The 56,474-nt window shown below is 67.0% G+C and carries 48 protein-coding genes (2 of these 48 running past the window's edge); 22 read left to right on the top strand and 26 right to left on the bottom strand.

All coding sequences use genetic code 11. The features are described from left to right. On the bottom strand, positions 1–393 hold the beginning of the coding sequence (gene chrA / locus ACU5AP_RS01860; RefSeq protein ID WP_076224205.1) for a chromate efflux transporter. 801 nt of this gene lie to the left of the window's left edge; only the first 393 of its 1,194 coding nucleotides appear in the window; the start codon lies at positions 391–393; its stop codon lies beyond the left edge, outside the window. A gap of 142 nt (positions 394–535) precedes the next feature. Further along, positions 536–811, bottom strand: a complete 276-nt coding sequence (locus ACU5AP_RS01855) for a metal-sensing transcriptional repressor (protein WP_076224204.1) — start codon at positions 809–811, stop codon at positions 536–538. 66 nt (positions 812–877) lie between these two features. On the opposite strand from ACU5AP_RS01855, the gene ACU5AP_RS01850 reads away from it, so the two are divergent. Then, a complete protein-coding gene (locus tag ACU5AP_RS01850) occupies positions 878–2,209 on the top strand; it encodes an MFS transporter (protein ID WP_076224202.1) in 1,332 nt (443 codons plus the stop codon). Between the two features lie 65 nt (positions 2,210–2,274). Here ACU5AP_RS01850 and ACU5AP_RS01845 read toward each other — a convergent pair whose 3' ends face one another. From ACU5AP_RS01845 to ACU5AP_RS01815, 7 genes are all read right to left on the bottom strand, one after another. Beyond that, on the bottom strand, positions 2,275–2,916 hold the full coding sequence (locus ACU5AP_RS01845; RefSeq protein WP_076224200.1) for a transmembrane anchor protein: 642 nt from the start codon (positions 2,914–2,916) through the stop codon (positions 2,275–2,277). A 14-nt stretch (positions 2,917–2,930) separates the two neighbouring features. Further along, the gene (locus ACU5AP_RS01840; RefSeq protein WP_076224198.1) at positions 2,931–3,662 is read right to left on the bottom strand and encodes a HupE/UreJ family protein; all 732 of its coding nucleotides are present in this window, start codon (positions 3,660–3,662) and stop codon (positions 2,931–2,933) included. A 111-nt stretch (positions 3,663–3,773) separates the two neighbouring features. Further along, positions 3,774–6,959 carry an efflux RND transporter permease subunit gene (locus ACU5AP_RS01835; protein WP_046653314.1) on the bottom strand — a complete coding sequence of 1,062 codons (3,186 nt, stop codon included), beginning with the start codon at positions 6,957–6,959 and terminating at the stop codon, positions 3,774–3,776. Between the two features lie 14 nt (positions 6,960–6,973). Continuing rightward, positions 6,974–8,233 (bottom strand): efflux RND transporter periplasmic adaptor subunit, encoded by a 1,260-nt coding sequence (locus ACU5AP_RS01830; RefSeq protein WP_076224196.1) that lies wholly within the window; start codon positions 8,231–8,233, stop codon positions 6,974–6,976. Then, positions 8,230–9,549 carry a TolC family protein gene (locus ACU5AP_RS01825; protein ID WP_083673975.1) on the bottom strand — a complete coding sequence of 440 codons (1,320 nt, stop codon included), beginning with the start codon at positions 9,547–9,549 and terminating at the stop codon, positions 8,230–8,232. The genes ACU5AP_RS01830 and ACU5AP_RS01825 overlap by 4 nt, the downstream gene beginning before the upstream one ends. Positions 9,550–9,610: 61 nt before the next feature. Next, the gene (locus ACU5AP_RS01820) at positions 9,611–9,985 is read right to left on the bottom strand and encodes a hypothetical protein (protein WP_232624029.1); all 375 of its coding nucleotides are present in this window, start codon (positions 9,983–9,985) and stop codon (positions 9,611–9,613) included. A gap of 126 nt (positions 9,986–10,111) precedes the next feature. After that, entirely contained in the window at positions 10,112–10,339 is a 228-nt protein-coding gene (locus ACU5AP_RS01815; protein ID WP_232464046.1) for a hypothetical protein, read from the bottom strand. A 236-nt stretch (positions 10,340–10,575) separates the two neighbouring features. Between ACU5AP_RS01815 and ACU5AP_RS01810 the strand changes: the two genes are divergently transcribed. Both ACU5AP_RS01810 and ACU5AP_RS01805 read left to right on the top strand, forming a co-directional pair. Beyond that, complete coding sequence (locus tag ACU5AP_RS01810) at positions 10,576–11,058, top strand: hypothetical protein (RefSeq protein ID WP_076224193.1); 483 nt, start codon at positions 10,576–10,578, stop codon at positions 11,056–11,058. A 165-nt stretch (positions 11,059–11,223) separates the two neighbouring features. Continuing rightward, a complete protein-coding gene (locus tag ACU5AP_RS01805; protein ID WP_052748048.1) occupies positions 11,224–11,553 on the top strand; it encodes a helix-turn-helix domain-containing protein in 330 nt (109 codons plus the stop codon). Between the two features lie 310 nt (positions 11,554–11,863). Here ACU5AP_RS01805 and ACU5AP_RS01800 read toward each other — a convergent pair whose 3' ends face one another. The 3 genes from ACU5AP_RS01800 to ACU5AP_RS01790 form a co-directional block, all read right to left on the bottom strand. After that, entirely contained in the window at positions 11,864–13,192 is a 1,329-nt protein-coding gene (locus ACU5AP_RS01800; RefSeq protein WP_128720229.1) for a tyrosine-type recombinase/integrase, read from the bottom strand. A 397-nt stretch (positions 13,193–13,589) separates the two neighbouring features. Beyond that, positions 13,590–15,287: a DNA repair protein RecN gene (recN, locus tag ACU5AP_RS01795; protein WP_128720327.1), complete on the bottom strand. Its 1,698-nt coding sequence runs from the start codon at positions 15,285–15,287 to the stop codon at positions 13,590–13,592. A gap of 94 nt (positions 15,288–15,381) precedes the next feature. Continuing rightward, entirely contained in the window at positions 15,382–16,245 is an 864-nt protein-coding gene (locus tag ACU5AP_RS01790; protein WP_003165550.1) for an outer membrane protein assembly factor BamD, read from the bottom strand. 211 nt (positions 16,246–16,456) lie between these two features. On the opposite strand from ACU5AP_RS01790, the gene ACU5AP_RS01785 reads away from it, so the two are divergent. The 4 genes from ACU5AP_RS01785 to pth all read left to right on the top strand — a co-directional run bounded on the left by ACU5AP_RS01785 (position 16,457) and on the right by pth (position 20,062). Further along, positions 16,457–17,392, top strand: a complete 936-nt coding sequence (locus tag ACU5AP_RS01785; RefSeq protein ID WP_003165551.1) for a ribose-phosphate pyrophosphokinase — start codon at positions 16,457–16,459, stop codon at positions 17,390–17,392. 111 nt (positions 17,393–17,503) lie between these two features. Beyond that, entirely contained in the window at positions 17,504–18,568 is a 1,065-nt protein-coding gene (locus tag ACU5AP_RS01780; RefSeq protein WP_128720328.1) for a hypothetical protein, read from the top strand. Between the two features lie 150 nt (positions 18,569–18,718). Beyond that, the gene (locus ACU5AP_RS01775; protein ID WP_003165552.1) at positions 18,719–19,336 is read left to right on the top strand and encodes a 50S ribosomal protein L25/general stress protein Ctc; all 618 of its coding nucleotides are present in this window, start codon (positions 18,719–18,721) and stop codon (positions 19,334–19,336) included. 120 nt (positions 19,337–19,456) lie between these two features. Then, positions 19,457–20,062, top strand: coding sequence for an aminoacyl-tRNA hydrolase (gene pth, locus ACU5AP_RS01770; RefSeq protein WP_003165553.1), 606 nt, complete (start codon positions 19,457–19,459; stop codon positions 20,060–20,062). Positions 20,063–20,087: 25 nt separating this feature from the next. On the opposite strand, the gene ACU5AP_RS01765 is transcribed toward pth, so the two are convergent. After that, on the bottom strand, positions 20,088–21,695 hold the full coding sequence (locus ACU5AP_RS01765) for a DUF4139 domain-containing protein (RefSeq protein WP_128720329.1): 1,608 nt from the start codon (positions 21,693–21,695) through the stop codon (positions 20,088–20,090). Positions 21,696–21,699: 4 nt separating this feature from the next. Beyond that, positions 21,700–23,112 (bottom strand): DUF4139 domain-containing protein, encoded by a 1,413-nt coding sequence (locus tag ACU5AP_RS01760; protein ID WP_128720330.1) that lies wholly within the window; start codon positions 23,110–23,112, stop codon positions 21,700–21,702. A gap of 128 nt (positions 23,113–23,240) precedes the next feature. Between ACU5AP_RS01760 and ACU5AP_RS01755 the strand changes: the two genes are divergently transcribed. The 9 genes from ACU5AP_RS01755 to ACU5AP_RS01715 all read left to right on the top strand — a co-directional run bounded on the left by ACU5AP_RS01755 (position 23,241) and on the right by ACU5AP_RS01715 (position 34,225). Then, complete coding sequence (locus ACU5AP_RS01755; RefSeq protein ID WP_088409977.1) at positions 23,241–23,627, top strand: DUF2946 family protein; 387 nt, start codon at positions 23,241–23,243, stop codon at positions 23,625–23,627. 75 nt (positions 23,628–23,702) lie between these two features. Continuing rightward, positions 23,703–25,772, top strand: coding sequence for a TonB-dependent receptor family protein (locus ACU5AP_RS01750; RefSeq protein ID WP_128720331.1), 2,070 nt, complete (start codon positions 23,703–23,705; stop codon positions 25,770–25,772). After that, positions 25,772–27,142 (top strand): PepSY-associated TM helix domain-containing protein, encoded by a 1,371-nt coding sequence (locus tag ACU5AP_RS01745; RefSeq protein ID WP_088409979.1) that lies wholly within the window; start codon positions 25,772–25,774, stop codon positions 27,140–27,142. The genes ACU5AP_RS01750 and ACU5AP_RS01745 overlap by 1 nt, the downstream gene beginning before the upstream one ends. A 14-nt stretch (positions 27,143–27,156) precedes the next feature. Beyond that, positions 27,157–27,651 (top strand): copper chaperone PCu(A)C, encoded by a 495-nt coding sequence (locus ACU5AP_RS01740; protein ID WP_003165558.1) that lies wholly within the window; start codon positions 27,157–27,159, stop codon positions 27,649–27,651. A gap of 73 nt (positions 27,652–27,724) precedes the next feature. Further along, the gene (ychF, locus tag ACU5AP_RS01735; protein ID WP_003165559.1) at positions 27,725–28,822 is read left to right on the top strand and encodes a redox-regulated ATPase YchF; all 1,098 of its coding nucleotides are present in this window, start codon (positions 27,725–27,727) and stop codon (positions 28,820–28,822) included. A gap of 130 nt (positions 28,823–28,952) precedes the next feature. Beyond that, positions 28,953–30,224, top strand: a complete 1,272-nt coding sequence (locus tag ACU5AP_RS01730; RefSeq protein WP_446680719.1) for an O-acetylhomoserine aminocarboxypropyltransferase/cysteine synthase family protein — start codon at positions 28,953–28,955, stop codon at positions 30,222–30,224. A gap of 109 nt (positions 30,225–30,333) precedes the next feature. After that, a complete protein-coding gene (locus ACU5AP_RS01725; protein ID WP_076223927.1) occupies positions 30,334–31,983 on the top strand; it encodes a M28 family metallopeptidase in 1,650 nt (549 codons plus the stop codon). 105 nt (positions 31,984–32,088) lie between these two features. Then, complete coding sequence (locus ACU5AP_RS01720; RefSeq protein WP_223850845.1) at positions 32,089–33,693, top strand: M28 family peptidase; 1,605 nt, start codon at positions 32,089–32,091, stop codon at positions 33,691–33,693. A gap of 55 nt (positions 33,694–33,748) precedes the next feature. Next, complete coding sequence (locus ACU5AP_RS01715) at positions 33,749–34,225, top strand: hypothetical protein (RefSeq protein WP_128720334.1); 477 nt, start codon at positions 33,749–33,751, stop codon at positions 34,223–34,225. A gap of 76 nt (positions 34,226–34,301) precedes the next feature. Here ACU5AP_RS01715 and ACU5AP_RS01710 read toward each other — a convergent pair whose 3' ends face one another. The 3 genes from ACU5AP_RS01710 to petA are packed head-to-tail and all read right to left on the bottom strand — an operon-like array spanning position 34,302 to position 37,053. Beyond that, positions 34,302–35,177 (bottom strand): cytochrome c1, encoded by an 876-nt coding sequence (locus ACU5AP_RS01710; protein ID WP_003165564.1) that lies wholly within the window; start codon positions 35,175–35,177, stop codon positions 34,302–34,304. A gap of 5 nt (positions 35,178–35,182) precedes the next feature. Further along, a complete protein-coding gene (locus ACU5AP_RS01705) occupies positions 35,183–36,481 on the bottom strand; it encodes a cytochrome b (RefSeq protein ID WP_003165565.1) in 1,299 nt (432 codons plus the stop codon). A 17-nt stretch (positions 36,482–36,498) separates the two neighbouring features. Next, positions 36,499–37,053 carry a ubiquinol-cytochrome c reductase iron-sulfur subunit gene (petA, locus tag ACU5AP_RS01700; protein ID WP_446680718.1) on the bottom strand — a complete coding sequence of 185 codons (555 nt, stop codon included), beginning with the start codon at positions 37,051–37,053 and terminating at the stop codon, positions 36,499–36,501. Between the two features lie 196 nt (positions 37,054–37,249). Between petA and ACU5AP_RS01695 the strand changes: the two genes are divergently transcribed. Together ACU5AP_RS01695 and ACU5AP_RS01690 are read left to right on the top strand one after the other, a co-directional pair. Next, a complete protein-coding gene (locus ACU5AP_RS01695; protein WP_128720335.1) occupies positions 37,250–37,705 on the top strand; it encodes a tRNA (cytidine(34)-2'-O)-methyltransferase in 456 nt (151 codons plus the stop codon). Positions 37,706–37,776: 71 nt separating this feature from the next. After that, entirely contained in the window at positions 37,777–38,394 is a 618-nt protein-coding gene (locus ACU5AP_RS01690; protein ID WP_128116500.1) for a DUF2726 domain-containing protein, read from the top strand. Positions 38,395–38,416: 22 nt separating this feature from the next. On the opposite strand, the gene ACU5AP_RS01685 is transcribed toward ACU5AP_RS01690, so the two are convergent. Further along, the gene (locus tag ACU5AP_RS01685) at positions 38,417–39,694 is read right to left on the bottom strand and encodes a dipeptidase (RefSeq protein WP_040345738.1); all 1,278 of its coding nucleotides are present in this window, start codon (positions 39,692–39,694) and stop codon (positions 38,417–38,419) included. A 248-nt stretch (positions 39,695–39,942) separates the two neighbouring features. Between ACU5AP_RS01685 and hemF the strand changes: the two genes are divergently transcribed. Next, positions 39,943–40,797, top strand: a complete 855-nt coding sequence (gene hemF / locus ACU5AP_RS01680) for an oxygen-dependent coproporphyrinogen oxidase (RefSeq protein ID WP_373863228.1) — start codon at positions 39,943–39,945, stop codon at positions 40,795–40,797. 10 nt (positions 40,798–40,807) lie between these two features. Here hemF and ACU5AP_RS01675 read toward each other — a convergent pair whose 3' ends face one another. Beyond that, positions 40,808–43,327, bottom strand: coding sequence for an ATP-binding protein (locus ACU5AP_RS01675; RefSeq protein ID WP_446680717.1), 2,520 nt, complete (start codon positions 43,325–43,327; stop codon positions 40,808–40,810). A gap of 77 nt (positions 43,328–43,404) precedes the next feature. Beyond that, positions 43,405–44,103 carry a glutamine amidotransferase-related protein gene (locus tag ACU5AP_RS01670; RefSeq protein ID WP_164918035.1) on the bottom strand — a complete coding sequence of 233 codons (699 nt, stop codon included), beginning with the start codon at positions 44,101–44,103 and terminating at the stop codon, positions 43,405–43,407. An 87-nt stretch (positions 44,104–44,190) separates the two neighbouring features. Here ACU5AP_RS01670 and ACU5AP_RS01665 point away from each other — a divergent pair, with 87 nt between their 5' ends. Next, positions 44,191–44,526, top strand: a complete 336-nt coding sequence (locus ACU5AP_RS01665; protein WP_128720339.1) for an antibiotic biosynthesis monooxygenase family protein — start codon at positions 44,191–44,193, stop codon at positions 44,524–44,526. Here the strand turns inward: ACU5AP_RS01665 and rlmJ are convergent. The 4 genes from rlmJ to ACU5AP_RS01645 all read right to left on the bottom strand — a co-directional run bounded on the left by rlmJ (position 44,523) and on the right by ACU5AP_RS01645 (position 48,723). Then, positions 44,523–45,356, bottom strand: coding sequence for a 23S rRNA (adenine(2030)-N(6))-methyltransferase RlmJ (gene rlmJ / locus ACU5AP_RS01660; RefSeq protein ID WP_128720340.1), 834 nt, complete (start codon positions 45,354–45,356; stop codon positions 44,523–44,525). The two genes, ACU5AP_RS01665 and rlmJ, sit on opposite strands and share 4 nt — an antisense overlap. A gap of 114 nt (positions 45,357–45,470) precedes the next feature. After that, positions 45,471–46,517, bottom strand: coding sequence for an L-threonine 3-dehydrogenase (gene tdh, locus ACU5AP_RS01655; RefSeq protein ID WP_128116493.1), 1,047 nt, complete (start codon positions 46,515–46,517; stop codon positions 45,471–45,473). Positions 46,518–46,590: 73 nt separating this feature from the next. Next, a complete protein-coding gene (locus ACU5AP_RS01650; RefSeq protein WP_128720341.1) occupies positions 46,591–47,793 on the bottom strand; it encodes a glycine C-acetyltransferase in 1,203 nt (400 codons plus the stop codon). Between the two features lie 39 nt (positions 47,794–47,832). After that, positions 47,833–48,723 (bottom strand): DUF4232 domain-containing protein, encoded by an 891-nt coding sequence (locus ACU5AP_RS01645; protein WP_128720342.1) that lies wholly within the window; start codon positions 48,721–48,723, stop codon positions 47,833–47,835. A gap of 142 nt (positions 48,724–48,865) precedes the next feature. Here ACU5AP_RS01645 and ACU5AP_RS01640 point away from each other — a divergent pair, with 142 nt between their 5' ends. Further along, complete coding sequence (locus ACU5AP_RS01640; RefSeq protein ID WP_223850843.1) at positions 48,866–50,983, top strand: TonB-dependent receptor domain-containing protein; 2,118 nt, start codon at positions 48,866–48,868, stop codon at positions 50,981–50,983. A gap of 346 nt (positions 50,984–51,329) precedes the next feature. Continuing rightward, positions 51,330–54,080 carry a TonB-dependent receptor gene (locus ACU5AP_RS01635; RefSeq protein WP_446680716.1) on the top strand — a complete coding sequence of 917 codons (2,751 nt, stop codon included), beginning with the start codon at positions 51,330–51,332 and terminating at the stop codon, positions 54,078–54,080. A 211-nt stretch (positions 54,081–54,291) separates the two neighbouring features. Here ACU5AP_RS01635 and mce read toward each other — a convergent pair whose 3' ends face one another. Continuing rightward, positions 54,292–54,714: a methylmalonyl-CoA epimerase gene (gene mce, locus ACU5AP_RS01630; RefSeq protein WP_440229653.1), complete on the bottom strand. Its 423-nt coding sequence runs from the start codon at positions 54,712–54,714 to the stop codon at positions 54,292–54,294. Then, positions 54,711–56,474, bottom strand: the 3' portion of a protein-coding gene (scpA, locus tag ACU5AP_RS01625; protein ID WP_446680715.1) for a methylmalonyl-CoA mutase. 396 nt of this gene lie beyond the right edge of the window; only the last 1,764 of its 2,160 coding nucleotides appear in the window; its start codon lies beyond the right edge, outside the window; it ends in the stop codon at positions 54,711–54,713. Before scpA ends, mce begins: the two co-directional genes overlap by 4 nt.

The raw sequence follows: 56,474 nt of genomic DNA, 5'->3' as shown, positions 1-56,474 counted from the left end.
CACGACGATCTGGACGCCCAAAAGCAAGCCGGTCAGGCTCGACTGCCCGGCGATGAAGCGCTCATAGAGCCATGCCGCCGCCAGCATTAGAACGAAGCCGGGCAACATGAAGCCGAGGCCCGCGAGCAGACCGCCGATCCGACCGCGCGCCATCATGCCCATGTGGACGCACAGTTCGTGGGCTTCAGGTCCGGGAAGCACCTGCATCACCGCCAGAAGGCGGTTGAAGCGCGGACTGGAAATCCATCGCTCTTCATCGACGAGGGTGCGGCGGATCATGGCGATCTGGGCGACGGGGCCGCCGAACGCCAGGAAACCGAAACGCAGGAATTTGAGAAACAGCGCCGCCAGCGAAAGGCGGGGCGGACCGAGGGTGTCTGGCGACGTAGTCATGGCCTTGCCTCACGGGTCGCGCGGACGACGACGTGCGTTTGACGCATCGCACCAGCAGGGCAGCCGCGACTGCCTGCCCGCCGATCATAGCGTTACCGGAGGCGGATTGGCAGGGCGACGTCCTGCCGGTTGGAAGCTGACGTCACAGGTACTTGGTGATTTCCCGGAACTCGGCCATCGCCTGCTTCGCCTCGACAGGGTCGCCGTCAGCGGCATGGGCCAAGCAGTGGTCGATGTGGTCGTGGATCAGGGTCTTCTTCGCCGCTGCGACCGCCTTCTCGATGGCGTGAAGCTGTTGGGCGAGATCAACGCAGGCCCTCCTGTCCTCCATCATCTGGATGACGGTCCGCATATGCCCCTCGGCGCGCTTCAGGCGTTTGATGACTTCGGGATGAGACGCGTGAGAGATGTGTGCCATGCAATTTGACCTATCCCCCTGGTGGGGATAGGTCAAACGCGAAAACGCCGCATCGAAAGGCCCGTGATGTTCTCTCCCCTCAGGAACGCCGCCTATCGTCACCTGTTCATCGCCCAGGTGGCGGCCCTGCTCGGAACCGGCATGGCGACCGTGGCCCTGGGCCTGCTGGCGCATGACCTGGCGGGCGCCAGCGCGGGTGAAATCCTCGGCGTGGCCCTGGCGATCAAGATGATCGCCTATGTCGGGGTGGCGCCTTTCGCCAGCGCCCTGGCGTCTCGCCTGCCGCGCAAGACCCTGCTGGTCTCGCTGGATGTGGTGCGCGCTGGCGTTGCGGCTTCGCTGCCCTTCGTCAACGAGGCCTGGCAGGTCTACGGACTTATGACGGTGCTCTACGTCGCCTCAGCCGCCTTCACCCCGGCTTTCCAGGCCATGATCCCCGACCTGCTGGAGGACGAGGGCGAGTACACTAAGGCCCTGTCCTTGTCCCGACTGGCGGCCGATCTGGAAAGCGTCGCCAGCCCCGTGCTGGCGGCGGTGCTATTGGCCTTCATCAGCTATCACAACCTCTTCGTCGGGACCGCGCTGGGCTTCATCCTGTCAGCGGGCTTCGTCGTGACGGCGGTCCTGCCCAAGCTGTCGGCGTCGCAGAGCCTGCCGTTCCTGCGTCGTCTGACCGGAGGCGTGAAGCTGTTCGCCCTGACGCCACGCCTGCGCGGCCTGCTGGCGGTTAGCCTGGCGACGGCGGCGGGCGGCGCCATGGTCTTCGTCAACACTGTCGTCCTGGTGCAGTCGAACTTCGGCCTGTCGCAGCAGGCGACCGCCTGGGCCTTGGCGGCATTCGGAGGCGGGTCGATGACGGCCGCCTTCCTGCTTCCCAAGACGCTGGAGCGGGTGACGGATCGCAGCGCCATGGTGTCGGGCGCCGTCCTGATGACCGCCGTGCTCATCGCCGGTGCGCTGTTCGCCCGCAGCTATCCGGTGCTGATCGGTCTGTGGATCGTCATGGGCTTTGGCTACTCGCTGACCATCACGCCTGCGGGCCGCGCCCTGCGGCGGTCCTCGTCGGCGGCGGAACGGCCGGCCCTGTTTGCGGCCCAGTTCGCCCTGTCGCACGCCTGTTGGTTGATCGCCTATCCGGTCGCGGGGATGGTGTCGGCCGAAGCTGATCCTCAGATGGCCTTCGTCGTTCTGGCGGGACTGTGCGGCCTCGGCGCCCTTCTGGCGCTCTTCGTCTGGCCTGCGCACGATCCGCTGAACCTGCTGCACGACCACCACGACATGGAGCCGGATCACGCGCACCTGAGCGAGGGAATGCGCCCCGATGCGGAAGGCGTAGCACACGCCCACCCTGTTGTGATTGATGACAATCACCGCCGGTGGCCCAAGAATCGCGTGTGACGCCGTAAAGAAATCAGGGCGCGCCGTGCAACGGCGCGCCCTGTCTATAGGTGTCGGGATTTACGTCAGACGACGCGCTTGATCTCGGTATAGGCGCCAATGGTTTTAAGGGTGATGGTTACGGGCTGACCGGTGCGGTTGCGCCAGAACCAGCCATGGCTACCGGTAAAGGCCGCCGTCAGAACGCCTTCCTCCCTTTGGGAGGAGCCCTTGCCGTAGCCGTGGTAGGAGACGCCTGGTCGGTCTGCGTGGGTGTCGAAGTTGATCTTGCCGCCGCTGCTGGTCCAAGTGAAGCGCGCTGTCGCGCCTTCTTCCATGACCAGCTTGATCTCGGCACCTTGATCAGGCTGCAGCGTCAGGACGGTTTCGTCCGTGCGGCCGACGCTGGGCGTGGCCGTCGGGGCGGCGGCTGGAACGGTGGCGGCTGGCGCAACGGGGCTCGGCGACGCCGCCACAGGGACAGCATCTACAGCGGCCGCGTCAGCTGCGGCGTCGGCTTCGGCCTCCTTGGCGAGTTGCTGCTTGATGCGGCCCATTTCGGTGAGACCGAAGACCGAACCGATGCGGGTCGGATCGACGCCGTATTCGGCGGGCAGGACGACGGTGACCAGGAGCACGGAGGCCACAGCGGCGGCGATGCCGGTCGACTTCAACAGTTGGCCCGTGGTCGGCAGGTCGGCTTTGGAGGGGCGGTTTGCATTGTACATGAGGGTGTCTCCGATCACATGACGAAGAAGCCGACGAGCTGATAGCCCGTCAGAATGAAGCCGAGCGTCATCAGCACGACGTTGGTGAGGTAGGCGTGTTTCCAGAAGCCGTTCGTGCGGCGCCAGAAGCCCATCAGGATGAGGATGCCGCCCAGGGCGAGCAGTTGTCCGATTTCGACGCCGATGTTGAAGGCCACGAGGTTCCACAGCAGGCCGTCGGGCGAGAGTTGGAAGTCCTGCAGCTTGGTGGCGAGACCGAAGCCGTGGAAGAGGCCGAAGATCATCGTGGCCGCCTTGGTGGAGGGCTGGAAGCCGAACCACCTTTGATAGGCGCCCATGTTGTCCAGGGCCTTGTAGACGACGGACAGGCCGATGATGGCGTCGACCAGATAGCTGGAGACGCTGATGTTCATCAGCACCCCGAGCAGGAGGGTCGACGAGTGGCCGATGGCGAACAGAGTCACATAGATGCCGATGTCCTTCATCCGGTAGAGGAAGAAGATCACGCCAAACAGGAACAGCAGGTGGTCGTAGCCGGTGACCATGTGCTTGGCCCCCAGATAGACGAAGGGCCAGAACAGGAAGCCTGAAGTCTCCTGGATGTAGCCCTTGTCGCCTGCGGCGACGCCGTGGGCGAGGACCTGGCTGAGCAGGCCTTCAAGGAAGAGGAAGCCGACCGCCAGGACCGCCAGGGTCCAGGGTGATCGAAGCCACGACAGTCGGTCGCGGCAGGGTGCGGAAGTCATGTGCATCCTTGCGATTGGAGGGAAAGCGCGACGTCCGCCGTCATCGGCGGGCATCGGTGATGGGTTGAGGCGCTGACGAGCGGCCGCCCCGAAACAGGGCGGCCGACCGCTTCAGAGCGCCCGACGGCGGCGGAAGGGGAGGTGGTCCAGCCAGGCGGGCCTGGGCCGATCCGTCGGGGCGTCCCGGCCGTGCACCAGGCTGTAGAGCGCCGGGAGCACGAGCAGGGTCAGGATCGTCGAGGAGACGATGCCGCCGATGACGACGGTGGCCAGCGGACGCTGGACCTCCGCGCCGGCGCCGACGTTCACCGCCATGGGGACGAAGCCGAGGCTGGCGACCAGGGCGGTCATCAGCACCGGGCGCAGGCGCGTCAGCGCCCCCTCCCGAATGGCCTGGCCCACGGGCTTGCCCTCTTCGATCAGGCCCCGGATGAAGCTGACCATGACGACGCCGTTCAGCACGGCCACGCCCGACAGGGCGATGAAGCCGACGCCGGCCGAGATCGACAAAGGCAGGCCCCGCAGCGCCAGCGCCGCCACCCCGCCGGTCAGCGCCAGGGGCACGCCGGAAAAGACGATGGCGCTGTCCCGCCAGGAGCGGAACAGCGCGAACAGCAGGCCGAAGATCAGCAGCAGGACCGCCGGAACGACCAGTTGCAACCGCTTGGCCGCCGAGATCAGCTGCTCGAAGGTGCCGCCATAGGAAATCCAGTAGCCGGCGGGCAGATCGACTTCCTGTTCGACGCGCTCGCGCACCTCGCCGATGAAGGAGCCGAGGTCGCGGTTCCGAACATTGGCGGTCACGACGATGCGGCGCTTGCCGTCTTCGCGACTGATCTGGTTCGGGCCGGTCTCCAGCGCGATCGTCGCGATCTCGCTGAGCGGCACGAAGCCGCGCGGCTGACCGTTTGCACCCGGAAGCGGCACCTGAATGCGGCCGATGGCGTCAGTGTTGCGCCGCAGGTCTTCCGGCAGGCGCACGACGATGTCGAAGCGTCGGTCGCCCTCGAAGATTTGCCCCGCCGTGGCCCCGCCCATGGAGGTCGAGATCACCGACTGAACGTCGTCGATGCTCAGGCCCAGGCGCGCAATGGCGTCCCGGTTCGGCGTGATCTGCAGCATGGGCAGGCCGGTGACCTGCTCTGACTGCGGATCGGCGGCGCCGGGCACGGAGCCGACGATCTCCTCGATCTGGGAGCCGAGCGCCACGAGTTGATCCAGGTCGTCGCCGTGGACCTTGATGGCGACGTCGGCCCGGACGCCGGACAGCAGTTCGTTGAACCGCATCTGGATGGGCTGGGTGAACTCGTACTTGCTGCCCGGCACCGCGTTCACCGCCTCTTCCATCTCGCGAACGAGCTGGAGTTTCGGCTTGCGGGGATCAGGCCAGTCCTTGCGGTCCTTCAGCAGGATGAAGGTGTCCGCGACCGAGGGCGGCACAGGGTCGGTGGCGACCGCCGCCGTGCCGATCTTGGCGACGACGCGTTCGACCTCCGGGAACTTCGCCAGACGGGCTTCGAGAGCGGTCTGCATCTCGACGGCCTGGGTCAGGCTAGTGCCGGGGATGCGCAGGGCGTGCATGGCGATGTCGCCTTCGTCCAGGTTCGGCACGAACTCCGAACCCATGCGTGAGGCGATCAGGGCCGCGCCCACGACGAGGGCCACGGCTACGGCGACCATGGCCACGCGCGTCCTCAGGGCGAAGTCGAGCGCCGGCTGATAGCCGGTGCGCGCCCAGCGCATCAGGAAGCTGTCCTTCTCCTGCACCTTGCCGGTGACGAACATCGCCACCGCCGCCGGCACGAAGGTCAGGGACAGGACCAGGGCGGCGGTCAGGGCGATGACCACGGTGATGGCCATGGGGTGGAAGGTTTTGCCCTCGACCCCGTCCAGGGCGAAAATCGGCACATAGACCAGGGTGATGATCAGGACGCCGAACAGGGACGGCCGGATCACTTCGCTGGACGCGCGCGCCGCCAGGGAGAAGCGTTCGTCACGGGTCAGCAGGCGGCCCTGCTGATGCTGGGCTTCGGCGAAGCGCCGCAGGCAGTTCTCGACGATGATGACGGCGCCGTCGACGATCAGGCCGAAGTCCAGCGCGCCCAGGCTCATCAGATTGCCCGACACGCCGGTGCGCACCATGCCGGTGATGGTCATCATCATGGTGATCGGGATGACCGCCGCCGTGATCAGGGCGGCGCGGAAGTTCCCCAGAAGCAGGAACAGCACCACGATCACGAGCAGGGCGCCCTCAAGCAGGTTCTTCTCGACCGTCTTGATGGCCCGCTCGACCAGGTCGGTGCGGTCATAGACGGGCGAGGCGACCACGCCGTCCGGCAGGGCCTTGGCCGCTTCCTCCAGCCGGGCCGCCGCCGCCTGGGCGACGACGCGGCTGTTTTCACCGGCCAGCATCAGGACGGTCGCCAGGACCGTCTCCTTGCCGTTCTCCGTCGCCGCGCCGGTGCGAAGCTGTTCGCCCAGGCCGACTTCGGCGACCTCGGCGATCCGAATGGGCACGCCGCCGCGCGTGGTGATGACGATGTTGGACAGGTCCTGCGTCGTCGAGGCCTGACCCGGCACGCGGATCAGCCACTGCTCGCCGTAGCGTTCGACATAGCCGGCGCCGACGTTGGCGTTGTTGCGCTCCAGCGCCGAAACGACCTCGTCCATGGTGACGCCGAAGGCGGCCAGCCGTTCGGGACGGGGCGTGACGTGGTACTGGCGCTCGAAGCCGCCGATGGTGTTGACCTCGGTGACGCCGGGCGTGTTGCGCATCTGCGGACGGATGACCCAGTCCTGCAGGGTGCGAAGGTCCTCAGGCGAGTAGGGCGTGCCGTCGGCCTTGCGGGCGCCGGGCTTGGCCTCGATCGTGTACATGAAGATTTCGCCCAGGCCGGTGGCGATCGGCCCCAGTTCGGGCGACAGGCCGGACGGAAGCTGGCCGCGCGCGGTCTGAAGCCGCTCGTTGACCAGTTGCCGCGCCCGGTAGATGTCGGTCCCGTCCTCGAAAACGACCGTCACCTGGCTCAGGCCGTAGCGCGAGACGGATCGGGTGTAGGACAGGCCCGGCACGCCGGCGACCGCGGTCTCGACCGGGAAGGTGATGCGTTGTTCGGCTTCAAGCGGCGAATAGCCGGGCGCCTCCGTATTGATCTGAATCTGGACGTTGGTGATGTCGGGCGTGGCGTCGATCGGCAGCTTCTGGAAACTCCAGACGCCGATGACGACCGCCACGAGGACGAGCGCCAGCACGACCCAGCGATGCCGGATCGACAGGCTGATGATGCGTTCAAGCATGGTGACGCATCCCCCTAGTGGTCGTGGCTCGCGCCGGACTTGTCGATGTCCGCGCGAATGAGGAAGGCGCCGTCGACGACATAGGTCGTGCCCGGCTCGATGCCGCCCAGGACCTCGGTCCACTCTTCGGTGCGACGGCCCAGGTCGAGCATGCGCACCTCATAGGTGTCGCCGACCTTGGCGTAGACCACGGTGAAGTCGCGGAACGGCTGCAGCGCCTTGGTGCGCACCGCCAGCGGCACCTCGCCCTGGCCGACCTGCACCAGTCCCGAAACCCCGAGGCCCGGCCGCCAGACGCCGCCCTGGTAGGGCAGTTCGACATGGGCCACGAGGGTCTGGCTGAGCACGTCGTCGGCCGGCAGGATCGCCTCGATGACGCCGCTGGCCGTGTGCTCGCCCGCCTGGCTCTTGATCTCGATCCTTTGACCGACGCGAACGCGTTCGGCGTCGCGCGGATAGAGGAAGAACTCGGCGTGAAGCCGGGTCGGGTCGCCGATCGTCAGCATGGGGGCGCCGCCGCCGGTGATGGAGCCGGGATTGACGTTCTTGGCGGTGATCACGCCCGAGATGGGCGCGGTGACCGAATAGGTCTGGAGGCTTTCGCTCGACTCCACGCGGGCGACGACCTGCCCGCGCGAGACGCGCTGGCCCAGTTCCACGGTCATGGACATCACCCTACCCGGATAGCGGGCGTGAACCTCGGCCTGGCCCTCCGGCGTGATCTCGACCCGGCCGCTGAGCGGCAGGCTCTCGCCGAGAACGGCGGGGCCGGCCTGCTGGGTGGTGACGCCGCCGGCTTGGGCGGCGTCGGCGCTGATGACCGTCCGGCCCTCATAGGACTGATAGGACCAGGCCGAGCGCTTGCCCGCGCGAACGGCGCTGACCGCGACGTCGAACGAGTGGGGCTCGGACACGACGCCCGGACTGGCCAGGTAGTCGTTCTCGGGGGTGAAGACGAAGCGATCCACCTTCGGCCCCAGGCGGCTCAGGGCGATGTTCGCCTGCACCTGCTTGGGATCGAGCGGCTTGTCGTTCAGGTAGGGATAGAGGCGGAAGAGCGGTTCCGGCCCTTCCTCGTAGATGGTCACCTCGATGGCGAAGTCGCCGTCGCGAAGCAGGCGGCCGTTGTGCGGTCCGCGTTCGTAGTCGGCGGCGGCGGCCGCCTCGCCTTCGGGCTTGGCGGCCTTGTCGCCGCCGCCGCAGGCGGCCAGCGTCAGGGCGACGGCGGCCAGGACGCAGCCGAGTGCGGTTGCGGAAGTGCGGGACGTCTTCATGGTTGGGTCTCCAGGCCGAGCAGGTCGGCGTGCGCGCCGGTCAGGCGGTCGAGCCGCGCGCGGTCGTTGTGGAAGGTCTGCAGCACCGCGACGCGACGGGCCTTGGTCTGCAGCAAGGCCGCATGGGCGCTCATCACGTCGTTGTAGGTGAAGCCGCCGCGCGCAAAGCCCTCGCGGACCAGGACGACGGCCCGTTCAGCCTGGGGCTGGGTTTCCTCAGCGATGCGCCGGGCTTCATTGGCGCGGGCCAGAAGCTGCACCTGGAGGCGGGCGATTTCCCGCTCGCGCTCAAGGCGCAGGGCGTTTTGATCGGCCTGGGCCGCCAGACCGTCAGCGCGGGCGCGGTCGATGGCGCCCTGGTTCCGGTCGTAGCGCTGCAGCGGCACGGACCCGCCGAAGACCAGAGCCACCTCATTGTCCCAGATGTGCCGGACGCCGACGCTGACCGTGGGATCGGGCACGGCGCGCGCCTGCTCCAGGCGAACCTGGGCGTCGGAGATAGCCTGGCGGGCGCGGAAGGCTTCGAGGTCCGCTTGGGCCACAGCGCCGGCGGCGACGCGAGCGGCGCTGGTGTCCTCGAAGTCGGAGGCTCCCATTCGGAAGTCGGCGGCGCCGTCCCAGAACTTGGCCAGGACGATGCGCGCGACGCGAACGGCGATCTCGGCCTGATCGAAATCGATCTGGGCCTGAGCTAGTTCGGCCTCGGCGCGCGCCCCCGCGAACAGGGGATCGCGGGCCGCGTTCACGCGACGCTGAACTTCCGTCTGGAAGCGTTCCGCGAGCGAAAGCCGCTCCCGCGCGATCTCCAGCTGGGCTTCTGCCGCCATGGCGTCGACCCAGGCGCGCTGCACCAGTTCGAGGCGATCCAGTTGCGCGATCTGGGCCTGGGCCGTGATCAGCAGGCCTTCGCTTTGCGCCAGGCCGGTGCGGGCGGATCGATCGCCGCCCCGTTCCAGCTTCTGCTCATAGGTCAGGGTGGTTTCGGTTCGCCCCAGAATGTCGCCTCCGCCCAGGGTGGGCAGGTTTTCGACCATCAGACCCAGGGTCGGATTGGGACGAAGGCCGGCCTGGCGGACGCCGGCCTCGACGCCGCGCAGGCGCGCGTCGAGACCCGGTCGCGCCGGATCGGCGGCGGCGGCGCGCCGCAGCGCGCCTTCAAGGGTGAGGGCCGGACCAGAGGCGGCTTCAGCAGAAGCCGGCGACTGGGCAAGCGCGATGGCGGGCGGCGACCATGCCGCCGCCAGGGCGAGCGCGAGGGCGGATACGGCCGCGCCTCGCCCTCGCCATCCGGCAACGCCGGATTGGGAAGGTTTCAAGAGATGTCTCCAACAGGACGCGCACGGCCATAAGGCCGCGCAGGATCAGCTTTTCAGGCGATCAGGCGTTCTGTCTGGGAGGCTGGAGCGGCGCGTCGAGAACGGCGCCGGGCGGCACGGCGTCGGGCGCCGGGCCAAGGTCGAGCGAGGTCACCACGCCCGCGCCGATCGGATGGACAGGCGTCGCCAGGGCCACATGAATGTCGCCCCCGCTGTGATGGTGATGGCTGAGAGGGGATTTGCCGCTTTCATCGGCGACATCCATCGCCTGAGCGTTAGCCGAGCCATCGTCGTTCGTCGCCGCGTCATGGCTGTGACCGTGGTCATGGTCGTGAGCCAGATCGGCTGTGTCTTCATAGGAAACGCCAGGGAACTGAAGGCCGTGTTCGATCCTGTGCTGATTATTCTGCACGCCATGCATCTGCACCGCGACCATGACGGTCACGCCCAGGCAGACGCAAAGGAAACGGAACAAGCGTGGCAAATCGAAATTCCCCGATCGAATTTCGTTACGGGGAAACCGTCCACGATGCAACTGCGTGAAGGTCGCAGCGGTTTGGCCCTACTCGCCTTTATAATCGCGCCGTCGCTTCAGTGGCTCCTGGTCCGGAAAGCGTAGCTGCACTCCGGCTCCGAGCATTCCTGCAGGGATGAATACGACACCAGCGTCTTCCAAAGTTGCAACAAGCAACCGTGCATTTGCCGTTGTGACGGGCGCAGCGGCGTTGGTGCTTTCGGCCTTTCGAACGGTGTTCAGCGCCAGCCCCGTACGCTCAGCCAGATCGGACACGGACATATTCAAAAGCCCGCGCGCTGCGCGCAACTGCGCCCCAGTAACGACGGCGCCGGAGGGGCTTGTGTCGCGCTCAGAATTCATGATTGACCAATAGCACCATATTTGATAAATAGCACCAATACATGAAGGGAGGTGCCTCTATGAATGACGTTAAACCGGATCAACCGACTTGTCCGCTCCATGGAAAGCCGAGCCAACGCCGAACCTGCCGAAGCTGCAATGCTGCCTACATGCGCGGCTACCTTAGCGTTGCGCGTAAAACTCGTCCCACTTCCGCGCTTTTGACGCGAGCACGTCAGCGCGCTGTCCGTCAGGGCGTACCCTATACGCTTCGGCGTCAGGACATCTCCATGCCGCGCCGTTGCCCCGTTCTTGGTCTGCCCTTGACCGTGGGTACGGCGAGGTCCGCCAGTTCCCCCTCTCTTGATCGGATCAATCCCGCCAAAGGCTATCAGCCTGGCAATGTCAGGGTCATCAGCGACCAGGCTAATCGCTTGAAAAGTAACCGCAGTCTTGAAGAGGTCGTCCGACTGAGCCAGCGAGGGGCGCCTGAACGACGCGCGCAATATGCTGCCGTTGCGGCCTACATGGAGCGGGAAGCGCTCTTGGCTGAGGTGAAGCGAAAGGCGGCTATTGACCCGTCGCCGAGTAAGCCTTGGCAGGTGATTGCTGATTTCTTGGAGAACCGCTTTCGCGAATACATTCCACGATAATCACGATTCAATGTAGATTTTGTTTACGCTAATACTGAATTAACCAACAAATCGTCTAGTTTTTGCTATTTTTTTCTTGACTAATGTTTTCGGTTAAGTTTTCGTAAATCTCACTATTAACTCGCACTGACCCACAGGAGATGTGCAACGAAGCAAGGAGAAACCATGAAGAACGACGAACGTGATGCGCCCAGCCTGAGCCCGCTGGAGAACCGCTGGCTGACAGCCGAAGAAGCCGCCGCCTACATCGGCGTGAAGGTCGAGACGCTTTCGAAATGGCGCCTTCGCGGCCACGGCCCTCGCTACTCGGCCGCCTTGCGGCGCGATCCGCGCTATCGCCTGTCCGACCTCATGGAACACATGGCCGCTCAAATGGTGTCCAACACCCGCGAAGCGCGCACCGTTCGCATCTCCTATGCCGCTGACCATTCCCCGATGACGCTACGGCGACCGATGCGCCCGTTGCGATCGGTGCAATCCACGGATCGTGGTTAGTCTCCCCGACGCGCGAACCCTTCACTCGACGGCTCCATCAATTTCACGCCGCCTCGCATACCTGAGAGGCGGCGTCCTCGTACCCCGCCGGCCTAAACATCAGCGCGCCGTCAGGCGCTGGCAGCGCGATCGGCGCTCGTGGATGTGGGGCTTTGGGCCCATATGAACGTTGCCAAATTGAAGGGATGAGGCCTCACCAATTGTAAGACGCCGCATGTCAGAATCTCTGACACGCGGCGCCTGGGGCTGCCTCAAATGCATTGACAGTTATTGTCGGAATTTGCGGCAGGAGAAACGTGCTTCCGGGACGTTACTGCTTATCCGAAGGCGCAGGGCTAAACGCGTGCGGCCCCACCATTCGAGCGATTTCATCGCTCCAGGCATTCTGAGCGGCCCGCACCTTCTCGCGCATTGTACGAACGTTGTAGCGGCGCGAAGGCTGGTTTTCATCGTAGTGGTTGATGACGTGCTCTGCGACACGCTCCGGAAAGCCCAAGTCTTCTTCAATGACAGTGCGTCCGTATCGTCGACCGTCGTACAATTGCAGTTCTTTCGACGGAAGTTCGCCAGCCTCAACCATCTGGTTGCGCATGGCCATAAAGGCACCTCCCATCGACCCCCTCAAGAGGTGGTCGCCGCGCCCACATGTCGGGAAGAGATACGTGCTGGAACTGCGCTCCATCTGCGTCTGGATCAACCGCATAGCCAGCGGAGTCAGAGGCACATAGTAGGGCTTCCGCTTTTTCTTGGTCAGATGTTTCGGAACAATCCAGGTGGCCTCCGACAAATTGATATGCTCCCGCTGCGCGCGAGCAACATCAACGGGTCGCTGGAGTGTCACCAGATAGATCAGCGTCGCAAGCGCGACACTGATCCGCGTGTCCTTACCGGTGGCGCGTGCGACGTTCGCATGCCAGATTTTGGCAAATGAATCCGGATCAAAGTACTCGGGACGTTGTTCCAGATTGTCTTCAAAGAGGGCCGGGAACGACGCGGGGTTTTCGGACAACCACTCCCGATCAGAGATCGCCCAGTTGTACATTCTGCGGACAATGGACTGGATTTGGTTGGCCGTGGAATGCCCATTGAATCGGGGATGGCGGGCATCTATCGCAATCTGGCTTTGGATGCTGCGAACCAAATCCTTCATCTCAGGTTTCGAAATTTCCCTGAAGGGACGATCGCCTATGCGTGGCAACACGAAGCGCCCCAGCAGGTAGCTTCTCGCCTTCTTATCCCCCTCCGAAAAATGCGGGTGGGCCTCGTCGAACAACTCCGCCAGGGCGCTGACCGTTTCCACCTTTCCGCGTTTCGCGGCTGCAATGTCGTCACGACGTTCAACGGCGGGATCAATTCCTTCCAGTTGCAGCGCAGCCAACCGCTGAAGCGCTCCACGGCGTGCGTCTTCGGGCGGAAGGGAAGCTGCGCACAGCCGAAAGTCATTCTTGCTGCCGTCAGTCCTCGGATAGCGGATGTAGTAGCTGGCGGACCCTCCGGGCGTAATCTGGACGTACAGTTGGGGCACGTCTGTGTCCCATAGGCGCACCCGCTTTCCCTGCACATGATCGGCTTGCGCTTTGTCGATCAGCTTGCGCGTCAAGCGGGCGCGATTGCCCTTTCTGTTCTTGTGGTTTGTCATTCTTTACCTCGTTCAAAGTTCGAGGTTCGAGCAGCACTTCCCACGCCAGACAGACCACCCACCGTGCCACTAACAGTGGTCGTAAGTCGTCCTAAGTGATCCCAAATGGCCCCCGAGAGCCTCTCTGACAGCGACCAAAGGCAGCGTTCAGAAATGAGATAACAATCTGAATTACCGTCCATTTTTGGGACACTAGGCAATTCATGATTCTTCAGGCCTTCCTGCTCCCCTTGAGGGAGAAGGCGGGCGCCGGAGGCGCTCGGATGAGGGGTGTCAGCGCATCGGTCGTGAAAGCCGTGCTGACGCCCGCCCATCGAATTTCAAGAAGACGGAGTCGACACCCCTCATCCGTCAGGCTCAGCCTGCCACCTTCTCCCTCAAGGGGAGAAGGAAGAAGTCAGCCGATCAGCACCCGCGCCGCCGCGCGCGCTTCATCGGTGATCTCGGCGCCCGACAGCATCCGCGCGATCTCTTCCTGACGCGGGCCTGTCTCCAGCACGTCGATGGAGGTGCGGGTGTGGCCCTCGACATCGGCCTTGCGGACCTTCCAGTGAGCGTGGCCGCGCGCGGCGACCTGCGGGCTGTGGGTCACGACCAGCACCTGCGCCCCGCGCGACAGGCGTTGCAGGCGCCCGCCCACGGCCTCGGCCACGGCGCCGCCGACGCCCTGATCCACCTCGTCGAAGATCATGACCGGCTGGCGCTGGTCCTCACGGCTGGCCAGCGCCGCCTTCATCGCCAGCGCGAAACGCGCCAGCTCCCCGCCCGACGCCACCGTGTCCAGCGGCCCGAAGGCGGTTCCGGCGTTGGTCGCCACCTCGAACCGCACCGTCTCGACGCCCAGCGGACCGCGACGCCCTTCGACCGGCTCCAGCGTCACGCGGAAGCGGGCGCGCTCCAGCTTCAACGGGCCAAGTTCGTCCATGACGGCGGCGACCAGCCGGTCCCCCGCCGCCTCGCGCGCCGAGGTCAGCAGCATGGCCGCCACGTCATAGGCCTCCATCGCCACGGCGACGTCGCGGCGGGCCTTGGTCAGCGCCTCTTCGCCGTCCTCGATCAGGCGCAGCTGTTCGCGCAGGCGCAGTCGTAGCCCCGGCAACGCCTCGACCGTGGTGTTCAGCTTGCGAGCGGCGGCGCGCAGGGCGAACAGCCGCTCCTCCGCCTTGTCCAGGCGACCCGGCTCGAAGTCGAAGGCGTCGGCCGCAGCGTCGACACAGGCCACCGCCTCGGTCGCTTCGACCAGGGCGCGGTCCACCGCCTCGGCGGCCGAGGCCAGTTTGACGATGATGGGATTGTCGCCCTCGGCGCCCGCCTGCACCGCCCGCTGGCGCGCATGCTCCACCGCGCGCAGGGCCGAGGCCAGACGCTGGCTCAGCTTGTCGCCGCCCAGCAGATTGCGCGCATCGGCCAGATCGGCCACCGCCTTCTCCGCCGCGCCCAGGATGGCGCGTTCACCCGCAAGCTCCGTCTCTTCGTCCGGCTTGGGATCAAGGGCGTCGAGATCGGCCAGATTCTGCGCGATTTCCTCGGCCTTGGCCGCAGCCTCGGCGGCCGAGGCTTCCAGATCATCCAGATGGGCCTGCGCCGCCTTCAGACGCTCGGCCGCCCCCGCTACGCCCGCCAGTTGCGGCTGCAGCCCGCCGTAGTTGTCCAGCAGCGCCCGGTGCGTCTTCCAGTCCAGCAGGCCGACGGTTTCATGCTGGCCGTGCACCTCGACCAGCAGGGCGCCGATCTCGCGCAGCGCCGTCACCCCGGCGGGCTGATCGTTGACATAGGCGCGGCTGCGGCCGTCGGCCGAGACCACCCGGCGCAGGATCAGCTCTTCGCCCGGCGCGACCTCGAAGCCGCGTTCGGACAACAGGGCGATCAGGGCTTCATCATCAGGCGCGGTGAAGACGGCCGTAGCCGAGGCCTGCTTGGCGCCGTTCCGCACCAGTCCGGCGTCGGAGCGCGCGCCCAGCGCCAGACCCAGCGCGTCGAGGATGATGGACTTGCCCGCCCCCGTCTCGCCGGTCAGCACGGTCAGACCGTCCTCGACCTCCAGGTCAAGGGCGTCGACGAGGACGACGTCACGGATCGAGAGGGTGGTCAGCATGGGCGATCTGATTCGATGTTTCGCCGCATCCTAGCCGGAAACAGAACAGGAACGCAGCGCCTTAATCACGCCGCGTCACTGCCCTGCGACCGGATCAGGCGCCGCCGGGGATCAGGCGTTGCAGCCAGGATTCGCGCTTGCCTTCAGGCTGAACCGTCGGGTTCTCGCCGCGCTCGCGCAGCAGGGCGAAGGCCTCGGCGTACCAGGGGCTGCCTGGATAGTTGTGGCCCAGGACGGCGGCGTTGCGCGTCGCCTCCTCGGTCAGACCCAGGCTCAGATTGACCTCGACCAGACGATACAGGGCCTCAGGCGTGTGCGAGGTGCGCTGGAAGTCGGGGTTGTTGATGACGGCCTTGTAGCGGTTCAACGCGCCCAGCGGCTGGTTGGCGCGCTGGTAATAGCGGCCGACGGTCATTTCCTTGCCGGCCAGCTGGTCGTTGACCATGTCGATCTTGACCCGCGCATCGGTGGCGTAGGACGAACCCGGATAGCGACGCACCACGTCGCGCAGACCCGCCAGGGCGGCCTCGGCGTAGCCCTGGTCCCGGCCCACGTCGACGATCTGCTCGAAGTTGCAGACAGCCTTCATGTAGAAGGCGTAGCTGGCCGACGGATTGCCGGGGAACAGGGCGATGAAGCGGTCAGCCGCCGCGATCGCGTCCTGATAGTTGTTGTTCTGATAATAGGCGTAGACCTGCATCAGGATCGCCCGACGCGCCCATTCCGAATAGGGGTGCTGACGCTCCACTTCCTGGAAGTAGTCGACGGCGTCCATCCAGCGCTTGGACTGCAGGCGCTGATAGCCGGTGTTGTAGAGGGCCTCGACCGGACGCTCCTCATAGGCCAGCTTCTGGCGCGGCTTGTTGCCGGCGCAGGCGGAAAGCGACAGGGCCGCGACGGCGACCGTCAACAGGGTCAGGCCGGTACGAGACTTCGAAGCGAGCAAGGGCGACCTCATCAAGATGCCTTCGGGACGCGGACACGCGACACGCGCCCTCGTTAGCAGGATGCGTCCTCTATAACAGCGCCCGCGCCCAAGCCAATCGGCTGAAATCGAAGATCCGACCGGAACACGGCTGGACGCCGCACCGTTCGCCGCCTAGAGAGCGCGTCCAGAAACGCATCCGCGACTATTGGCGGAGCGATGACGGCGAAAGGATGACCGGTCAATGAAGCTGCTCGCAGGCAATTCGAACCGGAGCTTGGCCCAGGCCATCGCTGCCCACCTGGACATGCCGCTGACCAAGGCCCAGGTGAAGCGTTTCGCGGACAATGAGGTGTTCGCCGTCGTCGAGGAGAACGTGCGCGGCGAGGATGTCTTCATCATCCAGTCGACCTCGTATCCGGCCAACGACAATCTGATGGAGCTGTTGATCATGACCGACGCGCTGGTGCGCGCCTCGGCCAAGCGGATCACGGCCGTCATGCCCTACTTCGGCTACGCCCGTCAGGACCGTAAGACCGGCGGCCGCACGCCGATCTCGGCCAAGCTGGTCGCCAATCTGATCACCCGCGCCGGCGCCGACCGCGTCCTGACCATGGACCTGCACGCCGGCCAGATTCAGGGCTTCTTCGACATCCCGACCGATAATCTGGTGGCGACGCCCGTCCTGGCCCAGGACATCAAGGACAACTATCCGAAGGGCGATGATCTGATGATCGTCTCGCCCGACGTCGGGGGCGTGGTGCGCGCGCGCTCGCTGGCCAGCCGCCTGAACGCCGACCTCGCCATCGTCGACAAGCGCCGTCCCAAGGCGGGCGAGAGCGAAGTCATGAACATCATCGGCGACGTCGAAGGCCGCCGCTGCATCCTGTTCGACGACATCGTCGATTCGGGCGGCACCCTGGTGAACGCCGCCAAGGCGCTGATCGACCGCGGCGCGACCGAGGTCTCGGCCTACATCAGCCACGGCGTCCTGTCGGGGCCGGCGGTCGACCGCGTCGCCAACGGCCCGCTGAAGGAGCTGGTGATTACCGACTCCATCGAACAACCTGACGAAGTTTTGAACTGCTCGAAGATCCGTCGCGTGCCCGTGGCTCCGCTGATGGGCGAGGCGATTCGGCGCATCGCCAACGAAGAGTCGGTCTCAAAGCTGTTCGATTAAGGTTCGGCTAACCATTCCCTCCGCGATATAAGGGCTTGTAGTTCGGTAGGCGCCTCGCGCCTCCGACGCCCGTCCAAGTGCGTATCGCTTAAAAGCAAGGGAAGATCGCCGATGCCCCAGGCCTTCTTGCGTCGCGGCCTCTCCGTCGCCGCTGTCGCCGCCGCCGCCGTCCTGGCCAGCTGTTCGACGCCTGAGCCGGAAGCGCCGCCCCCTGCGCCGCCCCCGCCGCCGCCCCCTGCCCTGGCGCTGAACCAGAGCGTGGCCGAGGCCGCCTCGGTCTATGTCGCCTTCGTGCGCGAAGTCGGGTCGATCCAGGCCGGCTTCCCTGACGCCGAATCCATCCAGGCCGCCGTCCGCAAGGGCGCCGCCGTCGAGGCCGGCCAGCTGTCGCGCGGCATGATCGCCTACGGCGCCATCCTGGCCCTGCAATCCCCTGAATACGTCGCCGGCGTGCGCCAGTTCGCCTCCGACCCGGCCCAGCGTCAGCAGATGGTGTCGCGAATCGTCGCCGACCCGGCCTACGCCGCCACCCTGCCCGGCGCGGAAGCCGCCGCCGGCCTGATCGCCAGCACCATGGGCCAAGACGCGGCGACCATGACCGCCATCGCCGAGGCGGTGGAGACGGACGCCTACACCATCCAGGGACGCAGCGACCCGCGCCGCCGCTGGGCCACCCAGCCCGTCGCCGACCGCAACGGCCGCCTGGAAGGCGCCAAGTCCCTGTCGGCCGTGCCACGTCTGCCCTCGGCCGAGGACAGCGCCCGTCTTTTCGCCGCCGCCCACAGCGGCTCTGGCCTGAACCTGACCGCCGCCCAGCGCGGCGCGCCCTTCACGCCCGCCATCGTCAACTCCCTGGCCATCGCGGCCCTGGCGGCCCTGGGCGCGGCGGGCGAGGACGCCAAGGCGAACACAGACGCCCTTACGACCGAATCGAACAATGAGTTCTGCCTCAGCATGTCGAAGCTGATGCTGTTCCAGTGCCTGGCGGCGGCCAAGCCGAACTATGAGGACATCTTCTGCGCCGGTCGTCACGTCGTTCGCGACCTGGCCCAGTGCACCTCGCAGTACACGGGACCGATGCCCACCATCACCGTGGCCGTGCCGCCTGCAGGCGCGCCCACGCCGATGGCCCAGGCGCAGAACCAGTCTTCGCCGACCGCGTCCCCGCACGGCTGAGGCTGATTATCGCAGTGGGCTGAGCCGGGGCGGTTGCGTCCTCCCCGTGTTCCGTGTAATAGCCCGCGCTCTTGAATTCGAAGGGTTCATGACCCCGCCGCGCGGGACACGGTTCTGCGCAGGCGTTTACTTGTATTGAAGGCGAGCCCGATGGCTGAGATCATTCTGAACGTTGATGTCCGCGAGAACGTGGGCACCGGCGGCGCCCGCGCCGCGCGCCGCGAAGGCGCCGTCCCCGGCGTGCTGTACGGCGGCGACAAGGCCCCGGTGGCCATCTCCGTGAACGAGCGTGAGTTCCGCAAGTCGCTGTACACCGGCAAGCTGATCGGTCACCTGGTGACCCTGAAGTACGGCAAGGAAACCCAGCCGGTCATCGCCAAGGACATCCAGTTCGATCCGGTTTCCGACCGTCCGCTGCACTTCGACCTGATGCGCGTCGGCGCCAAGGAAGAGATCAAGATCGAAATCCCGGTCGCCTTCGTCAACGCCGACGAAGCTCCCTACACCCGTCAGGGCGGCATGCTGGAAGTGGTTCGCCACACCGTCGAGATCATGGTCCGCGCCGACCGTATCCCGGCTGAACTGGTTGTCGACCTGAAGGGCCGCGAGATCGGCGAGAACATCCGCATCTCGGACATCCAACTGCCGGAAGGCGCTGCGCCGACCATCACCGACCGTGACTTCATGATCGCCGCGATCAAAAACTCGGCCGCAGCTCAGTCGGACGCCGGCGACACCACCGCCGAAGGCGAAGCCGAAGAAGCCTAAGGTTTCCTCCCCTATCGCCCTGCGCGCGGCGCAGGGCTGCCTGAGGGGATCAGAAATCAGCCCCGCCCGGTTCGCCTGGCGGGGCTTTTCTTTGCCCGAAGCACGAGGCATGAGGATCGCATGATCATCATCGCCGGCCTGGGCAATCCCGGCCCCAAATACGAAAAGAACCGCCACAACATCGGCTTCATGGCCGTGGACGAAATCGCCGACCGCTGGCGCTTCGGTCCCTCGCGCGCCAAGTTCCAGTCGATCGTCGCCGACGGCGAGGTCGAGGGGACCAAGGTTCTGCTGATGAAGCCCCAGACCTATATGAACGAGAGCGGCCGCGCCGTCGGCGAGGCGGCGCGCTTCTACAAGGTGAAGCCCGAACACGTCATCGTCTTCCACGACGAGATCGACCTGGCTCCCGGCCGCTTCCGCATGAAGAAGGGCGGCGGCGCAGCAGGCCAGAACGGGATTCGCAGCCTGATCAGCCACCTGGGCGCCGACTTCCGCCGCGCCCGCATGGGCATCGGCCACCCTGGCGAGCCCCAGTTGGTTCACGCCCACGTCCTGGGCGACTTCCACAAGGCCGACAAGCCGTGGCTGGACGCCATGCTGCAGGCCTGCGCCGACGCCCTGCCCTTCGCGGTGAACGGCGACGACGAACGCTATCAAGGCGAAGTGATGCGCCTGGCTCCTGCTCCCAAGTTCAGTCCGAGGCAGGCGGCGAAGGGGGAGTAACCCTCTCCCGCTGGGAGAGGGTCGATCAATCCGTCGTCGTCCACGCCGCCTTCAGAGTCGCCGCGCCATTCGCCGGCACGCTCAGCGTCCAGACCGGATAGCCGGTGTCGTCCACCCGACTGCGCACCGACTGGCTGCGGATACGGAAACCGCGCTGCCCGGCCGCATCGGCGACCAGCTCGACCGTCACCGGCTCAGAGCGGGCGTTGGTGACTGTGGTCTCAACCTCGGTGCGCTCGGTCGTGACGGCGCCGCGCGTCGAACTGCCGGACTTCACCAGCCGCGTCTGCACCCGCACGTCCGGCGATTCGCCGAAGGTCAGCCGCAGCGGCAGGCCCACGCCCTTGTCCTCAAACCGATCCTGACCGGCCAACAGCACGCCGCCCGCCCCGTCCGGCTGCATCACCGCCACTGAACCGCCCGGCAGGGCCACGCCCAGTCCGGCGCGCTCTTCATTGCGCAGTTTCATGACGATAGCTGTGGGTTGCGATTCGTCGTCCGGGTTCAGCACCCCCCCACGATAGACCCGCTCATAGGCCACGCCCTCGCGTTCCAGAAAGCGCACCTGCTTGGTCTGCCGCGCTGCGACGGTCGTGGGCTCAGGCAGGGTGTAGATCTTATAGTCGCCCAGTTCGCCCTGTTCGGCCAGCTTCGGAGCGCGCGCCATGCGGCTGCCGGTGACGACGACGTCAGCCGCCTCCATCGCCATCGGCCTCGGCGGAGCCGGCGGCGGCGGAGGAGGCGGCGCGCCGCCATAGCCCGCGAACTGCCCTGAACCGAACGTCGTCGTTCCCTGCGGCCAGCACTGGTTCTGCTGATAGCGGACCATCGGCTCGACCGGCACGGTGCCTGCGTCCTTCCTCAGCGTGCCCGCCACCACCTGCACCGGGGCGGCGGGGAATCCCGTGCCGCCGAAGTTAGCCAGCGTCACCCAGCCGGTCAGGTCCAGCGTCCCGTCCGTCGGGTTAAGCCGCGCCACATAGTCGGCCGACCACTGCAGCCCCGTGGTCAGATAGGCCAGCGTCACCGTGTGCCGTCCCGCCCGCTCGGCCCGCGTACGCACCGACAGGGTCGGCTGGTCGCCCAGCCCCTCTGGCACGCGGTCGAACACTACCCGCTCGGTCTGGCCCGAGCAGTCCAGCGCCTCGAACCGGCCGTCGATCTCCAACACAGTGCCTTGAGCGCCCGCACGGATGACCGCGGCCTTCTCGACCTGTTCGCCAGTCGCCGGATTGGTGCGAACGACGCGCACCACCTCGCCCACCGACTTCTCCATCAGACTGGCCGGCGACAGCAGGTCGAAGTCAGCGTTGCGCTCGACCACATGGGCGGGCAGGCCCTCCAGCACCGCGCTCTGCGGCACGACGCCGGTCGCCAGTCCCCGAAAACGGATGATCCCCTCGCCCGCCGGAAGATCGACCGTGCGCGTCTCGACGATCAGGGCCAGCCCCTGGCGGTCCAATCGGCTCCACGGCTGGCGGGACTGTTCCATCAGGGCGACCGTATCGACCGGACGGTCGCGATAGATCACCACCGTCGCCCCGTCAGGACGCGCGGACACGCTCTCCGTCTGGGCCCAGACCGCAGGCGCCAGAAGGCTCAGCGCAGTGGTGATCGCCAGAAGGCGGCGCATGAGATCAACCGCCCGTGGTGATGGTCGCGGTCAGCTTGGTCTCGCCGTTGGCGGGCACGGGCACGCGCCAGACGACGGTGCGGGCGTCGCGCATCTCGCCCGTAATGCTCTGATCCGTCAGTTCGGTGTCGCGGCCCAGACCGCGCTGGCGCACCTCGACCGTCACCGGCTCGGGCCGAGCGTTGCGGACGGTGTATTCCATGACGTAGCGGGTGCGGAAATAGTCGACCAGGCGCTTCGACACCCGCTCGGACGACACCAGACGCGGTTGCACCGTCACGTCAAAGGCGTCGCCCGTCGTCACCACGATCTCTGACCCGGCGGGCGAGTGGTCGACCTGACTTTCGCCGATGAAGCGCGGCTCGCCCGCCTCATCCTTCACATAGACGCGGATCACGCCCGCCGGCAGGGCGCGCGCCGCGTCGCCCGATCCATTGGCGAAGATGACCCCGACTTCGGCCGCGATCGGCTCTTCGGCGCTATAGAAGCCGTCGACCACCCGCAGATAGCGCTTGGTCGCGGGCACGCCCGCCGCGTCGATCAGGCCGACCTGCTTGGTCTGGTTGTTGGCGACCGTCACGGCCTCGGGCAGAGGATAGACATAGACGTCGGCCAGCGCGCCCTCACCGCCCGACTGGGTTCCATTGCCGCGCGTATTGGACACACGGACCGGCGGGCGCGGATTATAGCCGCCCTGATTGATCAGGTTGACGTCGCCCGCCACCACGCGCGTCTGGGCGTTGCTGAAGGTCGCGCCCGAGTTGTTGGTCAGCGTCACCCAGCCCGTCAGGTCCAACTTGCCCGCCTTCTCGTCGAAACGGGCGACATAGTCCGCCTTCCACGTCAGACCGCTGGTCAGATAGGACAGCGTCGTCTCGCGACGGCCAGCCCCCTCGGCGTCCAGGGTGACGCTGAGCGTCGGGCGCGGACGCAGGTTCTGCGGCACCCGGTCGAAGATGACGCGCGTCGGCACGCCGTCGTCGCGCAGTACCTCGATGCGGTCGCCGATCTGCAGCACCACGCCCTGATTCGCCGCCAGCACGCGCGCGCGCTCGGTCGATTGCGCGCCCGAACCGGGATTGGTGCGGACGATGCCGATCTCATTGCCGACAGCGCTTTCCATCAGCTTGCCCGGCGTCAGCAGGTCATAGTCGAAGTTCTGCTCGACCACCGACAGGCCGCGCCCCGACAGGCCCACCGTCTCGGGCCGGATGCTTGCCGAAACGCCCGGAAACTCCTGACGCGAGCGCCCGGCGGGCACGTTCAGGTTCCGCACGTCCTCCACCAGGGCGATGTTCTGGTTGTAGACCGTCAGGGAGACGCGATCGGGACCGCCCGGCCCCTCCTCCACCTGTTGCGCGGCCGCAGGCGCGGCAAGAAGCAGGGCGAGAGCGAAGGGTCCGATGGCGCGGATCATGCGTGTCCTCGATGACTGTCCAAGCGTCACGCTGCACTGCGAAGGCGATCTTGTCGAGGCCGCGCGCGACGCCGCGTCGCCCCTCGCCGGTCTAGCTTCCCCGTCTGGGAAGGTTTAAGCCCTGCCCCGTGACCCGCTCCCAGGCAGAAAACTGGTCGACCTGGCGCTCGCTGGCCTTCCTGGCCGCGACGTTCGCCATCGTGATCGGCAGCCTGATGCCCTTCGCGGCGCTGGCGGCCTCCACGCCCGGGCAGCCCATCGTCATCTGCTCGGCCGACGGTCCTCAGACCATCCAGTCCGGCGGCGTCGACGGCCCGGCCAAGGAGCATATGGGGGCCAAATGCGCCGCTTGCGTCATGCCGCTGCTGGCGGCCCTGCCCGCGCCCGCCGCGCCGGAACCGGCGCCGGTCGTGCGCCTGACGCAGGCCGTCGTCTACGCCCCCTTCATCGCCAGCCCTCCGCCCCCGGCCCGTGCCCCGCCGCGCCCGCCGTCGCGCGCCCCGCCTCACGCCTGAAAACCAGACCCATCGACGCCGCGCGCCTGCTGAAGGCCTGCGCGGCCGCACATCTGTTTTCAGGATACGAATTCCATGTCTCTCAAGACCGCTGCGGCGCCGTGCGCCCTGCTGATCGGCGCCTGCCTGGCGCCGTCCCTCGCCCATGCCTATGACCTGTCGGAGGCTGACAGCCCCACCGTCGTCGACAGCATCATCGTCACCGGCCGCCGCAACGCCGAAGACCCGACCGTCGTGGCCGAAGCCCGCGACCGCCTCAGCCGCACCCCCGGCGCCGTCGCCGTGGTGTCGGCCGAAAGCTATTCCGACCGCTTCGTCCAGGGCTTTTCCGACACCCTGCGCAACGTCCCCGGCGTGCTGGCGCAAAAGCGGTTCGGCGAGGAAAGCCGCCTGTCCATTCGCGGCTCGGGCATCGCCCAGGGCTTCCACCAGCGCGGCGTCCTGTTCGCCCAGGACGGCGTGCCCTTCGCCGATGCCGACGGCTTTTCCGACTTCCAGAGCGTGGATTCCCTCAGCGCCCGCTATGTCGAGGTGTGGAAGGGCGCCAACACCCTGCGCTTCGGCGGGGCCCAGTTGGGCGGGGCGATCAACCTCGTCACCCCGACCGGCCGCACGGCCCGCCAGCGCGCCCTGATGCAGGTCGAGGGCGGCAGCAACGGCTTCGTGCGCGCTCACGGCGCCGTCGCCGAGACCTATGGCGACTGGGACGTCTACGCCGCCGCCACCGCCATGCAAGGCGACGGCTGGCGCGACCACAGCCAGCAGTCGCAAGGACGCCTGACCGTCAACGCGGGCCGTTCCTTCGGCGAGGACCGCGAGGTGCGCCTGATCGCCCAGGCCGCCGACATCAAGCAGGACATGCCCGGCTCTCTGACATTGGAAGAGGCGCTGAACACGCCGCGCAAGGCCGCCGCCAACGCCCTGTCCGGCGATCAGGCCCGCGATCTGACGGTCAAGCGGCTGACGCTCCAGACCCGCTGGCGCTTCAACGAATCCACCCTGTTCGAGGGCGCCGTCTGGGGCTGGGAGAAGTCGCTGTATCACCCGATCTTCCAGGTGATGGATCAGGACAGCGCCACGCGCGGCGCCTTCGCCCGCATCGACTGGACCGGCCAGATCGGCGACCTGCGCGCCGACGCCTTCTACGGCTTCTCGTGGCGCGAGGGAGAGATCGAGGCCCTGCGCTATGTGAACCTGGCGGGTCAGCGCGGCGCCAAGACCGCCGATGCGCGTCAGGACGCCTCCGGTCTGGACGTCTTCGCCGAGGGGCGGCTGTTCGTCACCGACCAACTAGCTCTGGTCGCGGGCGGCTCATGGGGACGCGCCACGCGCGACTATCTGGACCGCATGACCCCGGCCAATGACGCCAGCCGCGACTACGAGTGGTTCTCGCCACGCATGGGCCTGTTGTGGGAAGCCGAGAACGGCGCCCAGGTCTTCGCCAACCTCACCCGCTCGGTCGAACCGCCGACCTTCGGCGCCCTGGTGCAGGCGCCGCTGACCGGCTTCACCCCGGTCGAGGTTCAGGACGCCTGGACCGGCGAGATCGGCACGCGCGGCCGTCATGGCCCTCTGGCCTGGGATCTGGTCGCCTACCGCAGCCGGATCGAGGGCGAGATGCTGAACTTCATCACCGGCCCCGACATCCCCGCCGCCACCTTCAACGCCAAGAAGACGATCCATCAGGGAATCGAGGCCGGGCTGGACTGGACCCTTCCCGTCGAACTGGCGGACGGGTCGCTGATGCTGCGTCAGGTCTATAATTGGAGCGACTTCCGCTTCGACGGCGACGCGCGCTGGGGCGACAATCGTCTGCCGGTCGTGCCCGAGCACCAGTACCGGGCCGAGCTGACCTGGCGCCATCCGACGGGCGTCTTCGTCACCCCGTCGGTCGAGTGGCGGATGTCCAGCCCCTATGTCGACTACGCCAACACCATGAAGGCGCCGGATTACGCCGTGCTGGGACTGACCGGCGGCTTCAACATCAACGCCCGCACCTCGGTCTACATCGACGCGCGTAACCTGACCGACAAGCGTTACGTCGGCGAGTTCTCGGCCGTGACCGACGCTCGCTCGTCGCAGACGGCCGTCTTCTTCCCCGGCGAGGGCCGTTCGGTCTTCGTCGGCCTGCGGCTGGCCTACTGATGACCGCCTCTCTCAAGACCAAGGCGCCGAACGTGATGTCCGGCGCCTATCGGGCCGTCTGGCGCTGGCACTTCTACGCCGGGGTGCTGGTCATACCGTTCCTGATGCTGCTGACTCTGACGGGCGGCCTCTATCTGTTCAAGGACGAGATCGACCACGCCGTCTATCGCTCCATGATCGAGGTTCCGGCCAGCGCCCAGCAAGCCGATCCTGATCAGTGGCTGGCCGCCGCCGCCCGCGCAGGCGAAGGCCGGGCGGCGAACGTGCTGGTGCCTGACCGCGCCGATCAGGCCGTGCGAGTCCGCGTCGACCGGCCCGACGGCGCCCAGCGCACCGTCTTCGTCGATCCGCACACCGCCACGGTCACCGGCGTCACCGCCTATGGCGGCGTGACCGAGACGATCAAGACGCTGCACTCCCTCAGCCTGTTCGGCGGCCCCATCGGCACGGCGCTGAACATTCTGGTCGAGATCGTCGCGGGCTGGGCCGTCATCCTGTGCGCGACCGGCCTTTACCTGTGGTGGCCGCGCAGCCGCACCGGCGCCGTGCTGAGGCCGCGTGAGACGGACGCCGGACGACGCCCATTCTGGCGCGACGTGCACGCCTTGACCGGCTTCTATGTCGGCGGGGTGATCCTCTTCCTCGCGATGACGGGGATGCCGTGGTCGGCCGTCTGGGGCGATCGGTTCATGGGCGTCATGCGCGACACGGGACTGGGCCGCCCGCCCGCGCCCGCCGCCGCCAGCCCCTGGAGCCACGCCAAGCCCCACGACGCCCCCGCGGACGTGGGCTGGACGCTGGAGAACGCCGTCATGCCCGCGCATGGGCACGGCGTCGCCAGTCTGACGCGCGTTCTTGAAACCGCGCAGGCGCAGGCCCTGCCCCGCCCCTTCACCGTCAGCATCCCCCGATCCTCCGACCTGGCCTGGACCGTCTCCCGCCAGACCCGCAAGGCCGAGGACGCCCGCAGCCTCTATGTCGATGGCGCCACCGGGGCGGTGAAGGCCGACCTGCGCTGGAGCCAGTTCGGCGTCATGGCCAAGGGCTTCGAATGGGGCATCGCCGTCCATCAGGGAACGCAATACGGCTGGATCAACCGCATCGTCATGCTGATCGGCTGCATCGCCGTCTGGCTGCTGGCGATCAGCGGGTTGATCATGTGGTGGAAGCGCCGCCCGCCCAGCCTGTCGCGCCGCCTTGCCGGCGCCCCGCCCGCGCCGCCCGGCCCCCGCGCGAGAATCGCCGTGCTGTGCATCGTCATCCCCCTGTCCATCCTCTATCCCTTGACGGGACTGAGCCTCGTGGCCGCCCTGCTGCTCGACCGAGCGGCGCGGGCGTTCGCCAGGTCCAAGCCCGTCGCAGCCTCTTGAGAAGGAGCTTCAACATGAAACCTCTGTTCGCCCTGACCGTCCTGTCGGCCGCCGCCCTCACCCTCGCCGCCTGCGGCCAGCCCGCCGAAAAGTCGGCCGAAGCCGCCAAGGACGCCGCCGTCGCCCCCGGCGTGGTCCAGGTCGCCGACGCCTGGTGCCGCCCCACCCCCAACGGCGCCAAGGCCGGGGGCTGCTACCTGACCCTGACGGCAGGCTCCGACGACCGTCTGGTCAGCGTCTCGACCGCCCTGGCCCAGTCGGCCGAGGTGCATGAGATGAAGATGGAGAACGGGGTCATGAGCATGGCCCACCTGGCCGACGGCCTGCCCCTGCCCGCCGGAACCCCGGTCGAGCTGAAGCCCGGCGGCAATCACATCATGCTGATGGGCCTGCGCGATCCTCTGGTCGACGGCGGCGTCGCCTCCTTCACCCTGACGTTCGAGAAGGCCGGTCCTATCGGCGTCCACGCGGCCATCAAGCAGCCGCCGGTGGTGGATTCCGAAGAGTAGGAAGCTCTCTTGACGGCGCGAGCCTGACAAACCGGCCCGAACCGGCTAAAGGCTCGCGCTCACGAGGAATACCATGGCCCTGAAAGTCGCGATCGTCGGCCTGCCCAACGTCGGCAAGTCCACCCTGTTCAACGCCCTGACCAAGACGGCGGCGGCCCAAGCGGCCAACTATCCGTTCTGCACCATCGAGCCGAACACCGGCGACGTGGCCGTGCCGGAGCCGCGCCTGAACGTCCTGGCCGGCATCGCCGGTTCCAAGGAGATCATCCCCTCGCGGATCACCTTCGTGGACATCGCCGGTCTGGTGCGCGGCGCATCCAAGGGCGAGGGCCTGGGCAATCAGTTCCTGGCCAACATCCGCGACTGCGACGCCATCGCCTTCGTCGCCCGCTGTTTCGTCGATGACGACATCACCCACGTCGAGAACCGCATCGACCCGATCTCGGACCTCGAGATCATCGAGACCGAGCTGATGCTGGCCGACCTCGAGAGCCTTGAGCGCCGCCGCGTCCAGATCGAGAAGCGCGCCAAGGGCGGCGACAAGGAATCCCAGCTGAACCTGAAGCTGATCGACGCCGCGCTCGAAAAACTGCGCGACGGCAAGCCCGCGCGTCTGGCCGAGGTGTCCAAGGAGGACAAGAAGGCCTGGGACATGCTGCAGCTGCTGACCGCCCTGCCCGCCCTCTATGTCGCCAACGTCGAGGAAGGCTCGGCCGACAAGGGCAATGAGCTGTCCGATCTGGTCGCCAAGCGCGCCGCCGAGGACAACGCCAACTCAGTCGTCATCTCGGCCCAGATCGAGTCGGAAATCGCCGTCCTGGACGACGAGGAGCAGAAGGAGTTCCTCGAGACCCTGGGTCTGGAAGAGCCCGGCCTGAACCGCCTGATCCGCGAGGCCTACAAGCTGCTGGGCCTGCAGACCTACTTCACCGTCGGGCCGAAGGAAGCGCGCGCCTGGACCATCCCCGTCGGCGCCACCGCGCCGCAGGCGGCGGGCGTGATCCACACCGACTTCGAAAAAGGCTTCATCCGCGGCGAGACCATCGCCTTCGACGACTATGTCGCGCTGAAAGGCGAAGCGGGCGCCAAGGAAGCCGGCAAGATGCGCGCCGAAGGCAAGGCCTACGTGGTGAAGGACGGGGATGTGATGCATTTCCTGTTCAACAACTAGGACGTTTCCTCAGGGCGGTTAGAAAATCTGACCCCCCTGATAGAATTACTGAAATTCCATACCCTTGCAGGTGTCGCCAAAGCCCTGGATGAATCGGCTCGACTGACGCTGAAAATTCTCCAGGGACGCCATGAAGTTCGATACCCTCGCCGTGCATGCGGGCTATTCGCCTGATCCGACCACCAAATCGGTTGCCGTGCCTATCTATCAGACCACCAGCTACGCCTTCGACGACACCCAGCACGGGACGGATCTGTTCGACCTGAAGGTGGCGGGCAACATCTACACCCGCATCATGAACCCGACGTCCGACGTGCTGGAACAGCGCATCGCGGCGCTGGAGGGCGGCATTGCGGCGCTGACCGTGGCCTCGGGTCAGGCGGCGATCACCTATGCGATCCTGACCATCGCGGAGGCGGGCGACAACATTATCGCCACCTCGACCCTGTATGGCGGCACCTATAATCTGTTCGCCCACACCCTGCCCCAGTACGGCGTCACGGTGCGCTTCATCGACGCCGCCGACCCGGCCGCCATCGCCGCCCATACGGATGAGCGCACCAAGGCGGTCTTCTGCGAATCCATCGGCAACCCGCTGGGCAATGTCGTCGACTTCGGCGCCCTGGCCGACGCGGCCCACGCGCAAGGGTTGCCGCTGATCGTCGACAACACCGTGCCGACCCCCTACCTGACCCGCCCGATCGAGCACGGCGCGGACATCGTCATCCACTCCCTGACCAAATACATCGGCGGCCACGGCACCAGCATCGGCGGCGCCATCGTGGACAGCGGCAACTTCCCCTGGGCCGAGCACAAGGCGCGCTTCCGCCGCCTGAACGAGCCGGAAGTCAGTTACCACGGCGTCGTCTACACCGAGGCGCTTGGCCCGGCGGCCTTCATCGGCCGGGTGCGCACCGTCCTGCTGCGCAACACGGGCGCCGCCATCTCGCCGTTCAACAGCTTCCTGATCCTTCAGGGGCTTGAGACGCTGGCCCTGCGCATGGACCGCCACGTCGAGAACGCGACCGCCGTCGCCCAGTGGCTGAAGGCCCACCCCAAGGTGGAATGGGTCAACTACGCCGGGCTGGAAGACCATCCGTCCAACCCGCTGATCAAGAAGTATTTCGGCGGCAAGGCGTCCGGCCTTCTGACTTTCGGCGTGAAGGGCGGCCGCGAGGCGGGCGCCCGCTTCCAGGACGCGGTGAAGATCTTCACCCGTCTGGTCAACATCGGCGACGCCAAGTCGCTGGTCTGCCACCCAGCCTCGACCACCCACCGCCAGCTGTCGCCTGACGAGCTGAAGAAGGCGGGCGTGACCGAGGACACCGTGCGCCTGTCCGTCGGCATCGAACACATCGACGACCTGATCGCCGATCTGGACCAGGCGCTGGCCGCCGTCTGATTTTTCGACCTGTCCCAGCCAGGCGCCGCCGACGCGGCGCTTGGCTGTCGACTCCGCTGATCCGGCTCACTACGGTCCCGCCATCGAATTCTCCGAGGGGTGAGACTGTATGCGTATTTCATCTTCCGTCGCCGTCCTGGCTTTCGCCGCGGCCCTGGCCGGCGGCGCCGCTGCTCAGGCCCAGACCGCGCCCGCCTTCGACGCCGCGCGCATTTCCGAGGACATCCGCGTCCTGTCGGACGACAGCTTCGAGGGGCGCGGCATCGCCACCCCGGCCGAGCAGAAGGTCATCGACTACCTGAGCCGCCAGTATGCGGCCGCCGGCTTCGCGCCGGGCGGCGAGAACGGCGGCTGGACCCAGGCGGTCGGCCTGAACCGCTTCACCGTCTCCAACGTCTCGGGCCAGCTGAAGCTGGGCGACTGGAGCCAGCCGCTGACGCAGGGCCAGGAAGTCACCATGACGACCCGCCTGCCCAGCAACGGCGTCGACCTGAAGGACGCGCCGCTGGTCTTCGTCGGCTACGGCATCAGCGCGCCCGAGCGTCAGTGGAACGACTTCAAGACTGACGTGCGCGGCAAGGTGATCGTCGTCCTGGTCAACGACGCCGACTTCGAAGACCCGTCGCTGAACACCTTCGGCGGCGAGGCCATGACCTATTACGGCCGCTGGACCTACAAGTTTGAGGAAGCCGCGCGTCAGGGCGCGGCGGGCGTGCTGATCGTTCACGAGACCAAGCCCGCCTCCTACGGCTGGACCACGGTCGCCAACTCCTGGGGCGTGCCGCAGTTCGACATCGTGCGCGCCGATCCGTCGGCCGAGCGCGTGGCGATGGAAGGCTGGATCCAGCGCGATCTGGCCGTCGACCTGTTCCGCCGCGCGGGCCTCGACTTCGAGCAGGAGAAGATCAAGGCGCGCAGCCGCGACTTCCAGCCCGTCGAACTGACCGGCGCGACCCTCGACGCCCGCATGGACGTGAAGTCCGAGCGCATCGTCACCCACAACGTCGTGGCCAAGCTGGAAGGCTCGACCCATCCGGACGAGACCATCCTCTACACCGGCCACTGGGACCACATCGGCATGGGCGAGCCGGACGCCAACGGCGACCGCATCTTCAACGGCGCCATCGACAACGCCTCGGGCACGGCGGCCCTGCTGGAAATGTCGCGCCAATGGTCGGCCGGACCGCGGCCTGAGCGCACCATCGTCATGATCAGCTTCACCGGCGAAGAAAGCGGCCTGCTGGGTTCGGAATTCTACGCCGCCAACCCGCTGTATCCGCTGGAGAAGACCGTCGGCGGCTTCAACATCGACTCCTCCGCCGTCTTCGGCCGGATGAACAAGCTGGGCGTGACCGGCTACGGCCATTCCGAACTGGACGAGCCGGTGATCGCGGCGGCGGCGGTGCAGGGACGCGGCTTCGTCGGCGACGCCGGCGCCGCGGCGGGCATCTACTTCCGCTCCGACCACTTCCCGCTCGCCAAGAAGGGCGTGCCGATGGCCTATCTGTCCTCGACGGGCGAGTTCGTCGACGCGCCGATCGAGCCGCGCCTGGCGCGCGCCGCCGACTATCGCGCCAACCGCTATCACCAGGCGGCGGACGAGTGGGAGGCCGATTGGGACTACTCGGGCATGCTTCAGGATCTGGATGTCATGTTCAAGGTCGGTCAGGATCTGGCCAACAGCCGCACCTGGCCGGAATGGAAGTCCGGCTCGGAGTTCGGCCCGGAACGCGCCAAGAGCGCCGCTCAGCGCCGCTGATCCGGCCCTTCGGTCGAACATGACGAAAATGTAAGGGGCGGCCTCGCAAGGGGCCGCCCTAAGACTATGGGAAACGGCCTCGTGGGGAAGGTCGAAGGAAACGCCATGCACCATCGCTTCATTCGCGGCGTCGCCGCCGCCGCGCTGATCCTCGTCGCGGGCGCCGCCTCGGCCCAGGACTTCTCGGCCCAGCGCCTGTCCGACGACATCCGCGTCATCAGCGCCGACGACTTCCAGGGCCGCTACCCCGGCACGCAGGGCGAGCAGAAGACGCTGGACTGGCTGCAGGCCCAGTATGAGGCCATGGGGCTGGAGCCCGGCGGCCCGAACGGCCAATGGCTGCAGATCATCGACCTGAAGCGCCTGACGCCCAGGGGCGAGCCCGCGCTGGCCTTGACCGGAACGCCGCCCGGCGGCCGCGCCCTGACCGCCGGGACCGACTTCACCCTGCGGGCGATGAACGATGCGGCCGTGGGCCAGGTGATCGACACCCCCGTTGTCTTCGCGGGCTACGGCATCCATGCGCCCGAGCGAGGCTGGGACGACTACGGCGATCTGGACGTGACCGGAGCGGTCGTCCTGGTCGTGGCGGGCGAGCCCGAGGGCGAACTGTTCAACGGCCCCTACGCCACCACCTACCAGTCCGCAGCCTACAAGGCTGACGAGGCCAAGCGGCGCGGCGCCGTGGCGGTTCTGACCGTCGTCGACGGCGACGCGGGCGCGGCCGCCTGGCGACGCGAGACATCAGGGGCGAACCGCACCCGAACCCTGACGCCCGGCTCCGCCGAGCTGACCCTCAGCGGCGCCGTCAACCGCGACGTCGCCGCCGAAATGGGCGTGGACCTGGCGTCGCTGAAGCCCCGCCTCGAGACCGGCGACTTCCGCGCCTTCCCGCTGGAGACGCGGATCACGGCCTCAGCCGAGGAATCGGTCGAAATCCTGCGCACTCACAACCTTCTGGCGCGCATCACTGGAACAGAACGCCCGAACGAGGTCGTCATCTACTCCGCCCACTGGGACCATGTCGGCGTCAATGAACACGCAGCGGGCGACGACAAGGTGTTCAACGGCGCCTGGGACAACGCCTCGGGCACCATCGGCGTGGTCGAGATGGCGCGCCAGCTGAAGGCCGCCCCAACGCCGAAGCGCACCCTCGTCTTCGCCCATATGGCGGCCGAGGAGATGGGCCTGCTGGGCGCCTACGCCTATGTCGCCGACCCGGTCTATCCGCTGGAGACCACGGTGGCCGACATCAATATCGACATGCTGCCCCTCAGCGGCCCGACTCGCGACGTGCCCATCTTCGGCAAGGGCCAGAACAGCCTCGAAGACGACCTTCAGGCCCTGGCCGAACAGGAAGGCCGCTACGTCTCCGACGACGGCCAGCCGGAGCAGAATTTCTACTACCGCTCCGACCACTTCCCCTTCGCCCGCGCGGGCGTGCCGGCCCTGATGCCCTGGCACGGGGTGGATTGGGTCGAGGGCGGCCGCGAGGCGGGCCTGCCGGCCTGGAAGGCCAAGTTCGGCGCCGACTATCATCGCCCCAGCGACGAGTGGTCGGCCGACTGGGATCTGCGCTCGGCGGTCGAGAACCTGACCCTGCTCTATCGCCTGGGCCTGGACCTGGCCAACGGCGACGAATGGCCGAGCTGGAAGCCGACCTCCGAGTTCGGCCAGGTCCGCGACCGCAGCGCGGCGGCCCGGCGTTGACGCATCAAAAGGCAAGGGCGGCAACGCCCTCGCCCGCCCGCACGTTGAGGCGGAAATGAAGCGCCCTTCGCCTCTCTTCTTCGTCGTGCTGGCGACCCTGCTGGCGGCCTGCGACCCTCCGGGACAGGTCAACCCGCCCACGGAGCCCGCCCAGCCCATACAGGGGCCGGGAACCTCGGCGCCCCCGCCCCAGCGCCCGCCTGGGATGGAGCCCTTGCTGCGCGGCGCCGGCGCGACCAGCTTCGTCGGCCGATGGGCCGCTACGGCCAGCGCCTGCGCGCAGCCAGACGATGAGGCCGCGCTCGAGATCACCACCACCGATCTGCACGGGCGCGGACTGCTCTGCGTGATCGAAACCATCAATGAGCGCGGTCAAGGCTACGACGCCCTCCTCTCCTGCCAGACGGCCGCAGGCCAGGCCGAACGCCCCGCCCGCTTCGAAGCCACCGACGACGCCTTGCGCCTGATCTGGCTGGATCGGCCTAATGAGCAGCCCCAGCGCCTGATCCGCTGCACCACCCTGGCGCGCTGACGGCACAGGGCGCCGCCCACGAAAAAACCCGCCGGATCGCTCCGGCGGGTCGTTTCGTCTGCGAGGAGAAAGCGCCTTAGTGGGCGACGCCCTTCCAGATGCGGCGATAGCTGGCGTAGGTCACGCCCGCGAAGGCCAGCAGGAAGATGATGACGCCGAAGCCCATCTGCTTGCGCTCGACCATCTTCGGCTCGGAGGTCCAGGCGATGAAGGCCGCGACGTCCTTCGACATCTGGTCCACGGTCGCCTCGGTGCCGTCGTCATAGGTGACCTGACCCGCGGTCAGCGGCGCCGGCATGGCGATGAAGCCGCCCGGCGGCACATGGCCCTTGCCTTCCCAGAACGGGGTCATGTCGCCCGCCATATAGGGGTTGTAGTGCTGGCCCGGCGCCATCTTCAGGCCCGCCGGCGGGGTCGAATAGCCCGACAGCAGCGAATAGATGTAGTTGGCGCCGTCGTGGCGGGCCTTGGCCATGACCGACAGGTCCGGCGGCATGGCGCCGCCGTTGGCCGCAGCGGCCGCCGTCGGGTTCGGGTAGGGGTTGGGGAAGCGGTCCGCCGTGGTGGCGTCGCGACGCAGGTCTTCACCCGTTTCCGAATCGATGTCGGCGACCTGGATCTCCTTGGCCAGAGCCTTCACGACCGGGTTGTCGTTCGGGTTCGGATACTTCGGATTCCAGAACGGCCCGTGCTTGTCGCCCAGGTTGCGGAAGTGCACCAGATCCATGCCGTGGCACGAGGCGCAGACTTCACGATAGACCTTGTAGCCGCGCTGCAGCTGGCCCTGGTCGAAGGTGCCGAACGGACCGGCGAAGCTGAAGCCGCCGTCGCGCGGATGCTTGGCGCCCCCGGCGGCCATCGCCGGAGCGGCGATGGCGACCAGGCCGACAGCGGCCGTCACGGAGACGAGGATCTTGCGGAAGGACACGGTCTTTTTCTCGTTGCTCATCATCGCGCTCAGGCCTTCTCGGCTGCGGTCGACGGGAGCACGGGCTCCGAGATCGTCGCCGGGATCGGCAGCGGCTTCTCACGCAGGCCGATGAGAGGCATCAGCACCAGGAAGAAGACGAAGTAGTAGGCGGTGAACAGGCGGGTCAGCCACAGGTAGGAGTTCAGCTGGCCGTCGATCAGGTTGAAGCTGGGCATGCCCGGCACGACCGGCGCGTCCGGAAGCTGCGCGCCGCACCAGCCCAAGCCGAAGCAGACGAACAGGAAGATGATGAAGAAGGTCTTCATCGTCGGACGGTAGCGCATGGAGCGCACCTTGGACGTATCCAGCCACGGCAGGACGAACAGCACGCCGATCGCGGCGAACATGGCCACCACGCCGCCGAACTTGTCGGGGATGGCGCGCAGGATCGCGTAGAAGGGCAGCATGTACCACTCAGGCACGATGTGCGCCGGGGTCTGCAGCGGGTTGGCCGGGATATAGTTGTCGGCGTGGCCCAGGGCGCCCGGGTTGTAGAAGACGAACACCGCGAACAGGATCAGGAACAGGATGATCGCAAAGCCGTCCTTGACCGTGAAGTACGGGTGGAAGGGCAGCGTGTCCTTGGCCTGACGGTCCTTCGGGATCAGGATGCCGACCGGGTTGTTCTGACCGGCGGCGTGCAGGGCCCACAGGTGCAGCACCACGCAGCCGGCGATGACGAACGGCAGCAGGTAGTGCAGCGAGAAGAAGCGGTTCAGCGTGGCGTTGTCGATCGCCGGGCCGCCGCGCAGCCAGACCAGGATCGGCTCGCCGACGACCGGAATGGCGCCGATCAGGTTGGTGATGACCTCAGCGCCCCAGAAGGACATCTGGCCCCACGGCAGGACGTAGCCCAGGAAGGCCGTGGCGATCATCAGGAAGAAGATGACGCAGCCGACGATCCAGATCATCTCGCGCGGCGCCTTGTAGGAGCCGTAGTACAGGCCCCGCAGCATGTGCAGGTAGACGGCGATGAAGAACATCGACGCGCCGTTGGCGTGCACATAGCGGATCAGCCAACCGCCGTTCACGTCGCGCATGATGCGCTCGACCGAGGCGAAGGCCATGTCGACGTGCGGGGTGTAGTGCATGGCCAGGACGATGCCGGTGATGATCTGGGTCATCAGGCAGATCGCCAGGATGCCGCCGAAGGTCCACCAGTAGTTCAGGTTCTTCGGGGTGGGCAGGTTCGCATAGTCCATGCCGAAACGAATGATCGGCAGGCGGGTGTCCATCCACCGCTCAACGGCGGTCTTCGGGACGTAAGTGGATTCGTGATCGCTCATGGTTCCTCTGTCCGTCCTCAGCCGATCTTCACGCGGGTGTCGGACACGTATTCGTAGTTCGGCACGATCAGGTTCAGCGGCGCCGGCCCCTTACGGATGCGGCCCGAGGCGTCGTAGTGCGAACCGTGGCACGGGCAGAACCAGCCGCCGTATTCACCGGCGTTGAAGGTCGGCACGCAGCCCAGGTGGGTGCACGAACCGATGACGACGAGATATTTCTCGTGGCCTTCCTTGGTGCGCTCGGCGTCGGTCTGCGGCGGGCTGCCCACGGCGCCCTCGTCGATGACCTTGGTCAGTTCGGCCGGGGTGCGATAGCGCACGAACACCGGCTTGCCCTGCCACTTGATGACGACCTGCTGGCCTTCCTGAACCTTGGTCAGATCGAATTCGATCGACGCCAGGGCCAGGGTGTCGGCCGCCGGGTTCATCTGGTTGATCAGGGGCCACGCCACCATCACGCCGGCGCCGGCCGCAGCCGCGCCCGCCGCAATGTGGATGAAGTCGCGGCGGGTGGCCTCGCCACCCCCGTGTTGGCCGTCAGGCCCGTCAGCATTCACGACCGATTCGGCCACGCGTTTCACCTCTGCATCGCCGGTCGCCCGCCCCGGGAAGGGACGTCAACCGAATGGAACCCTATCATGCGACGGCAAACCCCTGCCCGTCCGGCCTTGGTTTCGGCTGTTCCTGACAAGTCGCGAAAGCGATTTGCGAAACAGTCGCAACAAAAGCCGCGACAAGGCCCCGCCCCGCGCGTATGAGGGCCTTAGAATGCGTCTCGCCCTTTTTCAACCTGACATCCCCCATAATGTCGGCGCCTGCATCCGTCTGAGCGCCTGTTTCGGCGTGGAATTGCACGTCATCCAGCCCACCAGCTTCAATTTCGACGATCGTGCGATGAAGCGCGCGGCGCTGGATTACGGCCCGCTGTCCCATATGACGCGCCATGCGGACTGGGACGCTTTCCAGCGCGACCGGGCGCCGGGACGGCTGGTGCTGTTCACCACGCGCGCGGCCGAACCCCTGACGGATTTCGTTTTCCGGCCCGATGACGTTCTGTTGTTCGGCAAGGAGAGCGCCGGTTCGCCCGATTACGTCCATGCGGCCGCGGATGCGCGAATCTACATCCCCATCCGCCCGGAAGCCCGGTCGCTGAACCTGTCGGTCAGCGCCGGAATCGGCCTGCATGAGGCGTTGCGGCAGATGAACGAACTGCCGACGCGTTGAGCGATTAACTAAAGCCGTTCAGTTCACGCCAACCCGCACATGCATAACGTCGATCCGCAATAGCGGAGACCATGATGCAATCCCTGTGGCTTAAGCTTACCACGCCGGACCAACTGCCTTTATTGTTGGCGTTCGCCCTTCTCGCAGGTTTTCTGATCGGGTTGAGCGCGGCTGACGCCATGAAACGCCGTGGGCGGCGCCGAACCAAACCGTCGACGACCGCAGTCAAGGTCGTTCCCACGCCTCGAAACCCCGCCACAGATCAGCTGGCGACGGTCATGAAGGCTGAGTTTTACGCCAAACGACTGATGTCGCGACAGGAAGCGCGCGTCTTCTACGCCTTGGAGCGCGGCTTGGCCAAGCACCCGCTCGGTTGGCGCGTCATGGCCCAGGTCTCGCTCGGTGAGGTTCTGGGCTCCACGGATACGAACGCATTTCAGGCCGTGAACAGCAAGCGGGTCGACATGCTGATCATCGCCAGGGACGGTCTGCCGATCGCCGCGGTCGAATACCAGGGCTCAGGCCACTATCAAGGCACGGCCGCCGCCCGCGACGCCGTGAAACGAGAAGCTCTCCGACGTGCCGGTATCGAGTTCCTGGAAATTCGTTCCGGGCATGCTCCCGAAGAACTGGCCTTCGAAATCGACCGGCTCGTCCGGCGCAGAACGCCTGCCGACGAGCCGGCCTGATCGCCTTGTCCTAGCCTGAACCTTACTCCGGCGCGCCGTCGTTCGGCAGTTTGGCCAGGCTCGGCCGCTCGGCGCTCTTCGAGGCCGCCACGCGCTCCACCGCGCGCATGACGCGCAGCAGGTTCTCGCCCGAGATCTTGCGGATGTCGGCCTCGCTCCAGCCGCGGCGCATCAGTTCGGCCAGCAGGCGCGGATAGCCGTCCACGCCCTCCAGGCCGACCGGCAGGCTGTCCACGCCGTCATAGTCGCCGCCCAGGCCCACGTGGTCGATCCCCGCCACGTCGCGGACGTGCTGGATGTGGGCGATGACGTCCTCCATCGTCGCCTTGGGCGCCGGATTGGCGGCGTTCCAGGCGTCCATGCCCGCCTTGACCGCAGCGGGATCGCCGGGATTGAGGGCCGTCAGCCGCGTCATCTCCGCGCCGCGCGCGGCGCCCGAAGCCCGCACGGCCTCGCTGACGAAGCCCGGCACGAAGGTCACCATGACGATGCCGCCGTTGCCCGCCATCTGGCGCAGCACGGCGTCAGGCACGTTGCGCGGATGAGCCGTCACCGCCCGCGCCGAAGAGTGGGAGAAGATCACCGGCGCCTCGGACACGCGAATGGCGTCGACCATGGTGGCCTCGGATACGTGGCTGAGATCGACCATCATGCCCAGACGGTTCATCTCGCGGACCACGTCTTCGCCGAAGGCGTTCAGGCCGTCCCACTTGGGCGCGTCCGTGCCGCTGTCGGCCCAGGTCGTGCTCTTGGAGTGGGTCAGCGTCATGTAGCGCGCGCCCGAATCGTAGAACTCGCGCAGCAGGCCCAGAGAGTCGTCGATCGAATAGCCCCCCTCCATGCCGATCAGGCTGGCGATCTTGCCCGCGCGGTGGATGCGGACCAGGTCGTCGGCCGTGGTGGCGATCTCGAAGGTCTCGGGATGGGCGGCGACGATGCGCTTCACCGTGTCGATCTGCTCGAAGGTGGCCTTGGCGGCGTCGACCGGCGCCATGCTGGCGGGGACATAGACCGACCAGAACTGACCGCCCACGCCCCCGGCGCGCAGACGCGGAATATCCGTATGCAGGCGCGTCGACGTCGACAGATTCGCATTCAGATCAACGCCGTGCGGATCATTCCCGAAGCCCTGACGCAGCGCCCACGGCAAATCGTTGTGCCCGTCGATCAGGGGCGTGCGCTTCAAAATCTGCATCACGCGCGCCTCTTGAGGCTGAGACGTTTGAGCCAGAACCGGTCCCGCCAGAACGGCGACGGAGGCGGCGGCCAGCAGGCTGGCGCGCAAGGCGATGCGGATCATGATTTCCCCTCTGAGCTACAGACCCGCCCGGTCGCCCCACGGCGCCGCTTTACGGGCGCCGCACGCTGGCACATGCGCGCCGTCGAGGGAACCGTCCGTAGGCATCGTTTGCGTCGCGCCTTGTGATCTGGATCAAGGCCCCCCGCCGTCGCCTGCGGCATCAGGATCGCATCCGCGCACCCCGCCGGACTGTTCACAAAGGCCGCGTCATGGTTGAAGCCCTCATGATCCAAGCTGACCCCGCCCTCATGATTGAGCGCCGCGAGCGCGCCCGCGTCTGGTTCGAGACCCTGCGCGACAAGATCCACGCCGGTTTCGAGGCGCTGGAAGATGCCGCCCCCGCCGAACTGTTCGCCGGAGAGCCCGGCCGCTTCGTCCGCACGCCCTGGGACCGCAAGGAGGGCGGCGGCGGCGTCATGGGCATGATGAGCGGCCGCCTGTTTGAAAAGGTCGGCGTCCACTGTTCGACCGTCCACGGGACCTTCCCCGCCGACTACGCCAGGAACGTGCCGGGCGCCGAGGAAGACCCGCGCTTCTACGCCACCGGCATCAGCCTGATCTGTCACCCGGTCAGCCCGCACGTGCCTGCCGTGCACATGAACACCCGCCTGATCTCGACGACCAAGACCTGGTTCGGCGGCGGCGGCGACCTGACGCCCGTGCTGGATGCGGACCGCCGCGACGACCACCCGGACACCGTGGATTTCCACGCCGCCATGAAGGGCGCCTGCGACGCCTTCGACCCGTCCTGGCACGCCAAATACAAGCAGTGGTGCGACGAGTATTTCTTCCTACCCCACCGCAATGAACCACGCGGCACCGGCGGCGTATTCTACGACCACCACGACAGCGGCGACTGGGAGCGCGACTTCGCCTTCACCCAGGCGGTCGGCGAGGCCTTCCTCAAGGTCTATTGCGACATCGTCGCCCGCCGGATGCACGAGCCCTGGACCGAGGCCGAGCGCGAGGAGCAACTGATCCGCCGCGGCCGCTATGTCGAGTTCAACCTGCTCTACGACCGCGGCACCATGTTCGGGCTGAAGACCGGCGGCAACGTCGAGTCGATCCTCAGCTCCATGCCGCCCGTGGTGAAGTGGCCCTAGAGGCGAAGGCTCACGCCGAAACCTGATCGTTCGCCCGGTCCAGGGCCTCTGCAACGGCCCTGGTCAGGCCCGCCACGCTGAGCGGCTTGGTCAGATGGCCGTCGGCGCCCGCGCGATGGCTGGCCTCGACGTGTTCGCGCATGGCGTTCGCGGTCAGCATCAGGATCGGCGTCGGCTCGGCGCCCGTGCGGCGTTCGTGAGCGCGCATCTCGGCCGTCGCGGTCAGCCCGTCCATGACCGGCATCTGCATGTCCATCAGCACCAGGTCGAAGCTCCCCTCGCGGAAAGCGGCCAGGGCCTGAGCCCCGTCCTCCACCGGCGTCAGCGCGATCCCCAGAGGCTCGAGCATGACCTCGACCACCTTGCGGTTGGCCGGGTGGTCGTCCGCCAGCAGCACGCGCGGCGCGCCTAAGCGATCCGCACGCGGCAGGGCGGCAGGCGGAACTGGAGCCGCTTCAAGCTCATCCTCTGCGCCCTCGACCGGCGGCAACGGCAGATCGAACCAGAAGCGCGCGCCGCCCTGCGGCGGAGACTCGCAGTCCAACTCGCCGCCCATCAGCCGCACCAGATCATCCGAAATGGCCAGCCCCAGGCCGCTGCCGCCGAACTGACGGGTGATCGAGCCGTCCTCCTGCTGGAAGCGATGAAAGATGCGCGACTTGAACTCGGCGTCGAAGCCGATGCCCGTATCCGTGACCGTGAAGCGCACGCGTTCCCCTTCGCCCTGCACGGCCTCCAGCGTCACCGCGCCTTCCTGGGTGAATTTCAACGCATTGCTGATGAGATTGGTCAGCACCTGACGCAGCCGCACCGCATCACCGATGACCCGACGGGGCAAGGTCGGATCATAGTCCAGCCGCAGCTCGACGCCCTTGCCCAGAGCCAGCGGCGCCCACAGGACAGCCACATCGCGCGTCACCTGCTCCAGATCGAAGGGCGTCGAGTCGATCGCCACCTGGCCTGCCTCGATACGAGCGACGTCCAGAATGTCCGACAGCAGCCGCTCCAGAGTGACCCCCGACGAACGGATGATGTCGACCAGTTCGCGATCCCGCTCCGGCAGATCACGCGTCGTCAGAACCTCGGCCATGGCCACCACCCCGTTCAGGGGCGTGCGGATCTCATGGCTCATATTGGCCAGAAACTCGCTCTTGGCTCGGTTCGCCGCCTCGGCGTGAAGCTGCGCCTTCTTCAGACGCCGCGACTGTCGCCTCTGCCACAGCAGCACCAGCAGCACCGACAAGACGAAAACCAGGCTGATGGCCAGAATCCAGTTCTGCCCCCGGATCACCGCCTGCTGCAGCTGGGTGTTGGCGCGCGCGGTCTCGAGCTGACGACGCCGCTCGGCCAACTGCTGCTGCATGTCGCCCGTCACCTGATGAATGCCCGCGCTGAAGCGGCGGGACAGGTGCAGGTCGCGCTCGCGCTGATACTCGCGCAAGATCTCGAACCCCTCGCGCGGCCGGCCTGAGCCGAAGAGGAGTTCAGCCTCAAGCAGGCGCTCGGTCGGATCGACCGCCCCTTCCGGCGCCAGGTCGCGCAGGCGCTCCAGATCGCGACGCGCGCCCGCCAGATCGCCCAGCCGCGCCCGCGCCACGCCGCGCGCCGGCAGAATGTCCAGCGCCAGAAAGGCCTTGCCGTCTATCAGGGCTTCGTGCGGAGCCAGACAGTCCAGCACCCCGCGCGAATCCCGTCGTGCATCGGCCACGGCTGCGCATAGAGCGGCGTCATAGGCGCTGAGGCTTTCCAGATTGGCGCGCTGGCTTAAGCGGTGGTGCGCCGCGTAATAGAGTTCTGCGTTCGGCAAATCCCCGACCTGAATCGCCATGCGCGCCAGATTATAGAGGCTGTCGAAATCAGGGCGCGGGTAATCGGGGTTGGAATCGTCGATCTCAAAACGACGAAAGGCGGCGGCGGCGCCCGCCACGTCGCTGAGCTTCATCAAGCCCATGCCCGTCATTTCCCACACGCCGGCGCGAGCGGTGGCGGCATAGGGGTCGTGAGCCGGAATCTCCGCCTCGACCGTCGTCAGCAGGCGCAGGCCTTCGCCTACCCGGTCCTGATCCATCAAGGCCAGGGCGCTCAAGCGGGCCGCATGGGCCATGACGAACCAATCGCGCGAGGTCCGGGCCGTGCGCGCCATCTCCTCTTCTACCGACAGGTCGCCCTGGTCATAGCGGATGGTCAGTGCGTTCAGTCGCGCAATGGCCAGGTAGCGCTGGTCGTTCTGGGCGCGCGCCTGCGTCTCCAGGCGCTTGTTCCAAATAGCCGCTCGCTCGAAATCGCCCTGGTTCAGAACCGTCCAGGCGACATGATACAGCCGGTTCAGCCCCTCGCGGTCACGGCGTTTTATCGCCGCCAGGCCGAAAGCTTCCAGCGCCGCGAAATTCGTACGGGAGGCGCGCTGTTCGACCGCACGCGCCAGTTCGGCGCTCTGCACCGCCTTGGCCGTGGCGGGCGCGGCGGCCGCCATCAGGGCGACCGCCATCAAGGGCGCGCGAACAAAGGTCTTGAGGCGTATGGAAGACATCCTCGCGACCCTAGTCCTGCGAAAGTTGCCTAAGACTTAGCGCCGTTCGACGACACGCGCCACGCCATGACCGCCCTTCAGGCCGACACGCCCAGATAGGCGCGGATCCAGTCGGCCAGGACGGCGCGGTCGTTCGGCTCGGCCAGGGTGGCGTGGGCCTGATCGACCAGGGCGTCGTCGATACGTCCCCGCCGCCCCTCGGTCAGGCGCGCGGCGAAGGCCGGATCGAACTCAGGGTGGCACTGGAAGCTGATGGCGTCCTGCCCCCAGGCCAGCCCGGCATAGGGCGTGAACGCGCTGGAGATCAGCACCCGCGCATCGGCGGGCGCGGCCACGACCTGATCCTGGTGCGACACCGGAATGGCGATGGTCGTCGCCGCGGGCGTCATCCAGGCCTCATCGCTCAGCACGTCATAGCGGTGCAGGCCGACGCCCCACCCCTTGTCGGACTTCTCGACCCGACCGCCGAAGGCGTGGGCCAGGATCTGGTGGCCGAAGCACACGCCCACCAACCGCGTCTTGCCTCGCGCCTCGCGCAGCCAGGCGGACAGCGGCTCGATCCAAGGCAGGTCTTCATAGACGCCCGCCGCCGATCCGGTGACGATCGTCCCGACGAAGGCCGACGGATCCTCGGGGAGTTCGCCCGCCTGAACGTCGAAGCGATGGGTGGTCGCGCCTTCGCCCAGCATGGCGCGGAACTGGGCGGTGTAGTCGCCGAACGCCTCGGCCAGATGAGCGGGCGGACGGCCGGTTTCGAGGATGGCGATGGCGGTCATGAAATCCACTTGATCGACAGGAGTGAAGGAAGCCTCAGCGGCCGGATTGCGGTAGAAGAAAGAACAAAGCAATGAGACGAACCGCCCATGCCTTCTTCCGCCGACGCCCAGGCCGATGCGCCGCTTGAAGACCTGGTCGTCCTGATCAATGTCTTCAAGTGCAATGCGCCCCATCAGGACGAACTGATGGAGCGTCTGGCGGATCTGGTGCGTATTCAGATCGCCCTGCCCGGCTTCGTCTCGGCCACCCTGCATCGCGGATTGAACGGTCGCGTGGCGGCCAATCACGCCGTCTGGGCCGACGCCGACGCCTGGAAGGCCATGACCCGCCATCCTCGGATCGTCGCGGCCATGGGGCCGATCCTGGCCATCGCGACCTTCGAGCCGCACCTCTATGAGCCGGGCGAGGTCATCCAGCCCTAGCCCGCGCGCCAGACCTCGGCCCGACCGCCCGCGTCGCCCAGCGCCTGGACCGTCCAGCCGCAGATTTCGGCGGCCGCCGCCTCTGCGCCCGAGGGGGCGTTGACCACCGTCATGGCGCAGCCGTTCATCTTCATCGGATTGTTCAGCGGACGCAGCCGCGCCTCGGCCACCAGCACCCGCGACAGCCCCGCCTGCTCCAACCGCCGGATGAAGCCGTCAAAGGTCTCCAGATCCTTCAGCGGCGTCCAGATCGCCACGCAGGCCGTCGGATCGGCGCGCAACACCGCCGCCGCCGTTTCGGCCGAGCGGACATAGTCGTCGGGCCGCTCGAACGGCGGATCGATCAGCACCAGCGGCGCCTTCAGCCCCCGCGCCGCACGCACCGCCTCCTCATAGCCGTCGCCCGCCTGCCCCACGGCGTTGGGCCAGGCCGCCAGCGCCTCGCGCAACAGGGCCTCGACCGGCGGATTCAGCTCGAAGCCGCGATAGGAATCCTCAGGCCGCAAGGCCCGCGCCGTCAACACCGGCGAGCCGGGATAGAACCGCACCCCGCCCTGCGGGTTCAGCGCCGCGACTTCCGCCGCCAGCGCCTCGATCAGCGGCGGCCGCGCCTCGGCGGTCATCAGCCGCGCCACCCCGGCCTCGGCCTCACGCGAGCGGACGGCATCGCCCGACAGGTCGTAGAGGCCCGCGCCCGCATGGGTGTCCAGCACGGCGACCGGGCCCAAGGCGTCGGTTCGCGCCTGCCGCTCCTTCAACAGCCACAGCACCAGGGCGTGCTTGACCAGATCGGCGAAGTTTCCGGCGTGAAAGCTGTGACGATAATTCATGCCCGCTCGTCTCTCGCGGCGAGCGCGGGGTCAAGCCCGCATCACCAGCGCTCTGATACGAAAAAGGCCCCCTGCCTTGCGGACAGGGGGCCTTGGCCTCGCTTCAGATTGCGATCAATCGGCCCAGTTCAGGACGACCTTGCCCGACTTGCCCGACTTCATGGCCTCGAAGCCCGCCTCGAAGTCCTGATACGGCATCTGGTGGGTGATCAGCGGCGTCAGGTCCAGACCGGCCTTCAGCAGGCCCAGCATCTTGCGCCAGGTGGTGAACATCTCGCGGCCATAGACGCCCTTGATGGTCAGGGCCTTCAGGATGATCGCGCCCCAGTCCGTCTCCATCGGCTTGGACGGAATGCCCAGCAGGGCCATGCCGCCGCCCATGATCAGGGTGTCGACGCACTGCTTGAAGGCGACGGGCGACCCCGACATCTCCAGCGCCACGTCAAAGCCGACCTTAAGGCCCAGCTCGTGCATGACGTCGCGCAGGTCTTCCTTGGTGGTGTTCACGGTGCGCACGCCCGGCGCAACCTTTTGCGCAAGTTCCAGACGGAAGTCGTTGATATCGGTCAGGACCACGGTGCGAGCGCCCGCATGGCGCGCCACGGCCGCGGCCATCATGCCGATGGGACCGGCGCCCGTGACCAGCACATCCTCGCCCAGCAGGTCGAACTGCTGCGCCGTGTGCACTGCGTTGCCGAACGGGTCCAGGATCGAGCCGATCTCATAGGGCACGTCGTCCGGCAGCTCGATGACGTTGAAGGCCGGGGCCACCACATATTCGGCGAAGGCGCCCTGGCGGTTCACGCCGATGCCGCGCGTGTCCGGGTCCAGGTGGAAGTGACCGGCGCGGGCCGCTTCGGAGTTCAGGTCGATGACGTGCCCCTCGGCCGAGACGCGCTGGCCGACCTTGAGGCGGCGATCCACGTCCTTGCCGATGGCGACGATCTCGCCGGCGAACTCGTGGCCGGTGATCATCGGCACGGGCACGTTCTTCTGGGACCACTCGTCCCAGTTCCAGATGTGGATGTCGGTGCCACAGACGGCGGTGCGGTGCACCTTGATCAGCACGTCCTCATCGCCCGCGACGGGAATGGGGGCGTCGATCAGCTCCAGCCCCTCGGCCGGTTTCGTCTTGGCCAGGGCCTTCATCATGTCAGCCATGTCGTTTCCTCAAACGCTTATTTAATTCCGTCACGGCCGGTCGCCCGGCCATGACGATACAGGCGAACGCCTATCAGATGACCCCCAACTCCTTGCCCGCCCGGGTGAAGGCGGCGACGGCGGCGTCGATCTGTTCGAAGGTGTGGGCCGCAGACATCTGGGTGCGGATGCGGGCCTGGCCGCGCGGCACCACGGGGAAGCTGAACCCGATGACATAGACGCCCAGCTCCAGCAGGCGCGCCGCCATGTCCTGCGCCAGCTTGGCGTCGCCCAGCATGACCGGAATGATCGGATGCTCGCCCGGCAGCAGGTCGAAGCCCGCCTCGGCCATGGCTGAACGGAACCGCGCCGCGTTGGCGAACAGCTGGGCGCGCAGCTTGTCGCCCTCATCCCCCGCGGCGATGCGGATGGCCTCCAGCGACGAGCCGCAGACGGCGGGCGCCAGGGCGTTGGAGAACAGATAGGGCCGCGCCCGCTGCTTCAGCAGTTCCACCACGCTCGACCGGGCGCAGATGAAGCCGCCCATGGCGCCGCCCAGCGCCTTGCCGAAGGTGCCGGTGACGAAGTCGACCTCGACGCCGCAATGCGAAAACGAGCCCCTGCCCTTGTCGCCCAGGAAGCCGGTCGCATGGCAGTCGTCGACCATGATCAGGGCCTGATACTGGTCGGCCAGGGCGCGGATCTGGTCGATCTTGCCGATGTAGCCGTCCATCGAGAAGGCGCCGTCGGTGGCGATGATGATGTTGCGGGCGCCGGCGGCGCGCGCCTCTTTCAGCTTGGCCTCCAGATCGGCCATGTCCGAGTTGGCGAAGCGGTAACGCTGGGCCTTCGACAGGCGCACGCCGTCGATGATGGAGGCGTGGTTCAGGCTGTCCGAGACGATGGCGTCCTCGGCCCCGAACAGCGGCTCGAAGATGCCGCCGTTGGCGTCGAAGGCGGCGGCGAACAGGATAGCGTCCTCAAAGCCGAGATAGTCGGCGATCGCGCGCTCCAGTTCCTTGTGGATCTCCAGCGTGCCGCAGATGAAGCGGACCGAGGCCGTCCCCGCCCCCCATTTTTCCTGCGCCTTGATCCCGGCCTGGGTGACGCGCTCGTCGCCCGCCAGCCCCAGATAGTTGTTGGCGCAGAAGTTCAGCACGTCGCGGCCGTTGACGGAGATCACCGGCCCCTGACGCGAGGCGATGACGCGCTCGGGCTTGGTCAGCCCCTGGGTGTCGATGTCAGCCAGTTCGGCGGAGACGCGATCGTAGAAAGCCTGGTTCGTATCTTGGGTCATGTTTGCTCCGCTACGCTGAATTCGGGCAGGTTTGAACCCCTAGTCTGCGAGCTCCGAAACAGTTTGAGCCGAGGCGTCGGCGACGGGCCGCAGGGGGCTGACCTCAACCTGCCCGCCGCAGGGGGTAAAGGCCAGCGGCAGGGCGATCGCCGTCGCGGCGCCCGGCGCCGTCACGCGCACCGTCTTGGCCGAAGGACAGGTCGTCTCGCCCTTGTCTTCATCCGGAATGACGGTCCAGGCCAGATCGAACCAGGCGGCCTGCTGCGGGCGGATTTCCACCGGCGTCGGCGCGCGGCCCTGGGCGAGATAGCTCCCCGGCGCCTGAACCGCGCGAACGCCGGTCATCAACTTGCCCTCGGCGTCCAGCAGGCTGACGGACGGATAGCCGGTCACGGTGCAAGCGTCAGGCCCGGTGTTCCGCAGCGCTAGGGTGGTGAGGCGATGACCCATGCCCGCGTCGCCGCCCTCGACCGTCAGGCGGAGGTTCTCGGCGGCGCACGGCGCGCCCGACGGCGGCGGCGCCACAGCGGCGACCGGGCGGCTGCAGCGCTCGATGATGGCGCCGCCCGCCTGATCCCCCGGCCCCCCGGTCTGGCCGATGCGGCTCAGCGTGCCGCTCTCCAGTTCGCCTCGGCTGGCCGTATGCCACTCCAGCCCCTGCCCCGCGTACCGGGCGCCGCTGGCCGCAACGACGTTGGTCAGGGCGTAGTCCTTTCCTTCGTAGGACAGACGAGCGGTCTGGGCGTCGGGATAGGCGACGACGACCGTCTTGCCGCTTTCGCAGGCATAGCCGACGGCGGCTGCGCTCTGGTCCGTCGGCGCCTCGATCGGCGAGGTCGGCTCGGCCGGCTTCTCCCGAGAACATCCGGCGGCCAGCAGCCCCAATCCGGCGGTCAGGGCGATGGTCTGGAACGTGGCGGATCTGGTCATGGCGGCCCCCTTGCTGCGGCGACCCTGCTGCAACGTCGAGGGCTTGTGAAGGCTCCGCCCCCGGCAAATCGTCAGGGAGCAGTTGCGTAACGATATACTATAACATATCAAGCCTCCCATCATTGTAACGGGGATGCGTGACATGCGATTTCGGACCTTCCTGCTGACCGCCGCGGGGGCGGCGGCGCTGACCAGCCTGGGCGTGGCTGCGCCCGCTTTCGCCGAAGACGTCGTACAGCGTCAGTCGCAGGGCGACCCGCATGATCACGCCCCCCGCGCCGCCGAGGCCTATGAGGTGGACGAGGTCGTGGTGCGCGCCCTGCCCCTGGGCCGCGCGGGCGACGACGTCGGCTCGCACGTCGCCCTGCTGAGCGGCGACGACCTGGTCCACCGGCGTCAGTCGACCCTGGGCGACACCCTGAACAGCATCCCCGGCGTCAACTCCGACACCTTCGGCGGCGGCGCCAGCCGCCCGGTGGTGCGCGGCCAGACCTCGCCTCGCGTCAAGGTGCTGAGCGAGGGCGCCGGCCTGATGGACGCCTCCGAGGTCTCGCCGGACCACGCGGTCAGCGGCGAGCCCCTGCTGCTGGAGGGCGTCGAGATCCTGCGCGGCCCGGCGGCCCTGCTCTACGGCGGCGGCGCCATCGGCGGCGCGGTCAACCTGCTGGACAAGAAGATCCCGACCCGCGTCCCAGCGAACGGCGGCGAGGGCGTGGCCGAATACCGTCGCGGCTCGGTCGATGACGAGGAAGCCGGCGTGGTCGGCCTGACGGTCGGCGCCGGAAACTTCGCCGTCCGCGTCGAGGCGGCCGCGCGCAAGTCGGACGACTACAAGGTTCCCGGCTGGGACGAGCCGCGTCTGGACGGCTCCTACAACGAAACCTCGACGGCGACGCTGGGCGCCTCCTGGATCGGGTCGCACGGCTATCTGGGCGCGGCCTATACCGAACAGACCAGCCGCTACGGCCTGGCCGGTCACAGCCATGAGTATGAAGACTGCCACCCGCACGGCGACCATCTGCATTGCGGCGGTCACGGCCACGACGACGATCATGGCCACGGCGACGACGATCACGGGCACGAGCATGAGGGCGATCACGACCACGCCGCCCCCGAGGTCCGTCTGAAGAGCCGTCGCGTCGACCTGCGCGGCGAACTGCGCGACCCGCTGCCGGGCATCGAGAACGTGCGTCTGCGCGCCGGCTACACCGACTATGAGCACAGCGAGCTGGAAGAAGGCGTCGTCTCGACCACCTTCACCAACAAGGGCTACGACGGCCGCATCGAGGCCCAGCACCGCGAGATCGCCGGCTTCCGCGGCGTGGTCGGCCTGCAGCTGAGCAAGAGCGACTTCGCCGCCATCGGCGAGGAAAGCTTCCTGGCCCCCAGCACGACCAAGAACACCGGCCTGTTCGTGATGGAGGAATACGAGATCGGCCTGTGGCACCTGGAAGGCGCCCTGCGCCAGGAATGGCAGGAGGCCTCGGCCGTCGGCCTGCCCGACGTCGAGCACAAGCCCTTCTCCATCTCGGGCGCGGCGGTGTGGCACTTCACCCCCGGCTGGTCCGGCGCCGTGTCGCTGTCGCGTTCGCAACGCGCCCCCTCGGCCCAGGAGCTGTATGCCGACGGCGTTCACCTGGCGACCAACACCTATGAGATCGGCGACGCTGGCCTGGACGTCGAGACGGCCAATTCGATCGAGCTGACCCTGCGCAAGACCGAAGGCGCCCTGACCGGCTCGGTCAGCGCCTATCATTACGTCTATGACGACTACATCTTCGCCCGGACCCTGGATCAGCATGAGGACTTCCGCCTGATCCGCTACAGCCAGGCCGACGCGACCTTCACCGGCATCGAGGGGGAACTGACGCAACAGTTCACCCCGTGGCTGTCGGGCACGGTGTTCGGCGATTACGTCCAGGGCGAGCTGAAGGGCGACGGCGGGAACCTGCCTCGCATCCCGGCGGCGCGGGCGGGCGTGCGCCTGGCCGCCTTCCAGGGACCGTGGTCCGGCGATGTGGAGTACAGCCGCACCTTCAAACAGACCGACATCGCCGCTTTCGAGACCGAGACGCCCGGCTACGACATGGTCAACGCCACCGTGGCCTATGACGTCGATCTGGGGCCGGTGCGCTCGCAGATCTTCCTGCGCGGGACCAATCTGCTGGACGAGACGGCTTTCAACCACGCCTCCTTCCTGGCCGAGACGGCGCCCCTGCGCGGGCGCAACCTGACGGTGGGCGTGCGCGCCCGCTTCTAGAGCGAAATCGGTTTAGTTGGACGCATGTCCAACTAAACTCAGATATTCGCTCCAGATAATTCTGGACCATTGTTCTGGGTTCAGTCGATCCGACTGAACCGAAAATGGTCTAGGTTTCTTCGCCGTTGCAAAAAACGAGGGGCGGGATCCGACGGATTCCGCCCCTTCGTCCGTTGGAGTCCTGTCGGTTCGAACAGGACTAAGCCCCGCATTACAGGAGTTTAATCCAGGAGAGCGATTGCGTCCCCTTTCGGCGCACATCGTTCTTTAATCGAGTCGATGCGATCGACGAGACAGGGCGTCGGTCGCGAGCGTGCCTGTTTTCCGGTTGCCTTTAGGACTCGACATGTCGCCAGTCGCCTTGCTGTTCGCCCTCGCCTCCCTGTCCCCTGCCGACACGGCGGCGCCCGCCGCCCCGCCGCAGTCCACGCCAGCCCAGACGGCGACCCCGGTCCCGCAGGAAGAGTTGGACGACGGCGCCTATGACCTGGGCACGCTCGCGGCCGTCACTACCACCCGGCGCGGCGCGGCCCTGGGCGACTATGAGCCCGAGCTGACCCTCGACGAGGAGCAGATCAAGGCCTACGGCGCCAGCAGCATCGAGGAGCTGATGACCCTGCTGGAGCCGGTGACGCGCAGTTCGCGCGGCGGCTCGCCGGTCTTCCTGGTCAACGGACGGCGCATCTCTGGCTTCCGCGAGATTCGCGGCATCCCCCCCGAGGCCATCGAGCGCACCGAAATCCTGCCTGAGGAAACCGCCCTGTCCTACGGCTACAGCGCCGATCAGCGGGTCGTGAACTTCGTGCTGAAGGCCGACTTCCGCTCCGTGACCATGCAGGCCAGCGCGCGCCGTCCCGACCAGGGCGGCCGCACCATGACCGACCTGGAAAGCAACATCCTGCGCATCTCGGGCAAGCAGCGCTGGACGCTGGACCTGGAATACGAACGCGACACCCCCCTGTTCGAGACCGAGCGCAACATCACCCGCGAGGGCGTTCCCTATGACCTGATGGGCAATGTCACCGCGCCGGGCGGCGGCGAGATCGACCCCGCCCTGTCGGCCCTGCTGGGCCAGAGCGTGACGACCGCCTCGGTCGGGGCGGGCGCGGCGGGCGGCGCCAGCCTGTCCGACTTCGGCGTCGGGCCGCGCGCCGACGACCTGACCGCCTATCGCACCTTGTCGCCCAAGCGCGAGAACAGCTCCATCTCCGGCTCCCTGGTGCGCGACCTGAACCAGACCATGTCGATGACGCTCAGCGGCGAACTGGAGGATACATCCAGCTTCTCCTACCTGGGCCTGCCGGGCCTCAGCCTGGCCCTGCCCTCGGCCAGCCCCTATTCGCCCTTCGCCGGCGACGTGCTTCTGCATCGCTATATCGACGCGCCCGGCGCGCTGGGGCGGCAGACGGACACCCTGTCGGGCCAGCTGGGTTTCCTGGTCGACGGCTATCTGGGCGACTGGCGCTGGACGGTGAACGGCGGCTACGACCGAACCGAGACCAAGACCCGCACCGGCCGAGGCCTCAACGACGACGCCCTGCAGGCAGGCGTGACGGCGGGAACCATCAACCCGTTCGGCGATCTGGGCCAGCTGCCGGCCAATCCGTTCGACACCGCGCGCTCCATCTCCAGCAAGTCCAGCCTCGAGGGCGTCATCAACGGCACGGCCTGGGAAGGCCCGGCCGGATCGCTGACCTCGACCTTCAAGGTCGGCTTCGACAGCCAGTCGCTGGACTCCGAGAACCTGCGCTTCTCCGAGGAACAGCAGGCCAGCGTCTTCTCCGAACGCTCCTTGTCGCGCGATCGCACCAGCGCCTCGGGCAACTTCAACCTGCCCATCGCCAGCCGCGACCGCGAGGTGCTGGGCGCATTGGGCGACCTGTCGGCCAATCTGAACCTGGCCTATGAAGACCTGTCCGATTTCGGCGGCCTGTCGGCCTATACGGTCGGGCTGAACTGGTCGCCGTGGGAGCCGGTCAACTTCACCGCCAGCTGGGCCGACGAACAGAAGGCCCCGTCGATGTCGCAACTGAACGACCCGACGATCTCGACCCCGAACGTGCCGGTCTATGACTTCGCCACCGGCCAGTCGGTCAACATCGTCCGCATCGAGGGCGGCAACCCCAACCTGTCCGAGGAGACCAAGCGCGTCCTGAAGTTCGGCGTCAACCTGACCCCGCTGAAGGACAAGGATCTGCATTTCACGGCCAACTACACCCGGACCGAGACGGAAGGCTCCATCGCCTCCTTCCCAACCATCACGCCCGAACTGGAAGCCGCCCTGCCCGAGCGCTTCACGCGCGACCTGGACGGCAATCTTTTGTCGATCGACGCCCGGCCGTTGAACTTCCAGAAGGCCGAGCAGCAGGAAATCCGCTGGGGTCTGAACTTCTCGACCGCCTTCGGCAAGCCGGACCCCGCCGCCATGGCGCGCATGAACGCGCGCAGCGGCGGCGGCTCGCGTGGACCGGGCGGCGGCGCGCCGACAGTCATGCGCGTCCAGGGCGGCCCGCCTCCGGGAGGTCACAGCGCGGGCGGCGCGCCCTCTGGCGGCGGAATGCGGATGCAGCCTGGCGGCGGACGCGGCCGGGGCGGGGGCATGATGCCGGGCCAGGGGCGCTTCAACATCTCGCTCTACCACACCTATCGCATCCAGGATGAGATCACGATCCGCGACGGCCTGCCGGTGCTCGACCTGCTGGACGGCGCCGCCATCGGCGCGCGCGGCGGCCAGTCCCGCAATGAAGTCCAGCTGCAGATGGGCGCCTTCAAGAGCGGCATGGGCGGCTTCCTGAACGCCAACTGGAAAGAGTCCACGCGGATCAACGGCGGCTCGTCGCCGGACGACGACCTGAGCTTCTCGGACCTGACGACGGTGAACCTGAACCTGTTCGCCGACCTTTCGTCGCGGGAGAGCCTGGTCTCGCGCTACCCGTGGCTGAAGGGCGCCCGCGTCAGCGTCGGCGTCGAGAACATCTTCGACCAGCGCCTGAAGGTCCGCGACGGCCTGGGCGAGACGCCGCTGTCGTATCAGCCCGACTACCTCGACCCGCTGGGCCGCACGTTCAGGATCAGCCTGCGGAAGATCCTGTACTGATGGCCGCACCACCGCCGCTAACGAAGGAAGGGCGGCCTAGTCGGCCCCCTCCGCCGTCATCCTCGGACTTGATCCGAGGATCGAGGGGACCGGCGCGCTCTTCCTGTCCGCCGTCACGCAGACGGATGGCCCGATCCTCGGATCAAGTCCGAGGATGACGAAGAGCCATGATCATGAAAAAGGCCCAGTCGCGAGACCGGGCCTTTGTCTTTTAGTGATCGCCTTTCGGCGTCTCCATCAGTTCGATCAGCACCCCGCCCATCTCCTTGGGATGCAGGAACACCACCGGCGTCCCGTGCGCCCCGATGCGAGGCTCGCCCGTGCCCAGAATGGTCACGCCCTTGGCGCGCATCTCGGCGATGGCGGCGTGGATGTCGGCCACCTCGAAGCAGATGTGGTGCTGGCCGCCCTTAGGGTTCTTGGCCAGGAAGCCTGTGATCGGGCTGGTCTCGTCGAACGGCTCGATCAGTTCGATCTGGGCCGTCGGCGTGTCGATGAAGCAGACCTTCACCCCTTGGGCGGGCAGGTCGAACGGCTCGCCGATCTTCGTGGCGCCCAGAATATCGCGATACAGCTTGATCGACTCGGCGATGGAGGGCGTGGCGACGCCGACGTGGTTCAGATTGCCGATCACTTCTTCGTCTCCACAGGCACAGGCTGGGCGTAGCCCAGGCGCTGGTTCAGCTTCTCGATCAGGTCAACCGCCGTCTCGGCGATCACCGAGCCGGGCGGATAGACGGCCGCCGCGCCCATATCGAGCAGGGGCTGCACGTCCGACGGCGGAATGACCCCGCCGACCACCACCATGATGTCCGGGCGGCCCAGTTTCGCCAGTTCGGCGATCAGCTCAGGCGCCAACGTCAGATGCCCCGCCGCCAGCGATGAGGCGCCGACCGCATGGACGTTCTTCTCCACCGCGTCCTTGGCCGCCTCGGCAGGCGTCTGGAACAGGGAACCGGCCGTCACGTCGAAGCCGATGTCGCCGTATCCGGTGGCGACGACCTTCTGGCCCCGGTCATGGCCGTCCTGCCCCAGCTTGGCGATCAGGATGCGCGGCGGGCCGCCGTCGTTCTCGACGAAGGCGGCGACCATTTCACGGGCGCGGGCGACCTTGGGATCGTTGCCCGCCTCCTTCGCATAGACGCCCGAAACCGTCTTCACCGTCGCGATATGCCGGCCGAAGGCGGCCTCCAACGCGTCGGAGATTTCGCCGACAGTAGCCTTGGCGCGGGCCGCCCGCACCGCCAGCTCCATCAGGTTCTCATTCCCACGCGCACCCTCGGTCAGGGCGTCGAGCGCGGCTTGCGTCGCCGCCTCGTCGCGCTCGGCCTTCAGGCGTTGCAGCTTCTCGATCTGGCGGGCGCGCACCTCGGCGTTGTCGACCTTCAGCATCGGAATGTCGTCGACCACGGGGTTCAGATATTTGTTCACCCCCACGACCGTCTGCTGGCCGGTGTCGATGCGGGCCTGCGTCTTGGCGGCGGACTCTTCGATGCGCAGCTTGGGAATGCCCGCCTCGATGGCCTTGGCCATGCCGCCGTAGGCCTCGACCTCCTCCATCAGGGCGCGGGCCTTGGTCGCCAGCTCCTGAGTCAGGCGCTCGACGTAGAAGCTGCCGCCCCACGGGTCGATGACGCGCGTCAGACCCGTCTCGGCCTGCGCCAGAATCTGGGTGTTCCGCGCGATCCGGGCCGAGAAGTCGGTCGGCAGAGCCAGGGCCTCGTCCAGCGCATTGGTGTGCAGGCTCTGCGTCTGGCCGCCCGCCGCCGCCATGCACTCGACCATGGTGCGCGGCACATTGTTGAACACGTCCTGCGCCGCCAGCGACCAGCCCGAGGTCTGGCAGTGGGTCCGCAAGGACAGGGACTTGGGATTGACGCCGCCTTCGCGCTTCACCGCCTCGGCCCACAGCAGGCGGCCGGCGCGCATCTTGGCCACCTCCATGAAGTAGTTCATGCCGATGGCCCAGAAGAAGCTCAGACGCGGCGCGAACCGGTCGATCTCCATGCCCGCCGCCTTGCCCGCGCGTAAGTATTCGATGCCGTCCGACAGGGTGTAGGCTAGTTCGATGTCCGCCGAGGCTCCCGCCTCCTGCATGTGATAGCCGGAGATGGAGATGGAGTTGAACTTGGGCGTTTCCTTCGCCGTCCATTCGAAGATGTCGGCGATGATCCGCATCGAGGGCGCAGGCGGATAGATGTAGGTGTTGCGGACCATGAACTCCTTCAGAATGTCGTTCTGAATGGTCCCGGTCAGCTTGGCGTGATCGACGCCCTGCTCCTCGCCCGCCACGACGTAGAGGGCCAGGATAGGCAGCACCGCCCCGTTCATGGTCATGGACACCGACATCTGGTCCAGCGGAATGCCGTCGAACAGGGTTCGCATGTCCAGAAT

It is taken from the genome of Brevundimonas sp. RM1, assembly GCF_052907225.1.
This window is presented reverse-complemented; position numbering and strand designations above follow the sequence as displayed.

What these genes read in the sequence shown, in the direction of transcription:
- ACU5AP_RS01855 (WP_076224204.1), bottom strand. Translation starts at nt 811, where the DNA reads ATGGCACACATCTCTCACGCGTCTCATCCCGAAGTCATCAAACGCCTG.
- ACU5AP_RS01850 (WP_076224202.1), top strand. Translation starts at nt 878, where the DNA reads ATGTTCTCTCCCCTCAGGAACGCCGCCTATCGTCACCTGTTCATCGCC.
- ACU5AP_RS01845 (WP_076224200.1), bottom strand. Translation starts at nt 2,916, where the DNA reads ATGTACAATGCAAACCGCCCCTCCAAAGCCGACCTGCCGACCACGGGC.
- ACU5AP_RS01840 (WP_076224198.1), bottom strand. Translation starts at nt 3,662, where the DNA reads ATGACTTCCGCACCCTGCCGCGACCGACTGTCGTGGCTTCGATCACCC.
- ACU5AP_RS01835 (WP_046653314.1), bottom strand. Translation starts at nt 6,959, where the DNA reads ATGCTTGAACGCATCATCAGCCTGTCGATCCGGCATCGCTGGGTCGTG.
- ACU5AP_RS01830 (WP_076224196.1), bottom strand. Translation starts at nt 8,233, where the DNA reads ATGAAGACGTCCCGCACTTCCGCAACCGCACTCGGCTGCGTCCTGGCC.
- ACU5AP_RS01820 (WP_232624029.1), bottom strand. Translation starts at nt 9,985, where the DNA reads ATGGTCGCGGTGCAGATGCATGGCGTGCAGAATAATCAGCACAGGATC.
- ACU5AP_RS01810 (WP_076224193.1), top strand. Translation starts at nt 10,576, where the DNA reads ATGCGCGGCTACCTTAGCGTTGCGCGTAAAACTCGTCCCACTTCCGCG.
- ACU5AP_RS01805 (WP_052748048.1), top strand. Translation starts at nt 11,224, where the DNA reads ATGAAGAACGACGAACGTGATGCGCCCAGCCTGAGCCCGCTGGAGAAC.
- ACU5AP_RS01800 (WP_128720229.1), bottom strand. Translation starts at nt 13,192, where the DNA reads ATGACAAACCACAAGAACAGAAAGGGCAATCGCGCCCGCTTGACGCGC.
- recN (WP_128720327.1), bottom strand. Translation starts at nt 15,287, where the DNA reads ATGCTGACCACCCTCTCGATCCGTGACGTCGTCCTCGTCGACGCCCTT.
- ACU5AP_RS01790 (WP_003165550.1), bottom strand. Translation starts at nt 16,245, where the DNA reads ATGAGGTCGCCCTTGCTCGCTTCGAAGTCTCGTACCGGCCTGACCCTG.
- ACU5AP_RS01785 (WP_003165551.1), top strand. Translation starts at nt 16,457, where the DNA reads ATGAAGCTGCTCGCAGGCAATTCGAACCGGAGCTTGGCCCAGGCCATC.
- ACU5AP_RS01780 (WP_128720328.1), top strand. Translation starts at nt 17,504, where the DNA reads ATGCCCCAGGCCTTCTTGCGTCGCGGCCTCTCCGTCGCCGCTGTCGCC.
- ACU5AP_RS01775 (WP_003165552.1), top strand. Translation starts at nt 18,719, where the DNA reads ATGGCTGAGATCATTCTGAACGTTGATGTCCGCGAGAACGTGGGCACC.
- pth (WP_003165553.1), top strand. Translation starts at nt 19,457, where the DNA reads ATGATCATCATCGCCGGCCTGGGCAATCCCGGCCCCAAATACGAAAAG.
- ACU5AP_RS01765 (WP_128720329.1), bottom strand. Translation starts at nt 21,695, where the DNA reads ATGCGCCGCCTTCTGGCGATCACCACTGCGCTGAGCCTTCTGGCGCCT.
- ACU5AP_RS01760 (WP_128720330.1), bottom strand. Translation starts at nt 23,112, where the DNA reads ATGATCCGCGCCATCGGACCCTTCGCTCTCGCCCTGCTTCTTGCCGCG.
- ACU5AP_RS01750 (WP_128720331.1), top strand. Translation starts at nt 23,703, where the DNA reads ATGTCTCTCAAGACCGCTGCGGCGCCGTGCGCCCTGCTGATCGGCGCC.
- ACU5AP_RS01745 (WP_088409979.1), top strand. Translation starts at nt 25,772, where the DNA reads ATGACCGCCTCTCTCAAGACCAAGGCGCCGAACGTGATGTCCGGCGCC.
- ACU5AP_RS01740 (WP_003165558.1), top strand. Translation starts at nt 27,157, where the DNA reads ATGAAACCTCTGTTCGCCCTGACCGTCCTGTCGGCCGCCGCCCTCACC.
- ychF (WP_003165559.1), top strand. Translation starts at nt 27,725, where the DNA reads ATGGCCCTGAAAGTCGCGATCGTCGGCCTGCCCAACGTCGGCAAGTCC.
- ACU5AP_RS01730 (WP_446680719.1), top strand. Translation starts at nt 28,953, where the DNA reads ATGAAGTTCGATACCCTCGCCGTGCATGCGGGCTATTCGCCTGATCCG.
- ACU5AP_RS01725 (WP_076223927.1), top strand. Translation starts at nt 30,334, where the DNA reads ATGCGTATTTCATCTTCCGTCGCCGTCCTGGCTTTCGCCGCGGCCCTG.
- ACU5AP_RS01720 (WP_223850845.1), top strand. Translation starts at nt 32,089, where the DNA reads ATGCACCATCGCTTCATTCGCGGCGTCGCCGCCGCCGCGCTGATCCTC.
- ACU5AP_RS01715 (WP_128720334.1), top strand. Translation starts at nt 33,749, where the DNA reads ATGAAGCGCCCTTCGCCTCTCTTCTTCGTCGTGCTGGCGACCCTGCTG.
- ACU5AP_RS01710 (WP_003165564.1), bottom strand. Translation starts at nt 35,177, where the DNA reads ATGATGAGCAACGAGAAAAAGACCGTGTCCTTCCGCAAGATCCTCGTC.
- ACU5AP_RS01705 (WP_003165565.1), bottom strand. Translation starts at nt 36,481, where the DNA reads ATGAGCGATCACGAATCCACTTACGTCCCGAAGACCGCCGTTGAGCGG.
- ACU5AP_RS01695 (WP_128720335.1), top strand. Translation starts at nt 37,250, where the DNA reads ATGCGTCTCGCCCTTTTTCAACCTGACATCCCCCATAATGTCGGCGCC.
- ACU5AP_RS01690 (WP_128116500.1), top strand. Translation starts at nt 37,777, where the DNA reads ATGATGCAATCCCTGTGGCTTAAGCTTACCACGCCGGACCAACTGCCT.
- ACU5AP_RS01685 (WP_040345738.1), bottom strand. Translation starts at nt 39,694, where the DNA reads ATGATCCGCATCGCCTTGCGCGCCAGCCTGCTGGCCGCCGCCTCCGTC.
- hemF (WP_373863228.1), top strand. Translation starts at nt 39,943, where the DNA reads ATGATTGAGCGCCGCGAGCGCGCCCGCGTCTGGTTCGAGACCCTGCGC.
- ACU5AP_RS01675 (WP_446680717.1), bottom strand. Translation starts at nt 43,327, where the DNA reads ATGTCTTCCATACGCCTCAAGACCTTTGTTCGCGCGCCCTTGATGGCG.
- ACU5AP_RS01670 (WP_164918035.1), bottom strand. Translation starts at nt 44,103, where the DNA reads ATGACCGCCATCGCCATCCTCGAAACCGGCCGTCCGCCCGCTCATCTG.
- ACU5AP_RS01665 (WP_128720339.1), top strand. Translation starts at nt 44,191, where the DNA reads ATGCCTTCTTCCGCCGACGCCCAGGCCGATGCGCCGCTTGAAGACCTG.
- rlmJ (WP_128720340.1), bottom strand. Translation starts at nt 45,356, where the DNA reads ATGAATTATCGTCACAGCTTTCACGCCGGAAACTTCGCCGATCTGGTC.
- tdh (WP_128116493.1), bottom strand. Translation starts at nt 46,517, where the DNA reads ATGGCTGACATGATGAAGGCCCTGGCCAAGACGAAACCGGCCGAGGGG.
- ACU5AP_RS01650 (WP_128720341.1), bottom strand. Translation starts at nt 47,793, where the DNA reads ATGACCCAAGATACGAACCAGGCTTTCTACGATCGCGTCTCCGCCGAA.
- ACU5AP_RS01645 (WP_128720342.1), bottom strand. Translation starts at nt 48,723, where the DNA reads ATGACCAGATCCGCCACGTTCCAGACCATCGCCCTGACCGCCGGATTG.
- ACU5AP_RS01640 (WP_223850843.1), top strand. Translation starts at nt 48,866, where the DNA reads ATGCGATTTCGGACCTTCCTGCTGACCGCCGCGGGGGCGGCGGCGCTG.
- ACU5AP_RS01635 (WP_446680716.1), top strand. Translation starts at nt 51,330, where the DNA reads ATGTCGCCAGTCGCCTTGCTGTTCGCCCTCGCCTCCCTGTCCCCTGCC.